Source organism: Rhodococcus sp. p52 (assembly GCF_000763325.2).
Lineage (GTDB): Bacteria > Actinomycetota > Actinomycetes > Mycobacteriales > Mycobacteriaceae > Rhodococcus > Rhodococcus pyridinivorans.
Genome location: NZ_CP016819.1, coordinates 4,757,546 through 4,813,917, shown reverse-complemented (window position 1 = coordinate 4,813,917; position 56,372 = coordinate 4,757,546). Strand labels below are relative to the sequence as shown.

Sequence of the window (56,372 nt, the reverse complement as noted above, 5' to 3'; positions counted from 1 at the left end):
GCTGTGCTGGACGTGGGTGTCTCCCGCACCGAGGACGGACTGCGCGGCGACGTCGCCGCGGACGTGCGCGAGGTCGCGGGCTTCGTGTCCCCGAACCCCGGTGGCGTCGGACCGCTCACCCGCGCCTTCCTGCTGACCAACGTCGTGGAGCGGGCCGAGCTGCTCGCGACCCGATAAGCGGGTCGACGACCCCGGGAGACGAGATGGCTCAGGCTATGCGATTCACGCGTCTGACCCTGCCGCTGCTCGCGGTCACCCTGGTGATCGCGGCAGCGGTGATCTTGGTGATCGCCGATCGGTGGCGACGCGGAGCGTTCGTCTTCGGCGGCGCCACCATCCTCGCCGGCCTGTTCCGCTGGGCTCTCGACGAGGACAAGGTCGGTGTCCTCGCGGTACGCGGCAAGGCGTTCGACGTCGCCTCGATGATGGTCGTCGGCGGAATCGTGGTGGCGCTCGCCGCGTCGATCGACCCGCTGGGAACCGACTAGCCCTCGGCGAGCTTCATCAGTTCGACGAGGAGCTTCGCGACCTCGTCGGCCTCGGTGAGGAATCCGTCGTGTCCGTCGCGGGAGACGAGCACACGCAGGTCGCCCGATCCCGGGAGCAGATCGGCGATCTCCTGCTGCAGGCGCAGCGGGTACAGGCGGTCGGAGTCGACGCCGGCGACGATCGTCGGGACCGGGGTGGACGCGAGTGCGGCCTCGACGCCGCCGCGTCCGCGCCCGACGTCGTGCCGGTTCATCACGTCGGACAACACCACGTAGGTACCGGGATCGAAACGCGCGACGAGCTTGCGCGCCTGGTGCTCGAGATAGCTCTGCACGGCGTACCGGCCGCCGCGCCACGGGTCCTCGTCGTCCTGGGGTAGATTCCCGAAGCGCGTGTCGAGTTCGAGTTCGGTCCGGTAGGTGAGGTGCGCGATGGTCCGGGCGATGGCGAGTCCGGCTTCGGGACGCCGCCCCGTGCCGTAGTAGTCGCCGCCCTGCCAGTCGGGGTCGGCCGTGATGGCAGCCATCTGCGCGGTCTGGGTGCCGATCTGGTCGGCGGTCGCGCGGGCACCGGTGGCGAGGACGAGCGACGCTCGCACCCGCTCCGGGTACGCGATGATCCACTCGAGGGTGCGCATGCCACCCATCGATCCGCCGGTCACGGCGGCGAGGACGTCGATGCCGAGCCTGTCGAGCAGCGCCACCTCGGCCGCCACCTGGTCGCGCACGGTGATCAGCGGGAAGCGGGATCCCCAGGCCTTGCCGTCGGGTGCGGTGCTGCCGGGGCCGGTGGTGCCGCGGCCCCCGCCGAGAATGTTCGTCGAAACCACGCACCAGCGGTCGGTGTCGATCGGAGCACCGGGGCCGACCATGCCCGACCACCAGCCGGGGGACGGATGGTCCGGTCCGGCGGGGCCGGTGACGTGCGAGTCGCCGGTGAGGGCGTGTTCGACGAGCACCACGTTGTCGCGGGCGGGGGACAGTTCGCCCCACCTCTGCACGGCGACGGTGACGTTCGGCAGCGTCTCGCCGCTCTCGAGCGCGAGATCGCCGATGTCGATGGTGTCGAGGCGTCCGTCTGCCGGGGGCAGTTCGACGCGACGCCGCTCGGTGCCCGCCGTCAAGAGATGACCGCCTCGAGGCTCGCGGTGGGCCGGCAGCGCCGGCTGCGGATGTCGGTCATCGTGTCCTTCCGGCGGTGATGGGAGGTGTGATCGTGACTTGGGTGCGACAGCACATCATCATCTCAGTCCTCCCGACAACAGGCTTGTCGGTGGGGTTCCACCGACCGTGTCATCACCCGGAGCACCCCACCCCGGTCGGAGGGTTGCCGGCCAGCAAGCCGGGGCTTGACGCTGGCACTCATGACTTTCCCGGCAGTCTAGCGACTCTCCGTTGCAGGGTCTTTATGCACCCTCTGAACATCCCTGACCAGCAGGAAAGTTACCGGTCGGTAGGGCGTGAGGGTGGGACGAGGCGCTTTGCGGTCGTCGGCAATAGCAGTACGCTTGTCATGTTTGGCCGCGGTTCAGGACGTGGACACGGCCATGCTCGCTGCTCGCGAGCCGACGGCGACCGCACCCACAAAGTGCGGTCGATTGGGGACCTACAGAAACGTCCTAGGAGGACACGAAACGCATATGTCCAAGATCAAGGTTGAAGGTAAGGTCGTCGAACTCGACGGCGACGAGATGACCCGCATCATCTGGCAGTTCATCAAGGACAAGCTGATCCACCCGTACCTGGACGTGGATCTCGAGTACTACGACCTCGGCGTGGAGAACCGCGACGCCACCGACGACCAGGTGACGGTCGATGCGGCGAACGCCATCAAGAAGCACAACGTCGGCGTCAAGTGCGCCACCATCACCCCCGACGAAGCGCGTGTCGAGGAGTTCGGCCTGAAGAAGATGTGGCGGTCGCCCAACGGCACCATCCGTAACATCCTCGGCGGCACCATCTTCCGCGCGCCCATCATCATCTCGAACGTGCCGCGTCTGGTGCCGGGCTGGACCAAGCCCGTCATCGTCGGCCGTCACGCGTTCGGCGATCAGTACCGCGCCACCGACTTCAAGGTCGACCGCCCGGGCACCGTCACCATCACCTTCACGCCCGAGGACGGCAGCGAGCCGATCCAGCACGAGGTCTGCCAGATCCCCGAGGACGGCGGCGTCGTGATGGGTATGTACAACTACAAGAAGTCCATCCAGGACTTCGCGCGCGCCTCGCTCTCGTACGGCCTGCAGCGCAACTACCCGGTCTACCTGTCGACCAAGAACACGATCCTGAAGGCCTACGACGGCATGTTCAAGGACGAGTTCCAGCGGATCTACGAGGAAGAGTTCAAGGCGGAGTTCGACGCCGCCGGTCTCACCTACGAGCACCGCCTCATCGACGACATGGTCGCATCGTCCCTCAAGTGGGAGGGCGGCTACGTCTGGGCCTGCAAGAACTACGACGGCGACGTCCAGTCCGACACCGTCGCGCAGGGCTACGGCTCGCTGGGGCTGATGACCTCCGTCCTGATGACCCCGGATGGCAAGACCGTCGAGGCGGAGGCCGCACACGGCACCGTCACCCGGCACTACCGTCAGCACCAGCAGGGCAAGCCGACGTCGACCAACCCGATCGCGTCGATCTTCGCCTGGACCCGTGGCCTCGAGCACCGCGGCAAGCTGGACAACACCCCCGAGGTCATCGAGTTCGCGCAGCAGCTCGAGGACGTCGTCATCAAGACCGTCGAAGCCGGTCAGATGACCAAGGACCTCGCCCTGCTCGTCGGCCCCGAGCAGGGCTGGCTGACCACCGAGGAGTTCCTCGCAGCACTCGACGAGAACCTGCAGAAGGCTCGCGCCTGATCTTCCGCTCCGTTCTCGACAGCACGTACACGGGACGCCCCAATCGGGCGTCCCGTGTCGTGTTCCCGAGCACTCCCGGCACCGGCTACCGTTTCGTGTACCACTGTCAGTCGCATCACCGTAGGGCTCGGGAGGAGGACGGCCGTGACCACCACTGCCACCGACTCCGAAGCCCGCGGCGGAGCGCACGCCCGCCGGTGGTTCTGGACCCGGGTATGGATGCTGATGTTCGGCTCGGCGCTGGCCTACCTGCCCGTCGCGCTCGCGCCGAATCTGATCCACGCGATCGCCCGCCGCACCGACGAACTGGCCTACGACCGGTCCACGCCGGTGCGCAGCGGCGTGCTCACCACCCTCACGATGGGTGAGGCCGCCGCCGTCCTCGGGGTGCTCGCCGCCCTCGTCATCGCGCTCAATCTCATCGCGTGGTCGCTCGGACCGGTCATCGCCGCCGAGGGTTCGTCCCGATCGACCGAGGCGTTGCGCCTCGAGCACCTCGAACTGTGCGGGTCGGTGTTCGGTGTCGGAGCGACGATGACCTTCGTCGCAGCGCTGCTCGACGGTCTCCCGCACTCCGTGGATCTGGCGGCGCTGCTGCTGTTCCCGGCGGTCTTCGTGATCGTGGTACTCAGTCAGGACCTGTTCCTCGCGACCCAACGCGGCGTCGGTGCCCGCCGTCGTCTGCGCCGGGAGGCGTCGCTGCTGCGCCGACGTGAACTGCTCGCCACGGCGGCGAGGCTGCGACCGGGCGACCCGCGGGTCGCCGGCCACCCCTTCGCGGCGCTCGCCGTCGAACTCGCGGTCCTGGCCGTCGTCACGGTGGTGACGGGGCTCCTCATGATCGTGGTGTTCGACGACGAGTCGGGCTCCGGGCCCTTCCTGGATTCCTCGGACATGGTCTTCGTGGTGGTCACGTCCGCGATCACGATGTTCACGGCCGTCGTCCTCGTGCTGTGGACGGTCCGCTGCTGGTTGCTCCGCCGATACGTCGGCGCGGTCCTGGCCGCGGCGTTGGGTGGCACCCTCTACGTCGTGGTCGGTGCGGGAATCGTGTGGGCGGCACTCGACGAGGACGCCGTCGCCGAGGCGATCGCCTCCGCCGCCGTCCTGTACGCCTGGATAGTCCTGCCGGCCGCCGTCCTGCTCCTCGGCACCGTCGGGGTGGGCCGTCGGGGTCGCTTCCCGGGTGTCACCGCCGCCCTGCGCGCCGCGGTGCTGCGCGAGCGGTACCGGGTGCGGCGCGCCGAGCTCGACGGTGGTCGAAGGAACGGTCGAGCGGAGGGTTCCGTCCCGCCGCTCCGTCATCTGATCGTGCGGGCGCACACCGTCGCCCGTGTCGCTCCGGCGGACCGGACATGACGACGGGGACGTCCTCCTCGGAGGACGGCCCCGTCGATCCACTCGTCTACCGGTGCGCGCCCACCGGATCGCGGTGCGTTGCGCGCTGCCGCTCCGTCTGCTCGGTCAGCAGGTGGCCGAACAGACCCCCGGCGCGCAGCCATTCCCACTCGAGGGGAGTGTCGATCCGGGAGAGCGCCGTGCCCTCCCACACGATCTCGCCTGCACGGCGGACCCGGACGGTGATCTCGGTGGTCGATCCGAGAGCGGCCAGTCCACCACCGTCGACTTGGGGAGCCCGGTGATCCCGACGAGTTCGCGCAGCGTCCGGATCGGGTGCTCGGCGTCGAATGCGTTGAACAGATCGAACGCGCGGGCGACGCTCCGCACGCCGCCGTCGGCTCCGGCGACCGTCGATGCCTGTGTCATGCGAGTCACTCCAGGCCCACAGAACAGTCCGAACAATCCGCAGAATGGAACACATGAGTGTTTCCCCAGGAATACTCTCGGGACGTTCCGCTGAATGAGAGAAAATGGTGAATGTGTTCCGTCTTGTGGAACTCGCGGTCGTGGGGTGAGCCACTCTCACGGCAGGCTCCTGCCACGGTGGAGCAGTGGCATCGCCGGCGTCGGCTACGGTGACCCGGTGCCTCTCGTGATCACCACCGTGAACGTCAACGGCGTGCGTGCAGCCGCAGCCAAGGGTCTCGTCGACTGGCTCGCCTCGTCGGCCGCCGACATCGTGTGCCTGCAGGAGGTGCGGGCCACCGAGAAGCAGTTCCACGCCGCGATCGCCCCGGCGCTGGAGGCCGGATGGCACTGTGTCGGCGCAGAGTCCTCGGCCAAGGGCCGCGCCGGGGTGGCGATCCTCTCGCGTGTCCCGGCGGACGCCGTCCGCGTCGGATTCGACGTCGACGAGTTCGCCTCGGCCGGCCGCTACATCGAGGCCGACTTCGGCGACGTGACGGTGGGAAGCCTCTACCTGCCGACCGGTGAAGCACAGACGCCGAAGCAGGACGAGAAGGAACACTTCATGAAGAGCTTCGCGACCTACCTCGCCGAACGGTACGCCGCGGTGACGGCCGCAGGTCGCGACATGGTGGTGTGCGGCGACTGGAACATCGCCCCTACCGAGCGGGACATCAAGAACTGGAAGGGAAACGTCAAGAAGTCCGGCTTCCTGCCCGAGGAGCGCGCGTGGGTCGGCGACCTCCTCGAGACCGGCTGGCGCGACGTGGGGCGCGACCTCCACGGCGACGTCGCGGGCCCCTATTCGTGGTGGTCGTACCGCGGCAAGGCATTCGACACCGACGCAGGCTGGCGCATCGACTACCACCTCGTGACCCCGGGCCTGGCGGCCCGCGCGAGCGAGGCCCGCGTCGAACGCGCAGCGAGCTACGACCAGCGCTGGTCCGACCATGCACCGGTGACCGTGACCTTCGATCGCTGACCGCTTCTGCGGATCGGCGCAGAAGTGCCCACCTCGGTCGCAGCGCGGCGTGGCCTGCGTGGAATCATCGACGGCATGTCGAGCACTGCAGAACAGAACGCCACGAAGCCGAAGGCCCGCCCCCGTGTGCTGTCCGGCATCCAGCCCACCTCGGATTCGTTCCACCTCGGGAACTTCCTCGGGGCACTGGCGCAGTGGGTTCCGGCGCAGGACGAGAACGACGCCTTCTACTTCATCCCCGATCTGCACGCGATCACCGTTCCGCACGAGCCGAAGCTGCTGCGCAAGCGAGTGCTCGTCTCCGTGGCGCAGTTGCTCGCGATCGGTATCGATCCGGAGAAGTCCGTGCTGTTCGTGCAGAGCCAGGTGCCCGAGCACGCCGAGCTCGCCTGGGTCCTGAGCTGCATCACCGGTTTCGGTGAGGCCAGCCGGATGACGCAGTTCAAGGACAAGTCGGCCAAGCAGGGCACCGAGCACGCCGGCGTCGGCCTGTTCACCTATCCGATCCTCATGGCCGCCGACATCCTGCTCTACCGCGCGAGCCACGTGCCGGTGGGGGAGGACCAGCGTCAGCACCTCGAACTCACGCGAGATCTCGCGCAGCGCTTCAACTCCCGCTTCGGCAAGACCTTCGTCGTCCCCGAGCCGACGATCGTGAAGGAGACCGCGAAGATCTACGACCTGCAGGATCCGACGTCGAAGATGAGCAAGTCCGCGGCGACCGACGCGGGCCTGATCAACCTGCTCGACGATCCGAAGGTCTCGGCGAAGAAGATCCGCTCCGCGGTGACCGACAACGAGCGTGAGATCCGTTTCGACCGCGAGAACAAGCCCGGAGTGTCGAACCTGCTCACCATCCAGTCGGCGCTGTCGGGTCGCAGCATCGACGAACTCGTCGCCGGCTACGAGGGCAAGGGTTACGGCGATCTGAAGGCCGACACCGCAGAGGTCCTCACCGAGTTCGTCACCCCGATCCGCACCAAGGTCGACGAGTACCTGGCCGACCCGGCCGAACTGAACCGCATTCTCGCGGGCGGCGCGGACCGCGCTCGCGAGGTCGCATCCCGCACCTTGGCGCAGGTCTATGACAAGGTGGGTTTCCTGCCGCGGACCTAGACGAAGGAGCACCCGGATGGCCGGCGAACCCGACGAGAAGCCGGGGTTTCTCGAACGTCAACGCGCGGCCCATCCGGTGCTCGACCGCGTCCTTCGGGCCGGGGTGCGGTACCAGGAGAACAAGGGCGACTACTACGCGGCCGGCCTGACCTACTTCACGGTGCTGGCGATCGTCCCGATCATCATGGTCGTGTTCTCTCTGGCCGGTTTCGTGCTCGCCGGGCGACCCGAACTGCTCGACCAGATCCGGCAGATCATCTCCGAGAACATTCCCGGTCAGCTCGGCGGCACCGTGCAGAGCCTGATCGACTCGGCGATCGAATCCCGCGGCGCGGTCGGCCTCATCGGCCTGCTCACCGCCTCGTATGCCGGTCTGGGCTGGATCACGAATCTTCGCGAAGCCCTCACCGCCATGTGGGAGCACCCGCGCGACAAGGGCAACTTCCTCGTAGTGAAGTTGCGCGACGGGGGCGCACTTCTCAGTCTCGGACTCGCGATGACCGTGTCGTTGGGGCTCTCGGCGCTGAGCAGCGGGCCGATCGCGCGCAGGATCGTCGAGCTGCTCAACATGGAGAATCTCGTCGGCATCGGCGTGGGTCTGCGAATTCTGGCTCTGGTGGCGGCCACTGCCGCCACCGGTCTGGTGTTCACCTGGGTGATCGCTCGCCTGCCCCGCGAACCCGTTCCGTTCCGCAGCGCGCTCGTCGCGGGTGCGATCGCCGGGATCGGTTTCGAACTGCTCAAGCAGACGGGTTCGATCTACCTCGAACGTGTGCTCAACGGCCCGGCGGGCGTCGCCTTCGGCCCGATCCTCGGCATCCTCGTGTTCGGTAACCTCACGGCCCGCCTGGTGCTCTTCTGCACCGCGTTCGCAGCGACGTCCCGAGCGAGCCTCGCACTCGCACACCATCCCGCGCCCACAGGGGCGGTCATCACGCCTCGCCTCGAGGTGCACGAGGGTCTCGACGCGCGCCGCGGCGCCGCAATCCTCGGTGCGGGCCTGGTCGGTGGACTCCTCGCCGGGCTGCGCTTCCGGAGGAAATGAGCGAACTCCCGGGGTGAAAACTCGGTTCGGGGGTGCCGATCGTGCCGCGGACGGGCGACGATGGAGGCGTGGCAAAACAGACGCGATCCGCCGCGCCCCAACGCGCGTTCCGGGTGACTCCGCGCAGAGCGCTCGCGGCCGTCCTGGTCCTGCTCGCTGCGCTGTTCGTTCTCCAGAACCGCAACAGTACGAGCATCGACCTCTTCTGGATCTCGCTGCAGGCACCGCTGTGGCTGGTGCTCGTCATCATCTTCGCGGTCGGGTGGGTCGCGGGCTTCCTGTTCGCACGCGGACGCTGATCCGCATCGGTTCGGCCACCGGCAACGGAGCACAGGGGAGTGGGCACAGCGGAGTGGGCGCAGCGGAGTGGGCACAGCGGAGTGGGCACAGCGGAGTGGGCACCGACGACAGCAGGCCCGTCCCCGAAGGGACGGACCTGCTGTCGTGCGAGGTGATCAGCGAGCGAACATGAGCGCGCGCTTGACCTCCTGGATCGCCTTCGTCACCTGGATGCCACGGGGGCACGCGTCGGTGCAGTTGAAGGTGGTGCGGCAGCGCCACACGCCTTCCTTGTCGTTGAGGATGTCCAGCCGCTCGGAGGCACCCTCGTCACGCGAATCGAAGATGAACCGGTGCGCGTTGACGATCGCGGCGGGACCGAAGTAGCTGCCGTCGCTCCAGTACACCGGGCACGAGGTGGTGCAGCACGCGCACAGGATGCACTTGGTGGTGTCGTCGAACCGGGCACGGTCGGCCTGCGACTGGATACGCTCGCGGGTCGGCTCGTTGCCGGAGGCGATGAGGAACGGCTTCACGGCGCGGTAGGCGTCGAAGAAGGGCTCCATGTCGACGACGAGGTCCTTCTCGACCGGAAGGCCACGGATCGGCTCGATCGTGATCGTGACGTCCTTGCCGTTCTTGTCCAGCATGTCCTTCATGAGGATCTTGCAGGCGAGACGGTTGACGCCGTTGACACGCATCGCGTCCGAGCCGCACACGCCGTGGGCGCAGCTGCGACGGAAAGTGAGCGTGCCGTCGAGGTAACCCTTGACGTAGCCCAACAGGTTGAGCAGACGGTCGGACGGCAGCGCCGGCACCTGGAACGAATCCCAGTGCTGACCCTTGTCGTCCTCCGGGTTGAACCGGGCGATCTTGAGGGTGACCATCGTCGCGCCCTCGGGCACGGGTGGCAGTGTCGACGCGCCCGTGTCGGTCTTCTCGATGGTTGTCATCAGTACTTACGCTCCATGGGCTCGTACCGGGTCTGGACCACCGGCTTGTAGTCCAGGCGAATGTCGGAGATCAGTTCCTCGCCCACCTTGTACGCCATGGTGTGCTTGAGGAAGTTCTCGTCGTCGCGCTTCGGGTAGTCCTCGCGGGCGTGTCCGCCACGCGATTCCTTGCGGTTCAGCGCGCCGACGACGGTGACCTCGGCCATCTCGAGGAGGAAGCCGAGCTCCAGAGCCTCGAGCAGGTCGCTGTTGTAGCGCTTGCCCTTGTCGTGGACCGTGATCTCCTTGTAGCGCTTCTTCAGCTCGTGGATGTCGTTGAGCGCCTGCGTCAACGTCTCCTCGGTGCGGAACACCGACGCGTTGTTGTCCATCGTCTGCTGCAGCTCGGTGCGGATGTCGGCCACCCGCTCCTTGCCGCCCTGGTGCAGGATCAGATCGAGCCAGTCGTCGACGTACTTCGTCGGCTGCTCGGGCATCTCGACGTGCTTCGTGCTGTTGGCGTACTCCGCGGCGGCGATGCCGGCGCGACGACCGAAGACGTTGATGTCGAGCAGCGAGTTGGTGCCGAGACGGTTGGCGCCGTGGACGGACACGCACGCGCACTCGCCGGCCGCGTACAGGCCGGGCACGACGTTCTCGTTGTCGCGGAGGACCTCGCCGTCGACGTTGGTCGGGATACCGCCCATGACGTAGTGGCAGGTCGGGAACACGGGCACGAGCTCGGTGACGGGGTCGACACCGAGGTAGGTGCGGGAGAACTCGGTGATGTCGGGGAGCTTCTCCTCGAGGACGTCCTCGCCGAGGTGGGTCACGTCGATGTAGACGTAATCCTTGTTCGGTCCGGCGCCGCGACCCTCGAGCACCTCGAGCACCATCGAGCGGGCGACGATGTCGCGGGGCGCGAGGTCCTTGATGGTGGGGGCGTAGCGCTCCATGAACCGCTCGCCGTCGGCGTTGCGGAGGATGCCGCCCTCACCGCGCACGGCCTCCGAGATGAGGATGCCGAGACCGGCCAGGCCCGTCGGATGGAACTGGTGGAACTCCATGTCCTCGAGCGGGAGGCCCTTGCGGAAGATGATGCCGAGGCCGTCACCGGTGAGGGTGTGGGCGTTCGACGTCGTCTTGTACATACGGCCCGAGCCGCCCGTCGCGAAGACGATGGCCTTGGCGTGGAAGACGTGGATCTCGCCGGTCGCGAGCTCGTACGCGACGACACCCGTCGCGACGGGACCGTTCTCGGTCTCGGTGAGGGTGATGTCGAGTGCGTAGAACTCGTTGAAGAACTCGACGTCGTGCTTGACGCAGTTCTGGTACAGCGTCTGCAGAATCATGTGGCCGGTGCGGTCGGCGGCGTAGCACGCGCGACGGACCGGGGCCTTACCGTGGTCGCGGGTGTGACCACCGAAGCGACGCTGGTCGATCTTGCCCTCGGGCGTCCGGTTGAACGGAAGACCCATCTTCTCGAGGTCGAGAACGGCGTCGATGGCCTCCTTGGCCATGATCTCCGCAGCGTCCTGGTCGACCAGGTAGTCGCCACCCTTGACGGTGTCGAAGGTGTGCCACTCCCAGTTGTCCTCTTCGACGTTCGCGAGGGCGGCGCACATGCCACCCTGAGCGGCGCCGGTGTGGCTGCGGGTGGGGTAGAGCTTCGTGAGCACTGCGGTGCGCGCACGCGGGCCGGCTTCGATGGCCGCACGCATGCCGGCGCCGCCGGCGCCGACGATGACTACGTCGTAACGATGTTCCTGCATGAAGGTTCGGCTCCCCTAGCTCGCCGTGATGTTCGGGTCGAAGGTGAAGATCACGTAGGTGCCCAGGCCCATGATCAGGATCATCGACACGACGAGGATCGTGTTGAGCCAGAACCGGGTGGAGTCCTTACGTGCGTAGTCCGCGATGACGGTGCGCAGACCGTTACCGCCGTGGAGCTGTGCGAGCCACAGCATCGACAGGTCCCAGAACTGCCAGAACGGGCTGGACCAGCGGCCTGCGACGAACGCGAAGTTGATGCGGTGCACGCCGTCATCGAGCATCAGCATGATGAAGAGGTGACCGAGGACCAGGATGATCAGGGCCAGGCCGGACAGGCGCATGAACAACCAGGCGTAGAGCTCGAAGTTGTTCTTCGCGGCACGCCGCGGCGTGCGCGGGTTGTCGAGGCCTGCGGGCCGGTCGTATTCCTTACCCAGAGTCTTCGCTTCGGTCATGTCAGTGCCCCGCAAACGTGTTGAAGAGGATGCGAACGGCCGCGGGGATCATCACCACGAACCAGATCGCGAGGATCGTCCAGAGCATCACGCGCTGGTACTTCGGGCCCTTCGACCAGAAGTCCACGAGCATGACCCGCAGGCCGTTGAGTGCGTGGTACAGGACCATCGCGACCAGGCCGAGCTCCATGAGGCCGACGATCGGGTTCTTGTACGTATCGATCACCGCGTCGTAGGTCTCGGGGTTGACCCGGACGAGTGCGGTGTCGAGGACGTGGACGAAAAGGAAGAAGAATGTCGCCACGCCCGTGATCCGGTGCAATACCCAGGACCACATGCCGGGGTCTCCCCGGTAAAGCGACCGTGTGCGCCCCGCCTTTGCGGGGGCGGCTTCAGTCGTGCTGCTCATCGAGTGCTGTGCCTCCAACGTCAATGGTGGACGCGTCGAGCTGCTCCTACCTGTGGGGGATTCCGCAGTACGGGCCCGACGTGAACCTGAACCGACTTGGATCGACTCTAGACCCATCCCAAACTCGGGAACCAATCTCCTGCGCCATTCGTACAGGCCCCAAAAGCGAAGTTAGGTTTGCCTTTCCAACTGTGATCTGGCGCAGTGGGGGTCGCCTACCGTCGTCCACGCCACCGTGACAGGATGGGGAACCATGCCGGACATCGACTGGAAAATGTTGCGCGCCAAAGCACATGAGGTGATGGGTCGAGCCTACGCCCCCTACTCCGGGTTCCCGGTGGGGGCTGCCGGCCTCACCGTCGACGGTCGGATGGTCCTCGGGTGCAATGTGGAAAATGTCTCACACGGACTGGGGCTGTGTGCCGAATGTGTACTCGTCGGTAACTTGTTCGCCCAGGGTGGAGGGCGTCTGCGGGCCGTCGCCGTCTGCGACTCCCGAGGCCACGTCCTGACCCCGTGCGGCCGGTGCCGGCAGGTGCTCCTCGAACACGGCGGTCCCGATCTCGAGGTCGACGCCCAGGGTGGCCCGCGTCGCCTCTGCGAGCTCCTCCCCGACGCGTTCGGCCCCGACGATCTGGCGGCCGTGCGGGAGAACGAGGCCCGCCGTGCCTGACATCGTCACCGTCATCCGCCGCAAGCGCGACGGACACGAGCTCTCCGGCGCCGAGATCGACTGGGTCATCGAGGCGTTCACCCACGAGATCGTCTCCGACGCCCAGATGTCGGCCCTGGCGATGGCAGTCTGGTTTCGCGGCATGAGCCGGGTCGAGACGGCACGCTGGACCACCGCCATGATCGACTCCGGTCGTCGTCTCGATTTCTCCGCTCTCGGCCTGCGCACCGTCGACAAACACTCGACAGGCGGTGTGGGGGACAAGATCACACTGCCGCTCGCACCGCTCGTCGCGGCCTGCGGCGTCGCGGTCCCGCAATTGTCGGGCCGCGGTCTCGGTCACACCGGCGGCACCCTGGACAAGCTCGAGGCGATCCCCGGCTGGAAGGCCGATCTGACCACCGCGGAGATCGCCGAGATCCTCAGCGACCCGGCCGTCGGTGCGGTCGTGTGCGCGGCGAGTGCCGATCTCGCCCCCGCCGACCGCAAGCTCTACGCGCTGCGCGACGTCACCGGGACCGTCGAGTCGATCCCGCTCATCGCCAGCTCGATCATGAGCAAGAAGATCGCCGAGGGCACCGGAGCCCTCGTCCTCGATGTGAAGGTCGGCAGCGGCGCCTTCATGAAGGAACTCGGCGAGGCCCGCGAGCTGGCGCGCACCATGGTCGAACTCGGCACCGACGAAGGGCTGCCCACGACGGCCCTGCTCACCCGCATGGACAGCCCGCTCGGGCGCACGGCGGGCAACGCGCTCGAGGTCCGGGAGGCCGTCGAGGTGCTCGCCGGCGGCGGACCCGACGACGTCGTCGAGCTGACCCTGGCCCTGGCCCGCGAGATGCTCGCCGCCGCCGGTGTCGACGATGTCGATCCCGCCGACCGACTGCGCGACGGCACCGCAATGGACCGGTGGAACGCGATGATCGCCGCCCAGGGCGGCGACCCCGCGGCGCCGTTGCCGGTCGCGACCCACACCGAGACCTTCCACGCCGACGCGGACGGGGTGGTCTCCGAACTCGACGCGTACAAGGTCGGTATCGCCGCCTGGCGGCTCGGAGCCGGTCGCGAACGGCAGGGGCAGGACGTGCAGCCCGGGGCCGGTATCGAACTGCACGCGGTCCTCGGTGATCGCGTCCGCGCGGGGCAGCCGATCGCGACGCTGCACACCGACACTCCGGGACGTATCCCCGACGCGCTCGCCGCCCTCCGCGGCGGTGTCCGAATCTCCGACACGGCCCCCGTTCGGCAGCCGCTCGTGATCGAACGGATCCGGGCGTAGGGGCTCGGTGGCCGGAGACCGAGCGGAACCGGCCGCCGCCGACTACCGTCCCGATCATGAACGGCCGTCTGACTCCCGAACTCGTTCGCACCGCACCCAAAGTGGTCCTACACGATCACCTGGACGGCGGACTCCGTCCCCGGACGGTCCTCGAACTCGCGGACGCGTGCGGGTGGTCGTTGCCCGCGGACACCGAAGCGGATCTCGCCCGCTGGTTCCGCGAATCCGCCGACAGTGGCTCGCTCGAACGCTATCTCCAGACCTTCGAGCACACCGTCGCCGTGATGCAGACGGCAGAAGGACTCGAACGCGTCGCACGCGAGTGCGTCCTCGACCTCGCCGACGACGGCGTGGTGTACGCCGAGGTGCGGTTCGCGCCCGAGCAGCACCTGGAGAAGGGACTGTCTCTGGACGAGGTCGTCGAGCGCGTCCTCGAAGGCTTCCGAGCCGGGGAATCGGAGGTGGCCGCCGGTGGTCGTCGCATCCGGGTGCGCTGCCTGCTCACTGCGATGCGGCACGCTGCACGCTCGTTGGAGATCGCCGAACTCGCCGTGCGCTTCCGGGACCGCGGCGTGGCGGGATTCGACATCGCCGGCGCCGAAGCGGGCAACCCGCCCAGCCGTCATCTCGACGCCTTCGAGTACACCCGCGCGGCCAACGCGCACTTCACGATCCACGCCGGTGAGGCGTTCGGGCTCCCGTCCATCCACGAAGCGGTCGCCTTCTGCGGCACCGACAGACTCGGCCACGGTGTGCGCATCGTCGACGACATCGAAGTGCACGACGACGGAACCGCCACTCTGGGCCGGCTCGCGAACTACATCCGCGACAAGCGCATCCCCCTCGAACTGTGCCCGTCGTCGAACGTGCAGACCGGCGCGGTGCGCACGCTCGCCGAGCATCCCTTCGACCTGCTGGCCCGCCTGCGCTTCCGCGTCACCGTCAACACCGACAACCGGTTGATGAGCGACACCACGATGACGCAGGAGATGGTGCGGCTCGTCGAGACCTTCGACTACAGCTGGGTCGACCTCGAACGGTTCACGATCAACGCGATGAAGTCGGCCTTCCTCCCGTTCGACCAGCGACTGGAACTGATCGACGACGTCATCAAGCCTGGATACGCCGTCCTCGTCGGGTAGAGACCGCGACCCGCAGATACCTCTATGGGTGCGCGGGGCGGGAAATGGTCATCGGAGCACGTTACAACGCGCTTTTGTGACCACTTCGCGCGCCGGAGTGCCCAAGTGGAGCTGCCGTCAGTGCCGACGCAGTCGCGCTTCGAACTCGCGCTCGAGCTCGCGCCAGGCGAGGGATTCGGTGTCGAACGGCGGCTTGGGTGCCGTGCGTCCCGAGTCGGGTTCGATCACGTGGTTGACGAACCAGCCGAGTTCCGTGGACGCGGCGAGCGCGGCCTCCGTCGAGTCGTCGTCCGCGAAGTTCGCTGCGTCGACGAACAACTCGACCGCGAGTTCGAGCTGGTCGGGGTCGACGGCCGCAACACCCTGAGCGATGTCGTCGGCGATCCCGGTGAGCACATAGACGTTGTCGTCGGTGACCGTCACGTCGAGCGATCCGTCGACGGCGGCGAGCTGGATCTCCGTGTACGGCTCGAGCGTCGCGAGGTCGTGGTCGTGGTTGTCGGCGAGGTGGCGGGCCAGCGCGCGCTCGGACGGGAAGACGTCGATCGTGCCGTCGTGGCCGAGGAAGACGGCGTCGTCGTTCACGTAGCACCGCAGCGAGTACCAGGTGCCGTCGGTCGTGATGATCCGGATGGGATCGATGCCGACCCGGGCCCAGAACTCGTAGCCGTCGTCCTCGTCATCGGTGTCGATGAACTCGTACTCGTCGTCGGCGTCGACGTCCTCGACCGTGTCGTCGGCCTCGACCTCGTTCTCGTCGACCGCGACGAGCTCGGATTCGATCTCGGCGACCACGGCAGCATCGACGTCGGGAGTGGAGATCACGGCGTCGAGCGCGTCGATCACGCCGTCCCAATCCTGCACGACCGCGGTCCCGACGCGATTCCACAGGTCGAGGCCCTCACGCGTGCGGAAGGCCGAGACACCGTGCTGCAACAGGAGGTCGATCTCCTCGCGTTCGAAGAACTTCGTCACGACGTCGAGATCGCAGACGTCGCCGAGGATGCTCACGATGTCGAAGGTGTCCTGCAGCTCGGACACCGACACGGGATCCGGATCGTCGGCCACGAGTTCGGGGACGCCGACGAGGTCGTAGGTGTGCGGTTCGTCGGGTTCGAACTCCGAGGCCGCAAGCTTGGACACGATCGGCCACGCCTCGTGCTCGACGAGGTCGTTGTCGGCACCCGAACGCACGAACGCGACGAGCTCGGGGACCGACGGGAAGGCGTACAGATCGTCGCCGTGGCCGAGGAATGCCTCCCACTCGTCGTCGCCTTCGCGCCAGCGCGGCGCCCAGAGCGTCACGAGGTTGCCGTCGGTGAGACCGAGCTCGATCGGGACGATGTCTCCAGCCATGGCGCGAAGCCTAGCCATGTCGGCGCCGAGAATATAGCCGGGGGCGGCTCGCTATCGGTTTCATCGCGTTACCGGACGGTCGCCGACGGTGACCGGGTGGTGACCGACGGCGACCGGACCGGCGTCGCTCGCGTCGAGGGCCGCGCGGAGCTCGTCCATCGCGGAGACGCGCGCGGCAGCGGCCTGCCGTGCGGCGTCGTGCACGGTCGCGAGAATCACCGCGGCCAGTTCGCGGGGGTCGGTGCCGCCGATCGGCTCGGCCAGCTCGAGTCCTTCGAGCGCTCCCGAACCGTCCACACGGGCGGTCACGCGTCCGTCGGGACTGCTCGCGGTGCCCCGGACCGCGCCGAGCCTCTCCACCGTGCGTTCGAGCGCATCGAGCCGGACGTGGGCTCGGTCGACGATCGCCTCCACCATCGGTTCGCTCATCGAACGAGACTTCCACGACGATCGGTCGGTCCGTCCGCCAGGTCGGCGCGGGACGGCAGCCGCATCCGGTCGAGGATCTCGCGGGGGACACCTTCGGCGGCGAGGCGTTCGCCGCGGACCACCGCGGCCTCGAGAGCGGCCTGCCGGTTCAAGGCGAGGATCTGATCGGCCAGTTGCCGTGCTCCGTAACGTAACTCGCGGGGGTCGATGCGAAGGTCCACGGGTAGTCCACCGTCCGTCGTGCGCACCGAGATCGTCCCGGCCCGGTTGTGGGCGGTGGCCGTGATCGGTTCCGTCGTCGTGCTGTCCATATCGGGTTGGACGCAGCGCGAGCCCGGCCGGTTCCCGCCCGGTGCGGAGATTCTCCGGAATCAGCCGGCGGTCGGGCGGTAGACACCGTGGAAGGCCATTCCACCGTTGCTGGTGCGCATCGGCGTCACGGAGACGGGGTCGCCCGCCTCGACCATGAGGCCGTTGCCCACCACCATCGCCACGTGCCCGTCCCACACGACGAGGTCTCCGGGCAGGGCGGCTGCAGGATCCACCCGTGTGCCGACGTCCTGTTCCTGGGCCAACCGCGGCAGTTCGACCCCGGCCTGCGCGTAGGCGTACTGCGTCAGTCCGCTGCAGTCGAGGCCGGAGCCGGGACTCGTGCCGCCCCACACGTACGGGGTGCCCTGCTGGGCGAGGGCGTGACGCACCGCTGCCGCAGCGGTCTCGTTCGGTGCCAGGCTGACGCTGCCGTCCGGAAGCCGCACCTCCACGCCCGTCGAGAGCCCTCCACCGAAGGTGTGGAGCGAACGTGGCTCGTCGCCGGCCGGGGCGGGGCCGGGATGGTGACCGGAGTCGATCGGGGGAGCGGAGGGCTCGGGTGGAAGGAGTGCGGACGCCCGATCGGTCAGCTCCGCGAGCGTTCCGGTCACCTGTGTCAGCACGTCCAGCCCGGCGACGAGGTGGTCGATCGCCACTGCGAGGAGCGCGAGCTGCCCCTGTGGAAGCGACGTCGCGGGTGCGGCCTGCTCGGCGAAGGTGACGAACGAGTCGACGAGACGAGTGATCTCGGCCGCACCGGTGACCACCGTGACGGTCGCCTCGAGCGCGATCCCGGCCAGTGCCGACCCACGATCGGCCGCCGCGAGGACGTCGGCGAGGACCTGCTCGGCACTCGCGATCGCCTGCGAGGCGGCCGGGCCACCCCAGGCCCAGGCGAGCTCGGCGACAGCGTCGCGCCCGGTCGCATGTACCTCCTCGGCCCACTGCGCACCGATGCGCACCATCTCACCCGGATCGACGCCGGGTGGCAGCGCGGTGCCGAACGCGTCGAGCAGGCCGGTCAGCGGAGCGACGAGCAGATCCCCTCCGATCACAGTGACTCCACGACGGAGTCGAGTCGTGCGGCGGTGTCGTCGGTGGTGTGCTCGTAGGCGGCCACGGAGGCCTTCGCGGCGTCTCCCATTCCGCCGAGCAGGTCGCCGAGCCGGCCGAGATCGCGCACGTGCGCGGAGTGGGTCGCGGTGAGAGCGGCGAGCACGGGTGCCCCGATCGGACCCAGTGCGGCGCTCAGCGTCGAGGGGTCGCCGTGCCGTGTCCGTTCGGCGGCCTCGTGCAGGCGCGCGGCGAGTTCGACGGCGTCGTCGCCGAACCTCCCGACGGCACTCGTGTCGATCCGTATCGCGTCCCTACCGGAGTTCTCGGTCACCTCGTCGCCTCTCGCGTCGTTGATGTGGGATTCGGCGCCTTCGGAGGGTTCCGTCCCTGCCTGGTTCGACGCACCCGACTGCCGATCGGTTCCGTCGTTCTATCCTTCGGACATGGATTCGCTCGTCGTCGACCATCCGCTCGCTGCTTCGCTCCTGACCATCCTTCGCGACGAACGCAGCGACAACGCTGCCTTCCGGCACGCGTTGAGGCGGCTCACCCAGATGCTCGTCTACGAGGCGGTGCGCGATGCGCCCACCGAGACGTTCGACGTCAAGACGCCGGTCGCGGTGACGACGGGGGTACGGTTGCAGCAGCCTCCGCTGCTCGTCCCGGTTCTTCGCGCCGGCCTCGGCATGGTCGAACAGGCCCACGCCCTGATTCCCCAGGCGCAGGTCGGTTTCGTCGGTCTCGCTCGTGACGAGAAGACCTTCGAGCCGGTGCCCTATCTGGAGTCGTTGCCGGAGGACCTGTCGGGTCTTCCCGTCTTCGTGCTCGACCCGATGCTCGCGACCGGGGGGTCGATGGTGCACACCCTCGACATCCTCGCCCAGCGCGGTGCCACGGATATCACCGCGATCTGTGTGGTCGCGGCGCCGCAGGGCGTCGAGGCCCTTGCTGCCTCGGGTCATCCGGTCCGGTTGGTCACGGCGTCGGTCGATGAAGGTCTCAACGAGAACAAGTACATCGTGCCGGGTCTCGGCGATGCGGGGGACAGGCAGTTCGGGCCGCGATAAACCGCGCGTCGTGTGTTACTCGTGTGACTGACGGTACGGATGTGACACCCGACCGCAGTCGTCTCGTTATCGAAAAACAACCCGCAGGTCTCGATTTCTTCTTACGCTCGGTGTGCTCCGTGTGAAGTCCACTGCGTAGGTACAGCCAGAGATGGGGTCGGCGGAATGGCAAGAATCTTCTCCCGCAATCTGATTCGTGGAAGTGTCAGAGCGGCTTCGGTGGGCGCGGTCGCCGTCCTCGCCGCAGTGACGAGTCACGGCACGGCTGCGGCCGCTGTCGACAACTCGCGCATCCTGCCGTTGGACGGAGGGCACGCGGTCGAAGTGATCCAGGCCGACACCTCGACACAGTCGGTGCCGCCGCTCGACAGCTCACCGCTGAGTGTCGAGTTCTTCCACGACGAGATTGCTACCGTTCGGATCACCGGTCCGAACGCGGCGAACTTCGTCGGGACGGCGGTGGAGGTCGGTTTCCAGGTCGGCTACCCGGTCGCGCTGCCGGGGGCGACGGTCACCGTCATCACTCCGAGCCTGTCCTGGGGTGTGGACAACGGTGCGGCCATCGGCCTCTCGCTCGACAACGAAGGTGGTGCCTCGCTCGATCTCGGCCTGGAGGCGGGTGGTTCGCTCAGCGGCGACATCATCCCGTCCCAGGAGATCGAGATCCCGCTCGAGCCGGGCGGCATCACGTCCGTCCCGATCGTCGAGGGCTTCGAGTTCGACGGCAGCTCGACGACCATCCGGATCGCCGGCGTGCATGGCTCGGTCTCGGGAGCCATCGGGCCGGTGATGATCCGTCCGTACCTGAAGGCTGTCACCGCCGACCGGAACACCGTCGTCACTTACGGTGTGCCGCAGCAGGTTTGATTGCAGCAGCAGGTCTGATCGAATCGGGTCCTGGCCCGGCCGGATCCGGCCGGGTCAGGGGTTCTCGTCACCGAGCGAGGCCGCCCATCCGCGCAGGGCGTCGAGTATCGCTTCCGCCGCCGGGCGGTCCCGATCCGTGACCACCTCCAGGTAGACCTTGAGCTTCGGTTCGGTGCCCGAGGGGCGCACCACCACGCGCACCCTCGGCCCGCCCGCGACGTCCTCGCGACTCTCGAAGACGAGAGCGTCGGTGTGCATCGGTCCCGGGCTCTCGGCGAGATCGGTCGCGGTCACCTCCAGACCCGCGAGGGTCGTCGGCGGCTCCGCACGCAGTCGCGTCATCACGGTGCCGATGCGCTGCAGGTCGTCGACGCGGATCGACACCTGATCGCCGACGTGGACACCGAGTTCGCGATGCAGGTCGTCGAGTGCGTCGAGCAGTGTCCGGCCGGCCTGCTTCAAATCGGCCGCGTAGTCGGCGACCATTACGGCGGTCGCGATGCCGTCCTTGTCGCGCACAGCGTCCGGATCGACGCAGTGCCCGATCGCCTCCTCGTACGCGTAGACGAGGCCGTCACCGGCGCGGGCGAGCCACTTGAAACCCGTGAGCGTCTGCGCATATCGCGCGCCGCGTGCGGTCGCGAGTCGCCCCAGCATGGTCGACGAGACAATGGTGGTCGCGACCAGTGAGCCGGGCGGTGACGACGCGAGGATCCGGTCGCCGAGCAGGACCCCGGTCTCGTCGCCGCGCAGCATCGTCCATCCCCGCGGGCCCGGGACACCGACGGCGCAACGATCGGCATCGGGATCGAGCGCCAGGGCGATGTCGGCGTCGACCTCGGCCGCCAGCGCGAGCAGAGCCTCTGTTGCGCCCGGTTCCTCGGGGTTGGGGAAGGCGACGGTGGGAAACGCCGGGTCGGGTGCGAACTGGGACGCCACGACGTGGATGTCGTCGAATCCCGCGGAACGCAGGGCCGCGACTGCCGTCTCGCCGCCGACACCGTGCAGTGCCGTCAGGGCGATGCGCATGCCTCGGTGCGGCGAGCGGGGGAGCGACGCGACCCGGGCGAGATAGCGGTCGACGAGGTCGTCACCCGACGGCGCGACCGGCATCCGGGGCACGTCCGCGGCGGAACCGACGGCGTCGATCGCCGTTTCGATCTCCCGATCGGCGGGTGCGGCCAGTTGCGCTCCGTCGGCGAGATAGACCTTGTACCCGTTGTCGGCGGCGGGATTGTGCGATGCCGTGATCTGCACGCCCGCAACGGCGCCCAGCGCCCGTACCGCGAAGGCGGTCACCGGGGTGGGGAGCGGCTCTCCGAACGCGACGACCTCGAAGCCGGCCGCGGCGAGAACCTCTGCCGCGGCGGTGTGGAATTCCGCTGAGCCCGTACGGGCGTCGCGGCCGACGACGACGGTGCCGTCGCCCTGCCCGTTCGCCTCGAGCCACGCCGCGAGTCCGGCGGTGGTGCGGACGACGACGGGTACGTTCATGCAGTCCGGTCCGTCGCCGACCGGGCCGCGCAACCCCGCGGTGCCGAATCGCAGCGTCACAGCCGGGCCGCCAGATCGCGCAGAAGATCGCCCATCCGGGTCGCGGCCGCACGACCCGCGGCCAGTACCTCGGTGTGGTCGAGGGGAGCGCCGGTGATGCCGGCCGCGGCGTTGGTCACCAGCGAGACCGCGAGCACGCGCGCTCCGGCCGCGCGCGCCGCGATGGTCTCGTGGACCGTGGACATGCCGACGAGGTCGGCGCCGAGGGTGCGCAGCATCCGGATCTCCGCCGGGGTCTCGTAGTGCGGCCCGGGCAGACCGGCGTAGACCCCTTCGCGCAGCGACGGATCGATCTCGCAGGCGAGTGCACGAAGATCCGGCGAGTAGGCGTCGACGAGGTCGACGAACTGGGCACCCACCAGCGGCGAGCGACCGGTGAGATTGAGGTGGTCCGAGATGAGAACCGGTTGTCCCACGGAGAACTCGGGATCGATGCCGCCCGCCGCATTGGTGAGGACGACGGTGCGGGCACCCGCTGCGACTGCCGTGCGCACGGGATGGACGACGCGGGCGAGGTCGTGCCCCTCGTAGGCGTGGATGCGGCCGGCGAGGACGAGGACGGCGTTGTCACCGGCGCGCACGGAGTGGATGTTCCCGGCATGCCCTGCCGCCGTCGGCGGTGCGAAACCGGGCAGCTCGCTCATCGGGATCGTGGCGACGGGGATGCCGAAACTCTCGACTGCGGCCCGCCAGCCGGACCCGAGGACGACGGCGACGGAGTGTTCGGCGACCCCCGTCCGTTCGGCGAGAGCGGCGGCTGCGGCGGCGGCGGCCGCGGTGGGGTCGAAGACGTGATCGGGTTCTCCCATGGCATCGGACCCTAATCGCTCACAGCTTGTTACTCGTGGGTAAGTAGGCGCGGTATGCTGACGCGCATGCCTTACCTCGAACGTGACGGCGACGTCTTCGTCCTGCATCTCGGTGACCGTGACGCGGAGGTCTCCGAGAACCGGTTCCACCCCGATCGTCTCGCCGCGATCCACTCCCTCCTCGACGAGGTGGAAGCGCACGACGGACCCGCCGCCCTCGTGACCGCGGCGACCGGAAAGTTCTGGAGCAACGGACTCGACATCGACTGGGTCGGCGCGAACCTGCCGGATCTGCCGGGCTATCTGGACTCCGTCCACGCCCTCTATGTGCGGCTGCTCACCTTCCCGGCGGCGACGGTCGCGGCCGTGCAGGGGCACGCCTTCGGTGCCGGCGCGATGCTCGCGCTCGTGCACGACTTCCGGGTGATGCGCGGCGACCGCGGCTACTGGTGTCTGCCCGAGGTGCAGCTGAACATGCCGTTCACCGTCGGGATGTCCGCGCTGATCCGTCCCCGCCTGCCGATCCAGACGGCGGTCGAGGCCATCACCACCGGCCGTCGCTACGGCGGTGAGGACGCCGTGGCCGCGGGCATCGCCGAGCAGGCCGTCACCGGTGACGCCGTGCTCTCAACGGCGGTCGAGCGCGCAGCGGCGCTCACCGCCACCCGCGGGCCAAATCTGTCGGGCATCAAGCGCGGTCTGCACGCGCCGCTGATCTCGGCACTGGAGATCCGGACCGACGCGTCGAACTTCCGGTTCGGCTGATCGCCCCGCCGCGAAGTCGACGAACCGGTCGTACGCGCCGATCGATCGGGACGCGGTGAGCATGACAGACTGGACCCCGTGACGACCGACTACGCCACGGCGATCGAGGCTGCTTCCGACACCCTCGTCGGCCTGTCGCATTCCATCCACGCCGAACCGGAACTCGCGTTCGAGGAACACCGGAGCGCCGCGAAGATCGTCGAGGTGCTGCGCGACCACGATTTCGAGGTCACCACCGGCATCGCCGACCTGCCCACCGCCTTCGATGCGCGGTTCGGCAGCGGCGAACTCGTCCTCGCGTTCTGCGCCGAGTACGACGCACTGCCGGGCATCGGGCACGCGTGCGGCCACAACATCATCGCGGCGTCGGCCGTGGGCGCCGGGATCGGTCTCGCTGCGCTCGCCGACGAACTCGACGTGACCGTCCGCGTCGTCGGAACCCCCGCGGAGGAAACCGGCGGCGGCAAGGTCCTCATGCTCGAACGCGGCGTCTTCGACGGCGTCGGTGCGGCGATGATGGTGCATCCCGGCCCGTTCGACATCACCGGGGCGACGTCGCTCGCCCTCGCCGACATCGCCGTCGAGTACGACGGCCGCGAGGCGCACGCCTCCGCGGCCCCCGAATACGGGCTCAACGCTGCCGACGCTGCGACCGTCGCCCAGGTCGCGGTCGGACTGCTGCGGCAGCACCTGCATCCCGGGCAGCAGATCCACGGCATCGTCGCGCAGGGCGGGACGGCACCGAACATCGTGCCCAGCCACACCGAACTGCTGTACTACCTGCGGGCCGGGACGAGCGAACTCCTCGACGACCTCGTCGACCGCGCACGCAACTGCTTCGCCGCCGGGGCGCTGGCCACCGGATGCAACCACCGGATCCGGACGGTCTCGCCGACCTATACCGAACTCACTCCCGATCCGTGGCTGGTGCAGGCATATCGTGAGGAGATCATCGATCTCGGGCGCCGACCGCTGCCCGTCGAGGAGGAAGGAGCGCGCCCCCTGGGCAGTACCGACATGGGAAACGTGACGAACGTGGTGCCGGGAATCCATCCGGTCATCGGACTCGACTCCGGTGGCGCGGTGACACATCAGGCTGCATTCGCGGCCGCGTGTGTCACCGAGTCCGCCGATCGGGCAGTACTCGACGGAGCGCGTGCGCTCGCAGCGACCGCCGTACGCGCGGCGACCGATCCGGTCCACCGGGCACGGCTCCTCGAACAGGCCGGCCGTCGATGAACCCCTACGTCGAGAAGTGGTTGGACCGCCACACCGAGGACCTCTCGCTCTGGCGCCGTCACATCCATGCGAATCCCGAACTCGCCCGGCAGGAGTACGCCACCACCGAGTTCGTCGCGAAGCACCTGCGCGCGGCCGGACTGGAGCCGAAGGTCCTGCCTCGCGGCACCGGCCTGATCTGCGATCTCGGTCCGACCGGCGGACCGCGCATCGCCCTGCGTGCAGACATGGACGCCCTGCCGATGCAGGAGGCCACCGGCCTGCCGTTCGAATCCACCGTCCCCGGTGTCTCGCACGTGTGTGGGCACGACGCCCACACCACCGTCGTGCTCGGTGCAGGTCTGGCGCTGGCCTCGATGCCCGAATTGCCGATCGGTGTCCGGCTGGTCTTCCAGCCCGCGGAGGAGGTCATGCCGGGCGGGGCGCTCGACGTCGTCGCGGCGGGCGGACTCGACGGGGTCGCGCGAATCTTCGCCTTGCACTGCGACCCGCGTCTCGAGGCGGGCAAGGTCGGTATGCGGGTCGGGGCGATCACCTCGGCGGCCGACACTGTCGAACTCGTCCTCGACTCACCCGGTGGGCACACCTCCCGGCCGCACTTGACCGGCGATCTCGTCTACGGCCTCGGTGCCGTCATCACGGGTCTTCCCGGCATGCTCAGCCGTCGCATCGATCCGCGCACCGGCACCGTCATGGTGTGGGGTGCGGTCAGCGCCGGCAAGGCACCGAACGCGATCCCGCGCACCGGCATGCTCGCGGGCACCGTCCGCACCGGCGACCACGACACCTGGCAGCTGCTCGAACCGATGGTCCGCGAGATCGTGCACGGTCTGCTCGCGCCCACCGGTGTCAGCTACGAACTGAACTATCGCCGCGGCGTGCCGCCGGTGGTCAACGACGAGGTGTCGGCGCGCATGTTCGAGGACGCGATCCGCGCGACCGGCCCCGACGCCCTCGCGGACACCCCACAATCCGGTGGGGGAGAAGACTTCTCGTGGTATCTCGAACACGTCCCCGGCGCCATGGGGCGGCTCGGGGTATGGCCGGGGGTCGGGCCCGAACTCGACATCCACCAGCCCACCTTCGATCTCGACGAGCGGGCGCTGGCCGTGGGTGTGCGGGTGATGACGAATCTGGTTCTCGGCGCTGCGTGACGCAGTCCGAAGTAAGCTCAGGCTTACCTGAACGGTAGGATGTGTGAGCTCACCCATACCAGGAGGAATCGATGTCCCTTCGACACCGGATCGGCGCAGGGCTGACGGCAGCCACGCTCGTCGCCGTTCTCGCCGCGTGCAGCGACAGCGGCTCGGTCGACACCACCCCGGACGCTTCGAACGGGGAGGCGCTCACGCTCTATTCCGGGCGTAGCGAGAACCTGGTGGGCCCGCTCGTCGAACAACTCGAAGGCACTCTCGGTTTCCCGATCGACGTCGTCTACGGCGGCACGCCGGAGATCACGGGCAAGCTCGTCGAAGAAGGTGCCGCATCGCCCGCCGATGTGGTCTTCAGCCAGGATGCCGGCGCGCTCGGTCTGCTCGACCGTTCGGGTCTGCTCGAGCAGCTGCCCGCGAGTGTGACGAATCAGGTGCCCGAGAACTACCGCGCGGAGGACGGCACCTGGGTCGCCACCTCTGCACGGGCTCGCGTCCTGGTCTACAACGACGACAAGGTGCAGCCGCAGGACCTGCCGAGCGGGATCGACGGGCTCCTCGACCCGAAGTGGAAGGGCCAGGTGGGCTTCGCGCCGACCAATGCGTCGTTCCAGTCGTTCGTGACCGGACTCCGTGTCTCCCGGGGCGAGGACGGTGCCCGCGAATGGCTCGAGGCGTTCAAGGCCAACGAACCGGTCGCCTTCGAAGGCAACGGACCTCTCATGGAGGGCGTCGACACCGGCCAGGTGACCCTCGGCCTCACCAATCACTACTACTGGTACGGGCTCGCGGACGAGAAGGGCGCCGACAACCTTGCCGTGCAGCTCCACTTCTTCGACGCGGGCGATCCCGGTGCCCTGGTGAACATCGCCGGCGCCGCGGTGCTCGCCACTACCGACCAGCGCGAGCAGGCCGAGCAGTTCGTGGCAGCGTTGCTCTCGCCCGAGTCGCAGACCTATTTCGCCGACGAGACCGCGGAGTATCCGGTCGTCGAGGGGACCGAAACCCAGACCGACCTGCGCCCGCTCTCCGAGATCGGGACCTCCGACATCGAACTGGCCGAACTGGCGTCCCTGGCCGAAACACAGGCGCTCCTGCAGGAACTGGAATTCATCTGATCACCCTCGCGACGCCGCGCGTCGGTACCCGACGCGGCCGGCCGATCCTGGCCACGGCCGCGCTGGGTGTTGCCGTGTTCGCGCTCGCACCCGTCGCGCACCTGGTGATGCGCGCGTTCGCGGACGGACCCGAACGGGTCGTCTCGCTCGTGTTCCGTCCACGCACTCTCGAACTGGTGTGGCGCAGCGGCGCGCTCGCCGTGACGGTCACGGTGGCATGCCTGATCCTGGGGCTCGCCGCCGCATGGTTGACGACCCGCACGGATCTCCCCGGCCGTCGCTGGTTCGCGTTGGCCCTGAGTCTGCCCTTGGCGATCCCCTCGTACGTGTCGGGCTTCGTCTGGATCGCGCAGTTCCCCGCGCTCGAAGGTTTCGTCGGTGCTGCCCTCGTCCTGACCTGCGCGTCCTTTCCTTACGTCTATCTGCCTGTGGCGGCGGCACTCGCCTCGGCCGACCCGGGGCTCGAGGAAGTGGCCCGCACTCTCGGCCGGTCCCGGCTGACCGCCATCCTCACCGTCACCTTGCGGCAGGGTTGGCCGACCGCGGCGGCGGGCGGACTGCTCGTCGCGCTCTACACGCTCAGCGATTTCGGCGCCGTCGCATTGATGCGCTACGAAGCGTTCACCCTGGCGATCTACGGAAGTTACCGGGGACTTCTCGATCGCACGCCCGCCGCTGTCTTCGGCCTCGTGCTGGTCGCGATCGCCGTGGTGCTGACCGTCGCCGAACGGAGCGCGCGCCGCGGCGCCACCGCGCGGATCGGATCCGGTACCGCGCGCACGGCCGAACCCGTGATGCTCGGCTCACGGCGATGGCCGGCGATCGGCTTCCTCGCCGCTCTGCTCGTCGTGAGCGTGGGAGTTCCGGTCGCGGGCCTGGCCCGCTGGTTGTGGAGGTCACAGCAGATCGCGGTCGACTGGTCCGGTATCTGGACCGCCACCACCTACACTCTGTGGGTGTCCGCGCTCGGTGCGTTGCTGACCACGGTGCTCGCACTTCCGGTGGGCATCTACGCCGCACGGTCGCACTCCCGATTGTCGCGCTTCACCGAGAGCGCCGCCTACATCGGCTTCGCGCTGCCCGGCATCACCGTCGGTCTGGCGCTCGTGTTCTTCGGCATCCGACTGCTCCCGCAGTGGTACCAGCAGACCCCGATGCTGGTGATCGCCTACGCGGTCCTGTTCCTCCCTCTCGCGGTGGGGTCGATCCATGCGGCGGTCGCCGCGATCCCCCGGGGTCTCGAAGATGCGTCCGCAACTCTCGGTTCCGGACGATTGCTCACCGGACTGCGGGTGACGATCCCGATCGCCGCACCCGGCGTGGTCGCCGGTGCGGCATTGGCATTCCTGACCATCGCCAAGGAACTGCCTGCGACGCTGCTGCTCGTCCCCATCGGGCACGACACGCTCGCGACTGGGATGTGGCGACATACCGAAACCCTCGCGTACGGCTCGGCAGCACCCTATGCGGTGATCCTCGTCCTCATCGCGGCACTGCCGTCGCTCGTGCTGGGACGTCTGTTGCGCGGCCGGGTCGACGCGGAAAGTGGAGGCGAAGAGTGACCGGTCTGACCATCGAGAATGTATCCGCGCGATACGGCGCCGCCGAAGTCGTCACCGATGTGACCCTCGACGTGCCGCGCGGCGATCTGCTCGCCGTCCTCGGACCGTCGGGTGGCGGCAAGACCACGCTGTTGCGAGTGGCGGCTGGGCTGCATCCCGCAGCGTCGGGACGGATCTCCGTAGACGACGTGACCGTGACCGACGTGCCACCCGAACGTCGCGGGGTGGGCCTCGTGCCGCAGGAAGGCGCGTTGTTCCCGCATCTGAACGTGGCGCGCAACATCGGCTACGGTCTGGGGCGAGCGAACCGGCCGTGGCGCGGAGGTGCGCGGGAGGAACATCGACGCCGGGTCGAGGAGCTACTGGATCTCGTCGGTCTTCCGCGAGTCGGGCACCGTAAGCCGAGCGCGCTCTCGGGCGGGCAACAGCAGCGGATCGCTCTGGCTCGTGCACTGGCACCGCGACCGTCCGTGGTCCTGCTCGACGAGCCGTTCAGCGCGCTCGACGCCGGTCTACGCGCGAGTCTGCGCGCGGATGTCCGTACGCTGCTGCGCGAACAGTCGGTCGCGGCGGTGCTCGTGACCCACGACCAGACGGAGGCCTTGGCCATGGCCGACAGGCTGGCGGTGATGCTCGACGGCCGGATCGCCCAGGTGGGCTCGCCCGAGGAGGTCTACGGGAGGCCGGCATCCGTCGCGGTGGGCGAGTTCGTGGGGGAGGCGATCGTACTCGAGGCCGAGGCGTTCGGCGACTGCGCGCAGACCCCGCTCGGGAAGGTTCAGCTCGTCTCACCCGGACACGGCGTGGGCCGCGTCCTGCTGCGACCGGAACAGATCGAAGTCGGGGCAGCGCCGACGAAGTGCCCTGCTGCCGGATCGTTCACTGTGCGCGACACGGCATTCGGCGGCGCACACAGCGAAGTGCGGGTCGAGGGGATGGGAATCGCCGTCCGTGCCCTGTGCACCACCCTGCACGGTCTGCAGGCGGGCGACCCGGTGACGGTGAGCGTCCGGCGACCGGTGCCCTTCTATCCCGGAGGGTAGGAAGGCCGGCGTCTAGAAGCCGTCGGGACGCCCCGGACCCACATTGCGACTGTTGCGGGTACGCAGATCCCGAACGTATTCGGCGGGGGCCCCGGCGATCTCGGCCGCGTCGGCCATCACGCCCAGATAGCGTGCCGACGGCAGGCCGCCCTCGTATCCGTCGACGACGTACAGCCACGCGAGGACCGGACCGTCGGCCGTGTCGACGCGCACGCGGATCTTGCGGTGGAAACCGAGTTCGGCTCCCTCCCAGCGGTCGAGGCTGCGTTCGTCGTCCTCCGGCACGTCGTAGAGCACGACGAACACCTTCGCGTCCGAATCCTCGACGACCGTCGCGAGGGCGCCCTCCCAGCCGATGTCGGCGCCGGCGAAGGTCAGTCGCCAACCGTGCAACCACCCGGTTCCCGCCATCGGCGAATGCGGGCAGCGCGTCAGCATCTGCTCCGGATGCATGTTGGACCCGTAGGCGGCGTAGATCGGCACGAGGATAAGGCTAACCCGTCGTCCACCGGAGTCGTCGGAGGGGCGGCGCAGGGACGGACGAGGAGTTATCGGGGGCCGTTGCGTGCCGGGTCCACCGGTCCCTGTGCGCGAGGTGGGGGCATTGGCATAGCGTTGAGACCACGTGTGTGCCCACCAGGCGCTCACGTGCAGCCCGACCCGGCACCCTTCGGAATCGATACAGAGGAGAACAATGACCCGGATCGTCATCATCGGCGGCGGCCCCGCAGGATACGAGGCGGCGCTGGTGGCATCCCAGTACGGCGCGACGGTGTCACTGATCGATTCGGACGGGATCGGTGGCGCCTGCGTGCTCTTCGACTGCGTCCCCTCCAAGACCTTCATCGCCTCGACCGGCGTGCGCACCGACATGCGCCGCGCCGCCGACCTGGGCATCGAACTCGACCGTGCCGAGGTGTCGTTGCCGCAGGTGCACGGCCGTGTGAAGAGCCTCGCCCGCGCGCAGTCCTCCGACATCCGCACCAAGCTCGAGGCCGCCGGGGTGAAGTTGTTCTCCGGTTACGGCGAACTCGTCGACGCGCAGCCCGGCATGGCCGCCCATCAGGTGCGCGCCAAGCTGCTGACGGGCGAGGAAAAGGTGCTCGACGCCGACGTCGTGCTGATCGCCACCGGCGCGAGCCCGCGTGTCCTGCCGGGCGCGGAGCCGGACGGTGAGCGGATCCTCACCTGGCGTCAGCTCTACGACCTCGAGAAGCTTCCCGAGCACCTCGTCGTCGTCGGTTCGGGTGTCACCGGCGCCGAGTTCGTCTCCGCTTACACCGAGGTCGGCGTGCAGGTCACCGTCGTGTCGAGCCGCGACCGGATCCTGCCGCACGAGGACGAGGACGCGGCTCTCGTGCTCGAGGACGTCCTCACCGAGCGCGGTGTGACCCTCGTCAAGCACGCCCGCGCCGACCGGGTCGAACGCACCGAGGACGGCGTCCGCGTGCTCCTCGCCGACGGCCGCATCGTCGAGGGCAGCCATGTGCTGATGACCGTCGGCTCGGTGCCCAACACCCGGGATCTCGGTCTCGACAAGGTCGGGCTCGAACTCGACCGGGGCGGTTACCTTCCCGTCGACCGCGTCTCCCGTACCGCCGTCCCCGGCATCTACGCCGCGGGCGACTGCACCGGACTGCTGCCGCTCGCGTCGGTCGCGGCCATGCAGGGCCGCATCGCGATCTACCACGCGCTCGGCGAAGGCGTGAGCCCCATCAAGCTGAAAACCGTTGCGGCCGCAGTGTTCACGCGTCCCGAGATCGCCGCCGTCGGTGTCAGTCAGGCGACGATCGACAAGGGCGAGGTGCCCGCCCGCACAGTCATGCTCCCGCTCAACACCAACCCGCGCGCCAAGATGTCCGGCCTGCGGCGCGGTTTCGTGAAGATCTTCTGCCGCCCCGCGACCGGTGTGGTCATCGGCGGTGTGGTCGTCGCCCCGACCGCGTCCGAGCTCATCCTTCCCATAGCGTTGGCGGTGCAGAACAACCTGTCGGTCAACGACCTCGCGCAGACCTTCTCGGTCTACCCGTCGCTGAGCGGATCGGTCACCGAGGCCGCCCGCCAGCTGATGCGCCACGACGATCTGGACTAGGCACCGGACGGGGCGGGATTCGCGGCGATCCCGCCCTGCTCAGGCCCAGTCGTAGGTGCGTTCGACCGCCTTGTTCCATTCGCCGAACAGGCGCTCGCGTTCGTCGACCGGCATCGCCGGCTCCCACGTGCGGTCCGCGGTCCAGTTGCGGCGGATGTCCTCCTCGTCCTCCCAGAAGCCGACGGCGAGACCGGCCGCGTAGGCGGCGCCGAGTGCGGTGGTCTCGGAAACGGTGGGTCGTACCACCGGCACACCGAGGATGTCCGACTGGAATTGCATGAGCAGATCGTTGGCGACCATGCCGCCGTCGACCTTGAGGGTGCGCAGGTCGACCCCGGAGTCGGCGTTCATCGCCTCGATGACCTCCCGCGTCTGGTAGGCCGTCGCCTCGAGCGCCGCCCGCGCGAGGTGGCCCTTCTCGACGAAGCGCGTCAGGCCGGCGATGACGCCGCGGGCGTCGGGTCGCCAGCGCGGCGCGAACAATCCCGAGAAGGCCGGCACGAAATACGCCCCGCCGTTGTCAGGGACGCTCGTGGCGAGCGCTTCGATCTCGTCGGCGGACCGGATCAACCCGAGATTGTCGCGCAGCCACTGCACGAGCGAACCGGTCACGGCCACCGAACCTTCGAGGGCGTAGACCGCGGGGGCGTCACCTATGCGATAACAGACGGTGGTGATCAAGCCGTGCTCGCTGCGCACCGGGGTCGTGCCGGTGTTGAGCAGCAGGAAGTTGCCGGTGCCGTAGGTGTTCTTCGCCTCGCCGGGGGACAGGCAGCCCTGGCCGAAGGTCGCGGCCTGCTGGTCGCCGAGGATGCCGGCGACCGGGACCCCGGCGAGCGGTCCGCGCTCGCGGGCGTGCCCGTACACCTCCGACGAACTGCGGATCTCCGGCAGCATCGACTCCGGGATGCCGAGTTCGGCACAGATCGCCGGATCCCACTGCTGTGTCCCGAGATTCATCAGCAGCGTCCGGGAGGCGTTGGTCACATCGGTGATGTGCAGTCCGGGTGGCTGACCCTCCTCGCCGACACCACCGGTGAGATTCCACAGGATCCAGCTGTCGATGGTGCCGAACGCGAGGTCGCCGGCCTCGGCGCGCTCTCGGGCACCGTCGACGTTGTCGAGGATCCACCGCACCTTCGGTCCGGCGAAATAGGTCGACAGCGGTAGTCCGGTGATCTCGCGGTAGCGGTCGGGCCCGGCGTCGCCGGCAAGCTCCTCGACGAGCCTGTCGGTGCGGGTGTCCTGCCAGACGATCGCGTTGTACACCGGTTTTCCGGTGGTGCGGTCCCACACCACCGTGGTCTCGCGCTGGTTCGTCAGGCCGATCGCCGCGACGTCGTTGCGTCGCAGATCCGCTTTGGCGAGTGCTGCGGCGCCCACCTCACGGGTGTTGAGCCACAGCTCTTCCGGGTCGTGTTCGACCCATCCCGACCGCGGGAAGAACTGGCGGTGTTCCTTCTGCGCGAGCGAGACGATGCGCCCGTCGTGGTCGAAGATGATGCACCGGCTGGACGTGGTGCCCTGGTCGATCGCCGCGATGAACTGGTTCACAGGTGATCCTCGGGTGAAGGGGACGGCTCGGTTCGGCAACGCTTCCGCTGCGCGCTGCGGGTCCGAAGCTACTACCCTTGATCGGGATACGTCGACGACTCACGGGAGCAGGTGCGGTGACCAACCAATCGGGTGTGCAACTCCTCGGACCGCAACAGCGCGCCGACGCCTGGCGTCGTCTCGCCACCGAACAGTTCGACGTCGTCGTCATCGGCGGTGGTGTCGTCGGGGCGGGAGCAGCGCTCGACGCCGCAACCCGGGGCCTGCGAGTCGCTCTCGTCGAGGCCCGCGACTTCGCGTCCGGCACGTCGAGCCGGTCGTCGAAGATGTTCCACGGCGGCCTGCGCTATCTCGAACAGCTCGAATTCGGTCTGGTGCGAGAAGCCTTGCGCGAGCGCGAACTCGCATTGACGACCCTGGCCCCGCACCTGGTCAGGCCGTTGAAGTTCCTCTTCCCGCTCACCCATCGGGTGTGGGAGCGGCCCTACGTCGCGGCGGGGATCTTCCTCTACGACCGTCTCGGCGGCGCGAAGTCCGTTCCGGCGCAGAAGCACCTGACCCGCTCGGGCGCCCTGCGGATGGTTCCCGGTCTCAAGCGCAATTCGCTCGTCGGCGGAATCCGCTACTACGACACGGTCGTCGACGACGCCCGGCACACCATGACCGTCGCGCGGACGGCCGCGCACTACGGTGCGGTGGTGCGTACGTCGACGCAGGTCGTCGGTTTCCTGCGCGAGGCCGACCGCGTGTCGGGTGTGCGGGTGCGCGACAGCGAGGACGGTTCGGTCACCGAGGTGCGGGCGCACGCGGTGATCAACGCAACCGGTGTGTGGACCGACGAGATCCAGTCGTTGTCGCGGCAGCGCGGCCGATTCCGGGTCCGCGCGTCGAAGGGCGTGCACATCGTCGTGCCCCGCGACCGGATCGTCAGCGATTCGGCGATCATCCTGCGTACCGAGAAGTCGGTGCTGTTCGTCATCCCGTGGGGCAACCACTGGATCATCGGCACCACCGACACCGACTGGAATCTCGACCTGGCGCACCCGGCAGCGACGAAGGCCGACATCGACTACATCCTCGACCACGTCAACCGCGTACTCGTCGTCCCGCTCACCCACGACGACATCGACGGTGTCTACGCTGGTCTGCGCCCGCTGCTGGCGGGGGAGAGCGACGAGACGTCCAAGCTCTCGCGTGAACACGCCGTCGCGCGGGTGGCGCCGGGGCTCGTGGCGATCGCCGGTGGCAAGTACACGACCTACCGCGTCATGGCCGAGGACGCCGTCGATCTCGCGGCCGAGGACATCCCGGCCCGGATCGCGTCGTCGATCACCGAGAAGGTGCCCCTCGTCGGGGCCGACGGGTACTTCGCGCTGGTCAACCAGACCATGCATCTCGCCGAGCAGTACGGTCTGCATCCCTACCGCGTCAAGCATCTGCTCGACCGCTACGGCTCCCTCGTCGAGGACGTGCTGAGCCTCGCGAAGGGCCGGCCCGAGTTGCTCGAACCGCTGACCGATGCCCCCCAGTACCTGCAGGTCGAGATGGTCTACGGCGCTGCGGCCGAAGGAGCCCTACATCTCGAGGACCTCCTGGCGCGCCGGACCCGGATCTCGATCGAATACCCGCACCGCGGGCTGCACTGTGCGGAGCAGACGGCCCGGCTGGTCGCTCCGGTCCTCGGCTGGGACGACGCGACGATCGACCGGGAGGTCGCGACCTACCGGGCGCGCGTCGAGGCGGAGATCGAGTCGCAGAACCGACCCGACGACGAATCCGCGGACGCGCTCCGGGCAGCGGCCCCGGAGGCCCGGCCGGAGATCCTCGAACCGGTGCCCATCACGTAGCCGCGGGCGGTTCGTGACGGGTGTCGGTGCGTGAGCACCGCCTTCGCGGCGGTCAGTGCGTGACACCGCCTTCGCGGCGGTCAGTGCGTGAGCACGACCTTCACGACGACCACGACCGTCGCGATCAGAGCCACCCCCACCGCGGCCGCCACGGTCCGGTGGGTCGGGCTGCGATTCTGTAACCGGCGCACGACGAATACGGTCGAGCCGATACGGATCAGCACGGCGACCTCGGCGAGGATGTGGGCCGTCCGGGGCTCGAGCCAGCCGACCCAGGCCGTGGCGAGCACGAGACAGGGCAATACCGCCGACGACAGGATGGGAACGGAGTCGCGGAGTTCCTCGATGCGTTCGCTGCGCGTGAGTTGAGCACCCGAACGAACGGACTGAGCGACCGACTCCGCGAAGACATGGGCGATGAACGTCGAGAGTGCGGTGCCGATCACGATCGCGATCCCGATGTACTCGGGCGAGGTCGTGATGGGGACGAGCGCGGCCAGCACCAGGATGTTGCCGTAGACGTAGGCGCTGATGCGGGAGGCCGCCGACTCCGGGGACAGAGGGCGGCGCCGTCCGGACGACAGGTACGAGGGCGTGGACACCTCGCTAGCGTGACACAGAACGCCCTCGTCGACGCCGCTACCGGAAGGGTGCGTCAGGGTGAAACAGAAGTGGGACGGTGGCGATCCGTCACCTTCGGGCTGTAGTGCATCCGCGGGTGGTAGCGGTATCGCCACGGAACGAGTTTCGTGCCGAGTCCGATGGCGCGACCGACGAGAGCGTGCGGTGCCGCCTCCGGTCGGCTCCATCGGTAGCCGAGCAGCTCGCGCACCGGCGGGTCGTACAACCCGACGGTGAGCCACAGGAAACCGGCCGTCACCAGCGGGCGGATCAACTTCCACACCTCTTCGGGGAACCACCGCAGGAAGGGCGGACGGTCGAGATTCGACAGGTCGAGTACGTCTCGGGTGGCCTTGTTGTCCTCGAGCACGGTGCGGCACCGCGGTCCCAGTACTCGAGGAAGTCCTCCCAGGATGCGGGGACCGAGTGCATCGGCATGCCGTACAGCCGGTACCACTGCACGTGCTCGTCGAACAGGCGGTGCTTCTGTTCGAGGGTGAGCGGGCCGTCGAACCACTCGATGGAGACGACGAGGCTGTAGAAGAAGGTCGCGTGCGCCCAGTAGAAGGTGTCGGGGTCGAGTGTGTGGTACCTGCGGCCCTTCTTGTCGATCCCCTTGATGGTGTTGTGGTAGCCGCGCACCTTCGCTGCGGTCTCCGGGGCGCGGGGACCGTCGAAGACGACGCCGTAGATCGGGTACAGCGATCGGTAGAGCCGTTCCCCCCGTTCGTCGAAGAACTTCGAGTGCTCCTCGACCCCGGCGCCGAGTCCGGGATGCATGTTCTGCATCGACCCCGCCCACGGCCGAAGAGCATGCCGCGCCGGCCGCCGAAGTATCGCCAGGTCAACGAATCGGGGCCCAGGGGTTCCGGTGGTTCCGGCCGCGCAGGGCGCGGTGCCGCGTGGTGCGACGACTCGGCGGTGTCCGGCCCGACGGACCCCTGACTACGCATGTTGTCAGGGGTCCGTCGGGCATGCAGTCGACGACGGGAAGCGACAAGGTGGACACCACGCGCCGCAGCTGGGCGGGCGTCGGCATCGACGAACGCCGTCGGCTGCGCAGGGAACGCCTCCTCGCGGTGGGCGTCGACCTGCTCGGACCGCCCGACGGCGCGGCAGCGAACGTCAGGGCCGTGTGCCGGGCCGCCGAACTCACCGAACGGTACTTCTACGAGAGCTTCACCGACCGCGACACCTTCGTCCGCGAGGTCTACGACCACGTCGCCGACCGCGCCCGCGACGCGCTGACCGAGGCGGTACTGTCCGCCCCCACCCTCGGCCGGGCCGAGGCCGCGGTGCGGGCGTTCGTCGAGCTCATGGTCGACGACCCCGCGAAGGGACGCGTGCTCCTCCTCGCCCCGCTGCGCGAACCCACAATCAGTCGGCGCGGTATCGAACTCGCCCCGGCCTTCGTCGCGCTGGTCCGCGACCAACTACCCCCGGGTGGCGACGAGGGACAGCGCCACATGGTGGCCGTGGGTGCCGTCGGCGCCCTCACCAGCCTGTTCATGAGGTACCTCGAAGGCGACCTCGCCGTGTCGCGAGACACCCTCGTCCGGCACTGCGTCGCGCTCGTCGAGGACGCCGGCAGGGCGGCGTGTCTACAGGGCGATCAGGGCGGGGATCCTTCCGGGCGCGGCTGACATCGCGGGCACCGGTAGACCACCCGCTCGGGATCGGTCGCGGTGCCGATCTCGCCGAACCGGATCGGGGTATGGCAGCGTCTGCACGGCTTCCCGCGACGCCCGTAGACCCACAGATTGTGGCCCGGACGACGGTCGCCGGTGGTGATACGGGTCGTCCGGTCGCGGTTCGCGACCAGCAACCGATGCGTGAGGTCGACCCACGCAGCGGGATCCCCGGCCTGCGCGACCGGGGTCCACGGATCGACGCCCCGCAGGAAGCACAATTCGGAGCGGTACACGTTCCCGACGCCGGCCATGATGCGCTGATCGAGCAGGGCCACCCCGATCGGACGGTCCGGGTCGCGCACGAGATTCGCCGCCGCACGCTCGGGATCCCAATCGGGACCGAGCAGATCCGGCCCGAGATGGCCCACGGCGTCGTCCTCCCGGTCACGGGCGAGCACCTCGACGATGCCGAGTTCGAAACCCACCGCCTGCACGTCCTCGGTGCCGAGCACGATGCGCGCCTTGTATCCGGGCTTGCGCCACCGTGTTCCGCGCGGATAGACGTGCCATTCGCCTTCCATCTTCAGGTGCGAATGGATCGAGACGTCGGCGACGCGGACGAGTAGGTGCTTGCCCCGCGAGACCACTTCGTCGACCGTGCACCCGGTGAAATCGGCCGTGGCGAAACGCGGAACACGGAAGTCCGTCTCTGTGAGCATCTTTCCCTCCAGTGCCGTTCGGAGGCGGTACGCGGCGCGGAACACGGTGTCTCCCTCGGGCACGTCAGAACCTCAGCCGGTAGCCGCGCGGGGTCGCCGAGAATCCCGCTTCGGCAAGATATCCGGCGAACTCGTGCCCATGGATCGTCTCACCGTCGACCTTCTCGACGACGATCTTGTCGACACCACCGCGTTTGACGCTCGCAGCGAGCGACGCGCATGCGCTGCGCAACCGGCCCGGATCGTCGTCGAAGGTGAGCAGCGTGCGTCCGCCGCGTTCGACGAACAGCACGAGCGCCCCGTCGACGAGCACCACGAGTCCACCGGCCTTGCGGCCCGGCCGGTGCCGCGGCGCGTCGTCGTCGGCCGACGACTTCGGCCACGGCAGTGCCGCACCGTACGGGTTGGCCGGATCGCACGCCGCGAGGGTGACGGCCGCGGTCTCCGAGTGCCGGCCCTCGATCGAATCCGAGAACGACCGGAGACGGTCGACGACCGACGGTGTCGAGAACTGCGCTCCGCCCAGCGAATCGACGAAGTAACCGCGGCGGCACCGGCCCGTCTCCTCGAACCGGCTGAGCACCTTGTACATCGTCGCGAATCCGCCGGGCACACCCTCGCCGACGACGACACCGCGGGTGACCACGCCGTACCGCTCGAGCAGCAGCTCGGCGGTGGTGTGTGCGCGGACCGTCGCGTCGGTCTCGCGTTCGGGCAGCATCGACCAGCGCCCGCTCACGGTCGGTGGCCCGGTGCGGCTCGGCAGCGTGGGCCGGGCCCGGTACATCCGGGCGCGCGGCGCCCGGCGCGGGGTGCGGTGGGCGGGCTTGGCACGGGAGGTGTCGCCGATCAGGGCGCGCAGCGGGGCGAGGGTGTCGCCCGCGATATGCCCGCTCCACACCAGCTCCCACAGGGCGTCGGCGACCGTCGTGTCGCTCGCCGTGGTGTGGAGGACGGTGACGGCGTCGACGAGTTGCCGGAAGAAGTACGCGCCGCCGCCCGAGAGCGACTCGAGGATCGCCCGGTGCACCGGCCCCAGCTCGATGTCGTCGACCGGAGCGAGGCTCGCCGGGGCCAGATCGGCCGGATGCAGTGCCACCCAGCCGTCCTTCCCGGAGATGGACCCGGCACCCGACCACAGGACCTCACCGGTCGTGGTGAGTTCGTCGAGCATCGTCGGGGTGTAGTCGCGCACGCGGGGAGCGAGGATCAGCGGTTCGAGGGCGCTCGCGGGCACCGGTACCCCGGCGAGTTGTTCGACGACGGTGAGGACACCGTCGATGCCGTAGAGCGCACTCGTGCCCGGGCCGGTGCCGAGGTGGTGCCAGTCGGGCAGGAATCGTCCGAGGGTCGTGGTACTGACGGGTTCGACGTCCTGCCGGGCGGCGGCGAGCGACCGGCGCCGCAGCCTTCGGAGCACCTCCGTGTCGCACCATTCCGATCCGCTCGCACCCGGGCGGAATTCGCCTGCCGTGACGCGCTTCTCGGACGCGAGCCGGCCGAGGACGGATTCGACGACCGCCGTGCCCAGTCCGAACCGGGCGGCGGCCTGCGCGGTGGTGAACGGGCCGTGGGTGCGGGCGTGCCGGGCGATCAGATCGCCGAGCGGGTCGGGGACCGGTTCGACGAACACCGTCGGGACCCCGATCGGCAGGGGCACGCCCAGCGCGTCGCGCAGCCGTGAGGCGTCCTCGACCGCCGCCCATCGGTGCTCACCCGCGTACGAGACACGCAACGCGCGGCGTTGCGCTTCGAGATCCTCGATCCAGGACGTCGGGTCGTCGGTGGTGCGCTCGCGCAGCTCGGCCTCGGTGAGCGGACCGAGCAGACGCAGCAGATCGGCGACGCCCTCGGCGTCGCGTGCGCGTCGCTGCGGGGTCAGGCGTTGCAGTTCGTGCTCGGCCTCGGTGATGACGTCGGCGTCGAGCAGTTCGCGCAGCTCGACCCGGCCGAGAAGTTCGGCGAGCAGCGTCGAGTCGAGCGACAGTGCCGCGGCCCGACGTTCGGCGAGCGGGCTGTCGCCCTCGTACAGGAACTCACCCACATAGGAGAACAGCAGCGACGTCGCGAACGGTGAGGCCGTGGGGGTCTCGACCTCCACCAGCCGGATCTTGCGCTGGGCGATGCTGCCGAGCAGGTCGCGCAGAGCAGGCAGGTCGTAGACGTCCTGCAGGCACTCGCGCACCGTCTCGAGCAGGATCGGGAAGTCGGGAAAGCGGCGAGCGACGTCGAGCAGTTGCGCCGATCGTTGGCGCTGCTGCCACAGCGGGGCGCGCTTGCCCGGGTTGCGGCGGGGCAGGAGCAGGGCCCGCGCCGCGCACTCCCGGAAGCGGGACGCGAACAACGCGGAGCCGCCGACCTGTTCGGTGACGATGTCGTCGATCTCCTCGGTGTCGAAGACGAAGATCTCCGAGCCGGGCGGGGCGTCGTCGGTGTCGGGCAGTCGGACGATGATGCCGTCGTCGGACGGGGTGGGGTGCGATTCGATGCCGTAGCGTTCGAGCAGCCGCGCGCCCACCGCGAGCGCCCACGGCGCGTGCACTCGCAACCCGAACGGCGAGTGCAGCACCAGCCGCCAGTCGCCGAGTTCGTCGCGGAACCGTTCGACGACGAGTGTTCGGTCGGTGGGCAGGTGACCGGTGGCGGTGCGCTGCTCGTCGAGCAGACGGATGAGATTTCCGGTGGCGTAGTCGTCGAGACCACCTTTGCGGCAGCGGGTCTCGGCGTCCTCCGGCGAGGCGTGGCCCATCTCGCGCAGGAATGCGCCGAGCGCGGCACCGAGTTCGGCGGGTCGACCCTGACTGTCGCCGTGCCAGAAGGGCAACCGGCCGGGCCGGCCGTAGGCGGGGGAGACCAGCACCCGGTCGAAGGTGATCTCCTCGATCCGCCAGCTGGTGGCACCGAGCGCGAAGACGTCACCCACTCGCGACTCGTAGACCATCTCCTCGTCGAGTTCGCCCACCCGCGTGTTCTTCTCGCCGACCATGTACACGGTGAACAGGCCGCGGTCGGGGATCGTGCCGCCGGAGGTGACGGCGAGCCGTTGGGCGCCGGGCCTGCCGATGAGGGTGCCGGCCGTGCGGTCCCATACCACCCGGGGACGGAGCTCGGCGAACTCGTCGGACGGATAGCGGCCGGCGAGCAGGTCGAGGACGGATTCGTAGACGCCGCGGGAGAGCGTCGCGAACGATCCGCTGCGCCGCACCGTGTCGAACCAGTCGTCGACGTCGACGGGTTCGAGGGCCGTGGCCGCGACCGTCTGCTGGGCGAGCACGTCCAGTGGATTCGCCGGGACCTGCAGCGCCTCGATGTGTCCCTCGACCATCCGCTCGACGGTCACCGCGCAGTGCACGAGATCGGTGCGGTGCTTGGGGAACAGCACGCCGCGTGAGGTCTCGCCCACCTGGTGCCCGGCGCGACCGACGCGCTGCAGACCGCTGGCCACCGAGGGCGGAGCCTCGACCTGGATCACGAGATCGACCGCACCCATGTCGATGCCGAGTTCGAGACTCGACGTCGCCACCACGCACCGCAACCGGCCCGACTTGAGATCGTCCTCGATCAGAGCGCGCTGGTCCTTGCTCACCGACCCGTGGTGGGCGCGAGCGAGCACGGGTGCAGCGCCGGCGGTGGTCTCGGTGGGCGATCCGAGCTGCGAAGGCGGTGCGCCCTCGCGGTCCACCTGCTCGCCGAGGCGTTCGGCCTGGATCTCGTTGAGCCGGGCGGTGAGACGTTCGGACAGTCGCCGGGAATTGGCGAACACGATCGTCGACCGGTGCTCGGTGATGAGATCGACGATCTGCTCCTCGACGTGCGGCCAGATCGACCCGGCCTGCGGTGTGGGTGAGAACGATTCCTCGTCGGGCTCGGAAACCCCGAGTTCGGTCATGTCCTCGACCGGTACGCGCACCGCGAGATCCCACGTCTTCGCCGAGGGCGGCGCGACGATCCGGATGGGGGCGGAACCGGCGAGGAACCGGCCGACCTCCTCGTGCGGTCGCACGGTGGCCGACAACCCGATGCGTTGGGCCGGCGCGCGCAGGAGCTGGTCGAGACGCTCGAGCGACAGCGCGAGATGCGCCCCGCGTTTCGTCCCCGCCACCGCGTGGACCTCGTCGACGATCACCGTCTCGACACCGACGAGGTTCTCCCGCGCGGACGAGGTGAGCATGAGGAAGAGCGACTCGGGCGTCGTGATGAGGATGTCCGGTGGCGTGCGCGCCATGGCGCGACGATCGGCCTGGGAGGTGTCGCCGGAACGCACACCGACGGTGATGTCGGGTGGCGTCAGACCGAGCCGTTTCGCGGTCTGGGTGATGCCGACGAGCGGAGACCGCAGGTTGCGCTCGACGTCGACGGCGAGGGCCTTGAGCGGCGAGACGTACAGCACGCGGGTGCGGTGCTCGCGCGCGGCGTGCTCGTCGGCCGGGGTGGACGAGAGCCGGTCGAGCGACCACAGGAACGCCGACAGGGTCTTGCCCGACCCGGTGGGGGCGACGACGAGCGTGTGGGCTCCCGAGGAGATCGAATCCCACGCGCCGAGCTGGGCCGGGGTCGGGGACTCGAACGCCCCGGCGAACCACGCCCGGGTCGGCGCGGAGAAACGATCGAGGATGTCGGTCACCATCCCATCGTCTACCCGCCGACCGACACACTCAGTCGCCGCACGTGAACCCGCTCAGTCGTCGTACGCGAACCGGGCGATCTGCCGGCAGTGATCGTCGGCCCAGGAGTTGCGGCCGCCGCGCATCAGTTCCGTCACGAGCGCCCGCGCCGGGCCCCGCCACGGCAGCGCCTCGAACTGCTCCCGCGCGGCGGGTTCGTCGCTCCACACCACGGACACCACGGAGCCCTCGTCGATGAAGGAGAGGCCGGGGGAGTCCGCCGCGAGCTGCTCGCGGGTCGAACCCGACGCCTTCTCCAGCTCGGCCCCCGACACACGGACGTAGCCGGCGAGGCTCCGCTGCCCGTCGGAGAGGTCGAGGAACATCCCTGCGACCGCCATGTTGCCGGCGTGCACCGACACCAGCGGCTTCCGCGGGTCGTCCGGCTCGCCGGCGGGAAGACACACGACGGACCAGTACTCGCATTCGCTCATGCGGGCGTTGGGCACGATCGACGACACGACGTCGCGGAGCCAGGCCGTGACGGAGCCGAACTCGGGATACTGTTCGAGCTCGCGGTACTTGGTCTCGCGCAGCGGCAGGGCGGTCGTTGACGGGGGCACACGGGTGTTCACGCGACGATTATGACCGCAGCCGATGTGGTGTGGGTCATCAGATCACCACGCCGGGATTCAGGATCGCGTTCGGGTCGAGCGCGGCTTTGATCCGCTCGGTCAACGCCATCACGTCCGGTCCCACCTGATCGGGTAGCCAGGCCTTCTTGAGCCGGCCGACACCGTGTTCACCGGTGATGGTGCCGCCGAGTTCGATCGCGAGATCCATGATCTTCCCGAAGACCGTCTGCGCCCGCGCCGTCATGTCCTCGTCGGCGGGGTCGTAGACGATCAGCGGGTGGGTGTTGCCGTCCCCGGCGTGGGCGATCACGGCGACGGTGACGTCGTGTCGGGTTGCGAGATCGGCGATTCTGCTCACCAGTTCCGGCAGTGCGGGGATCGGCACCCCGACGTCCTCGAGCAACAGGCTGCCGGTGCGCTCGACGGCCGGGATCGCCATGCGGCGGGCGACGGTGAACGCCTCACCCTCCTCGGGGTCGTCGGTCGCGAAGACGTCGTCGGCGCCGGCCTCGCGGCAGGCCCGCACCATGATCTCGATCTCCTCCGCGGCCGCGTTGCCGGGTGCGTCGGAGCGTGCGATGAGCATGGCCTCGGCGGTGCGGTCGAGTCCCATGCGCAGCATGTCCTCCACCGCCCCGATCGACGCCCTGTCCATGAATTCGAGCATCGCCGGTCGCAGGACCGCGGTGATCGCGACGACCGCGTCGGCGGCGGCCTGCACGGTGGCGAAGGTCGCGACCATCGTGGACGCCGGTGGCGGCGGTGGGACGAGGCGCAAGGTCACCTCGGTGATGACCCCGAGAGTGCCCTCGCTGCCGACGAACAGCTTCGTCAGCGACAGGCCCGCGACGTCCTTGACCCGCGGACCACCGAGCCGCACCGCGGTACCGTCGGCGAGGACCACCTCGAGTCCGAGCACGTAGTCGGTCGTCACCCCGTACTTCACGCAGCACAGCCCACCGGCATTGGTGGCCGCGTTGCCGCCGATCGTGCAGATCTCGAACGACGACGGATCCGGTGGATACCAGAGTCCGTGTTCGGCCGCGGCCTGCTTCACCTCGACGTTGAGCAGACCGGGCTGGACGACGGCGGTGCGGGTCGCGGTGTCGACGGTGATCGCCCGCATCTTCTCGGTGCTGAGCACGATCCCGTCGGCGAGCCCGCCGGACCCGCCGGACAGACTCGTGCCGGCACCGCGGGGCACTACCGGCACCCGGTGGGCGTTCGCCCACCGCAGTGTCGCCTGCACGTCCGCGGTGGATGTGGCCCGTACGAGCGCGAGGGGAACCGCGGCGTCCGGGTCCTGCGCCCGGTCCTGCCGGTAGCCGGCGAGGATGTCGGGATCGATGATCAGTGCGCCGGCGGGCAGCTGCCCGCGGAGTTCGTCGAGCAGGTTCCCTGGATACACGCCCCAGGTCTACCACAGGATGTGTCACAGGCCACAGATCCTCTGATTGGGTGAAGTGTCGTCGGGTACCCCTTCCGCAGGACACGGAAAGGAGAAGACGATGCCGAATCCGTCGATCAAGAACGAGAAGATGTACGAGGACCTGCGCGAGGACGGTGCCTCCAAGGAGAAGGCGGCCCGGATCTCCAACGCGGCTGCGAACGAGGGTAAGTCGCAGGTCGGGAAGAAGGGTGGCAAGTCCGGCTCCTATGACGACTGGACGGTCGACGACCTGAAGAAGCGTGCGAAGGAACTGGGCATGACCGGTTACTCCGACATGAAGAAGGACGAACTGATCGACGCACTGCGCAACCATTAGCCAGCCGCCCGGACCCCCGAGTTCGGGATCAGCCGAATTCGACACCCTGGGCGAGGGGCAGCTCCGTCGAGTAGTTGACGGTGTTAGTCGCCCGCCGCATGTACGCCTTCCACGCATCCGATCCGGATTCGCGCCCGCCGCCGGTGTGCTTCTCCCCGCCGAAGGCGCCGCCGATCTCGGCCCCCGAGGTGCCGATATTGACATTCGCGATGCCGCAGTCGGATCGGGCGAGGAACAATTCGGCCTCGCGCTGGTCGAGCGTGAATATCGCCGACGACAGGCCCTGTGGTACACCGTTGTGCAAGGCGATCGCCTCGTCGAGGTCGTCGTAGTCGAGGACGTACAGGATCGGGGCGAAGGTCTCCTCGCGCACCACCTCGGTCTGCGCCGGCATCCGGACCAGTGCGGGGGAGACGTACACGCCACCACCGGTGACCTCCACCCGTTCGCCGCCGACGACGAGCGTGCCCCCGTCGGTCTGCGCGCGGTCGAGCGCCGCGGTCATCGCCTCGTAGGACCGTTCGGAGATGAGCGGACCCACGAGGACACCCTCGTCCAGCGGATTCCCCACCCGCAGACGCGAGTACGCCTTCGCGATGCGCTCGACGAACTCGTCGGCGATCGATCGGTGCACGATCAGCCGGCGCAGGCTGGTGCAGCGCTGGCCCGCCGTGCCGGCTGCGGCGAACACGACGCCCCGGACGGCGAGGTCCTGATCGGCGGACGGAGCGACGATCGCCGCGTTGTTGCCGCCGAGTTCGAGCAGGCAGCGACCGAACCTCGCCGCGACCCGCGGCCCGACGATCCGCCCCATCCGGGTGGAGCCGGTCGCACTCACCAGGGCGATACGGGGATCGTCGACGAGCGCCTCACCCACCCTGTGGTCGCCGAGGAGCAGGTGATGGAGACCGCCGGGGGCGCCGACGTCGGCGGCGGCGCGGCGCAGCAGCGCGTCGCAGGCGAGGGCGGTGAGCGGGGTGGTCTCCGACGGTTTCCACACCACCGGGTCGCCGCACACCAGCGCGATCGCGGTGTTCCACGACCACACCGCCACGGGAAAGTTGAACGCGGAGATCACGCCCACCACGCCGAGCGGATGCCAGATCTCCATGAGCCGGTGCCCGGGCCGCTCGGACGGCATCGTCCGCCCGTAGAGCTGTCGCGACAGACCGACGGCGAACTCACAGACGTCGATCATCTCCTGCACCTCGCCCGCGGCCTCCGACGGGATCTTCCCCGCCTCCAGGGTGACGAGCTCGGCGAGATGCCGCTTGTGCTCGACGAGCAGTTCGCCGAGCCGTCGCACCACGCGGCCGCGCACCGGAGCGGGGACGTCGCGCCACTGTTCGAAGGCCTGTGCCGCCGCCGTGATCGTCGCGTCGACCTCGGCGGCCGAGTGGACCGGAAGGTGTCCGATCACGCTGCCGTCGACCGGGCTGGTCACCGCGAGCGCCGCGTCGTCGGGCAGGGCGTCGACACCGCACTGTCTCAGAGCGGTCGCCGCGCGATCGGCGAGATCGGTGGTCGCATTCATCGGTGAGCTCCTTTATTGCTCGGATACCCTGCGCTGGTGCCCGAATCCTCGAGAAACGACTCGTCGAAGGAGTCGCTGGACGACATCGATCGGATGCTGCTGCGCGAACTGGTCGCCGACGGTCGCGCGACGCTCGCGGCGCTCGCCGAGAAGGCAGGATTGTCCGTCTCGGCCGTGCAGTCGCGGGTGCGTCGACTCGAGGCGCGCAACGTGATCCGCGGATACAGCGCGCGCGTCGATCCCGAAGCGCTCGGGCTGATGTTGTCGGCGTTCGTGGCGATCACCCCTCTCGACCCGTCGCAACCCGACGACGCGCCGGCCCGCCTCCGGCACATCTCCGCGATCGAATCGTGTCATTCGGTGGCAGGCGACGAAAGCTACATCCTCCTCGTGCGTGTCGAGTCTCCTCGCGCTCTCGAGCGGTTGCTGCAGGAGATCCGGGCGACCGCCGATGTCGCCACCCGCAGCACCGTCGTTCTGCAAACATTTTACGAACGATAGGCCTCTGCGCCGTAAATGTTGCTGTGATACCGGGTTTGTCCCGTTGAGTCTCGCGTACGGTGGGGTCATGAGCACTGCATTCCGAAACCCGGACGGTGCCGAGAATCTCGCCCCCGACCGGGTACACAGCATCCTCGGCCGGCACATGCTCGCCGACGGTTTCGACCTCGTCCTCGATCTCGACCGCTCCCGCGGAGTCCGCCTCGTCGACGCCCGGGACGGAACGACCTATCTCGACATGTTCGGGTTCTTCGCGTCGTCCACGCTCGGGATGAACCATCCTGCGCTGACCGATCCGGAGACAGCGCACGAACTCGCCGCCGTCGCGGCGAACAAGCCCAGCAACTCCGACATCTACACCGTGCCCATGGCGCGCTTCGTCGAGACCTTCGTGCGCGTTCTCGGCGACCCGGCGCTCCCGCACCTGTTCTTCGTCGACGGTGGTGGGCTCGCCGTGGAGAACGCGCTCAAGGTGGCGTTCGACTGGAAGAGCCGCCTCAACGAGTCCCGCGGTCTGTCCGCCCACCCGGGCGGTTCGGTGCTGCACCTGACCGGGGCCTTCCACGGCCGCACCGGGTACACCCTGTCGCTGACGAACACCGATCCGGTCAAGACCGATCGGTTCCCCAAGTTCGACTGGCCGCGGATCGACGCGCCCTATCTTGTCGAGGGCCGTGATGTCGCCGCGGCCGAGGAGAAGGCCCTCGAACAGGCCCGACGAGCCTTCGCCGAACGCGCCCACGACATCGCATGCTTCATCGCCGAACCGATCCAGGGGGAAGGCGGCGACCACCACTTCCGTCCCGAGTTCTTCCGGTCGATCGCACAGCTGTGCCGGGAGAACGACGCCCTGCTGATCTTCGACGAGGTGCAGACCGGCGCCGGCACGACCGGCACCGCATGGGCCTACCAGCAGCTCGGCGTCACCCCCGACATCGTCGCCTTCGGCAAGAAGACTCAGGTGTGCGGGATCATGGCCGGCGAACGTATCGACGAGGTGCCCGACAACGTGTTCGCCGTGAGTTCGCGGATCAACTCGACGTGGGGCGGCAATCTCACCGACATGGTGCGGGCCCGTCGCATCCTCGAGGTCGTCGAGCACGACCGGCTGATCGACCGCGCCCGGTTGAGCGGAGCGCACCTGCTGTCGGGGTTGCAGCAGATCGCCGCGCGACGACCGGTCGTCACCGAGCCGCGCGGACGCGGACTGATGTGCGCCGTCGACCTCCCGACTCCGGAGATCCGCGACGAGGTGCTGCGACGGCTGTACCGCGACGAGCACGTCCTCGTGATCGGGACGGGCACGCGCGGCATCCGCTTCCGGCCGCCGCTGATCGTCACCACCCACGAGCTCGACGAGGCCCTCGACGCGCTCGACAGGGTGACCTCGCAGTACGAATGACGGGGCGGGTCCCCCTGTTCGGGGCCGCACGGCGGTAGCTTGTCGGATATGGCCGATGCACTGGACGAGACCGTGACCGGCGGCGAGTCCTTCGCGATTCCGTCGCTGGTCAACCTGAGGGACATCGGCGGTTGCCGGAGTTCGTTCGGCGGCGTGGTCCGCACCGGGGTGGTCTTCCGCTCCACGGACCTCAGCCGCCTGACCGACACCGACGTCGAGACCCTCGAGGCCCTGAGCATCGCGACGGTTTTCGACCTGCGCACGCTCGAGGAACAGCAGCGCCGTCCCGATCGTGTCCCCGACGGTGCCCGGCACCTCGGGCTCGACGTCCTCGCCGACCGGCAGAGCGGATCGATCGCGGCCGCGCTGCCGGAACTCGTATCCAACCCGGAGCTGGTGGCGCAGACACTCGGGGACGGTCGTGCTGTCGAGTACCTGCGGCAGAGCTACCGCGAGTTCGTCACGCTGCCGAGTGCCGTGGCGTCGTACCGGACCCTGGCGAGCACCGTCGCCCACGGAGACGTTCCAGGGCTCGTGCACTGCAGTGCCGGCAAGGACCGCACCGGCTGGGCGGCGGCCTCGCTGCTCCTGTTCGTCGGCGCCGACCAGGAAGCCGTCTTCGCCGACTACCTGCGCACGAACGACGAACTGCTCCCGCATTTCGACGACTTCTTCGCCCGGTTCGCATCGCTCGGCGGCGATCCGGAACTGATCACACCCCTGCTCGGTGTGCGTCGCGAGTACCTCGAGGTGGCGATCGAGGAGGCGCTGTCGCGCTACGGAACCATCGAGCAGTACTTCGCCGCCGGACTCGGTCTCGACGACGACACCCTGCAGGCACTGCGGACCCGGCTCGTCGATCCGGACGTGACCGCCTGACCGTCACCTCGGCGCCGGCGTGCTCAGGGTTGGCACGGGGACCGGACCGTAGCGTCGCCACCGCGGTCCGGGTGCGTAGGAGCGCAGCTCGTCGACTCGGCGTGCGACAGCGTCGGGATCGGCGAGTTCGGCGCGAGCGTCGGGGTCGCGGAGATAGTGGTCGAGCACGGCGTCGAGGAGTTCGGGAGCGATCTCGAACCGGCGCCGGTCGATGCGGGCAGTATGACCGGGGTGGCGTCGGGATGAGGGACGTAGGTCGCCGTCCTTGCGGTCGTCGATGATCCGCCACGGCAGTGGAACCCGCGAACTCGTGGTGGCGCCACGCGCCGGTAGGGCCGGCACGACGACATAGAGGGGATCGGCCAGTACTCCGGACGCCGTTGCCTCCCAGGGGATCCAGGTGTCCGTGGCGTGATCGCTGAAGCGGATTCCCTCGGCGGAGAGTGTGATGTAACCGGGGCGTAGTTTGTGTCGGACGATGAGGAAGCAGTAGCCGACCTGCCACGCGCAGGCGAGGACGGCCAGGACGACGTTGATGTCCAGCCGCTGTTCGTCGGGCTCGCCCGTCAGCCAGATGAGCCCGAGGAGCATGAGCGTGAACGCTCCGATCTGGACGAAAGCGATCCGGAACACCCAGGACGACTGCCGCAGAACCAGCGCCGGTGCCGTGGATCCGGTGTCCGCCGTGATGTGGTCCGCCTTCGTGCGAGGGCTGTACATGAGGAAGCCGAGCACCGGATACATGAGGATCGTGGCGCTCAGCGCCAGGATCACCGGCCAGCCCCTGGGCAGTTCGAGGGGAGCCCCCTGTGCTGCCTGCTCGATCAACACTGCCGGGACGAGCAGCAGGAAGACGAGACCGACGATTCCGGTCCCGAGAACGACGAAAGGGGCACGCGAGTCGCCGTAGGTGCGGAGACCGTGGTCGTCAGAAGATGGCATCGAATGCTCCTCGTCCCAGCCTGGCCAATCCTCCGATGGAGGCACCGGCGAGTTCTTTGGTTGCGCTTGCAGCACTTCCGACTTCGGCCAGGCCAGCGCTGAAGGATCCACCGATCGATTTCGTGCTCGACTCGTAGAGATTGTCGACCGCGCCGGAGGTGAAGATTCCGGTGACCGTCCCTGCTGCTGCGCCGACCACCGCTCCGAACGCCGTGCCGGCGCCCGGAACGATCGACCCGACCATCGCACCTGCCGCGGAACCGGCGGCTATCGATGCTCCGAGACCGAGGCCGTTGGATACCACGGCCTGTTCGAGGGACTCACCACCCGCGAAATAGTCGAGCCCGACACCGGCGACAAGACCTATGGTCCCCGCGGCCCGGCCGGCGGTCCGGGACATCGATGCCATGTCGTCGAGGCGTCCGGTGGTCGCCACCAGATCGTCGAGTGGTTCCCGCGCAGAACCGAACAGACGTCGTAACTCGTCGTAGGGTGTGTCCGGCGAAAGCGAGAGAAATCGCTCCATCTCACGGATCGCCTCGGTCTGGAGGTGCTGCTGCATGGTGAGGAGGTCCGCGATCCTGCCTTGCAGGTTCTTGTCGACGTAGTCGAGCGCGGTGCTCACGAGGAAGGACGCGGACCACGGGTGTCCGGTCCAGGTGTTCGTGGCGGTTGCGACTGCGACGGACCAGCGAGCGTGCACCGCCTCGGCGGCGTCACTCGCTTCTTGATATGCCGAGGTCCTCCGGAAAGCGGCTTCGTCGTCACCCGGGGGAGGATTACCGATCGTGTTGCATACGACCGGCAATCCCGCGGCCAAGGCACGAGCGCGGATGTCGGCCATGTCGGACAGGGCGCGCGACAGTTCGTCCGACAGGTCCGCGAAGACATCGGCGGTCTTCGATGTCCGCGCGTGGAAATCGTCGATGGCGTGGACGTGTTCGCTCGACCTGCCGAGATAGGTCTCGGAAGCGTCGCCCTCCCAAGCGTCGTCGGCGATGCGGCGCGCCCGGGCTGCGGCGTCGGCGACGTTCCCGATCGTGGTGCCCAGCGTCGTGCGGATCCAGTCCTCGACCCGTCGGATATCGGTGGGGTTGCCGGCGATGAAGGTGTCGATCGGCACGGTCACTCCGACCAGGTCCGGACGAGCGCGGCGGCGGCCTCGTCGTCGGCTTCCCGGTACGTCTGCGCTGTGGTCGTCAGCAGGCCACCCGTTCCGCCGAGCACCTCGACCATGCCGGCGAGGTCGGTGACGATCTGCGCAAGCATGCCGGTGAGCGGACCGGTCGCGAGACCCGCGTCCACACTCGTGGGGCAGGTGTCGACGAGATCCGCGGTGTCGGTGGCCGCACCCGTGTAGATGCCTGCGGCCCGATCGAGTTCGTCGGGATCGACGTACAGGCTCATCTCGCGTCTCCGGAGGCCGGGTGCCGACGTTCCGCTTCGGGTATCGGGACGTCGAGCAGCAGCGAATCCCACGGCTGTGCCTCCCGCAGTCGCGGGAGCACGTGCGTGGGCAGCACCAGCCACGGTTGCCCGGCGCCGCAGCAGGAGTGGAGACGGTCGAGCGCCGTGTAGGCGAGCAGCGCGATGCGGCCGTCGCTGAGATACCGATAGTCGACGGTGGCATCGGCCGGATCCGGGACCGCGTCCGCGCAAGGTAGATAGAGATACGGCGGGAGCACCGTCGGTAGTGCGTCCGCGACCTGTTCCTGCGACATTCGTTCCCCCGTGAGCAGCCTGTCCGATCCCCCGTCGGACTGTCGGCGCGAAGGAGGCTACCAGCGGCAGGTTTTGTGACGAATCACGGGTTGATGCTTACGGTTTCGACCGTCCGCGAGAACGTGAGCCGACGAGGGCCGCGACGGCGAGGCCGATCGCAACGCCGGCGAGATCGGCGCACCAGTCCCAGAACGAGCCGGAACGCCGGACAGCGACGGTGGCCTGGAGGATCTCCGTCAGCACGCCGTAAAGGCCCAGCCACACCACCGTGACGACGGGGGAGATCCGTGCGTAGCGGGAGCAGAGCGCGAGCGCAAGGAACATCAGCGCGTGTGTGACCTTGTCGGCGTGCGGCGGGCCGCTCGGCACCGTGCTGCCGGGGGAGAGCAGCATCGCGGTGATGACGACGACCGCGAGGATCAGGGGCAGTGCACGATGCCGGAGGAGCGTGGACGGCACGGTTCAGGCGTTCTTCTTCTCACCACGGTGGGTGTCGGCGTCGTCGGTGCTGTGCCCGTCCCGGTCGCGACCGGCGAACAGGACGATGCCCACGGCGGGGATCAGCAGGAAGAACAACCACGTGTCGAAGGTGAAGAACAGCACGAGCGCGACCAGCGGCGTCAGGCCCATCACGACCTCGCGCCACCGCTCGGGAGCCTTCTTCGGGATGATCACCGGAAGATCGTCCCGGGTCGTGGCCGAGCTATCGGTGAGGTGGGCGGGCAGGTCGGTGAACAGCACGTCGAGATCACCGCGCGTCCCGGCCGCCGACGCCATCGCGCTGCGTTCGTCGAACTCCGACAGCGTCAGCCGGCCGAGCGCGAAGTGCTCGCCGAGCAGGTCGAGAGCCTCACTGCGTTCTGCGTTGCCGATCCGGACGTCGGGGTGTTCGGGCATGCCGGCCACACTAACCTGTGCCGTCGGACCGGCAACAGCCACGGGCACCTCTCGAAGAGCTGTGATATCCGCTACAGGATCTCTGCAACAGCAGAAGGACGCGGCCGGGTACCGCGAGGTCAGGACGGCCCGCGGCCCTCGCCGAGGAGCCGGTAGGCCCGGCGACCCGCGACGAACAGCACACCGAAGGCGATGAGCAGCGCGATCGGGTGCCGGAGGACGACGATCACGAGCAGCGCGACCAGGATGAACGGAACCAACGTGAGCAGCTGTTCCGCCAGATCGCGTGGCCCGGTGGTGGCCATCGCGGCCGGCGCCGAGGGCAGGTCGGCGAACAAGGGGATCAGGTCGCCACGCACCGTGGCCTGCGTGGCGAGTGCGACCCGCTCGTCGAATTCCGCCAGGCTGAGACGGCCCGCGGCGAAGTGCTCGCCGAGCAGCGCTACGGCTTCTTCACGCTCGGCGGTGCCGATGCGGATGTCGGGGCGGTCGGCCATGACTCCAGGCTAGTGGTTTTTCGCGCGCATGAGCCGGTCACGGGGGCCCGACACGGCGAGGTCCCCCGCATCGTGAGCGATGCGGGGGACCGTCGGCCGTACTGCTCGAGCGTTGCTCGGGCGGGGTCCTATTTGATCTCGGTGAGCACGGTGCCCTGGGTGACCGCGGCACCCGGCTCGACCGCGAGGCCGGTGACGACGCCCGCCTTGTGGGCGTTGACCGGGTTCTCCATCTTCATGGCCTCGAGCACGGCGATGAGCTCGCCCTCGGCGACCTCCTGGCCCTCGGCAACCGCGACCTTGACGACGGTGCCCTGCATGGGTGCGGTCACCGCGTCGCCCGACGCCTTGCCGGCGCCGCCGCCACCGCGCTTGCGGGGCTTGGGCTTCTTGCGGATCGCGCCGGCGCCGCCGCCGTTACCGCCGAGCGAGAACTGCCCGGGCAGCGACACCTCGACGCGGCGTCCGCCGACCTCGACGACGACGTTCTGCCGCGGCAGGGCCTCGTCCTCGTCCTCGATCGGGGCACCACCGGTGTACGGCTCGATGGTGTTGTCCCACTCGTTCTCGATCCACTTGGTGTAGACGTCGAACTTCTCGCCGTCGCCCACGAACGCCGGGTTCTCGACGATGTGGCGGTGGAACGGGATGACCGTGGCCAGGCCCTCGACCTCGAACTCGGCCAGCGCGCGGGCAGCACGCTGCAGCGCCTGCTCGCGGGTCTCACCGGTGACGATCAGCTTGGCGAGCATCGAGTCGAACTGGCCGCCGATGACGTCGCCGGCGACGACACCCGAATCGACGCGCACGCCGGGGCCCGTGGGCTCCTTGTAGACGGTGATCGGGCCGGGAGCGGGGAGGAAGCCGCGACCGGCGTCCTCACCGTTGATGCGGAACTCGAAGGAGTGGCCGCGCGGGGTGGGATCCTCGGTGAGCTCGAGCTTCTCGCCGTTGGCGATGCGGAACTGCTGACGCACGAGGTCGATGCCGGCGGTCTCCTCGGTGACCGGGTGCTCGACCTGCAGGCGGGGGTTGACCTCGAGGAAGGAGACGGTGTCGCCCTGCACGAGGTACTCGACCGTGCCGGCGCCGTAGTAACCGGCCTCGCGGCAGATGGCCTTGGCGGAGTCGTGGATGCGCTTGCGCTGCTCGTCGGTCAGGAACGGCGCGGGGGCCTCCTCGACGAGCTTCTGGAAGCGGCGCTGCAGCGAGCAGTCGCGGGTGCCGGCGACGATGACGTTGCCGTGCTGGTCGGCGATGACCTGGGCTTCGACGTGGCGGGCCTTGTCGAGGGACTGCTCGACGAAGCACTCGCCGCGACCGAAGGCGGCGACGGCCTCACGGGTGGCCGACTCGAACAGTTCGGGGATCTCCTCGATGGTCTGCGCGACCTTCATGCCGCGTCCACCACCGCCGAAGGCGGCTTTGATCGCGACCGGCACGCCGTACTTCTTCGCGAACTCGACGACCTCGTCGGCGTTCTTGACCGGGTCCTTGGTGCCGGCCGCCATCGGGGCCTTGGCGCGCTCGGCGATGTGGCGGGCGGTGACCTTGTCGCCGAGGTCGCGGATGGACTGCGGCGAGGGGCCGATCCAGATGAGGCCGGCGTCGATCACGGCCTGGGCGAAGTCGGCGTTCTCGGAGAGGAAGCCGTAGCCGGGGTGGATGGCGTCGGCGCCGGACTTGGCCGCGGCGTCGAGGATCTTGTCGAACACCAGGTAGGACTCGGCCGAGGTGTTGCCGCCCAGTGCGAACGCCTCGTCGGCGAGCTTCACGAACTGTGCGTCTGCGTCCGGTTCGGCGTAGACGGCGACACTGCCGTAGCCTGCGTCCTTGGCGGCTCGGATGACCCGCACAGCGATTTCGCCGCGATTCGCGACGAGCACCTTCGTGATCTGCGCGCTGGCATGACTGGGCACGGAGCCTCCTGTTGATCGATCGTTAGGTTATTTCCGTCGACGGGCAGTCTAAGCGCCATTCGGATCGACGATGTAACCGGATGCCCGTATACATTACGGCGGCCGTTCGAGCGCACAATGCTACTCACCGGTAGGTGGGACTGCCGCCGTTTCCGGCCGTGCGATCCACGGTCCACCCACCGCGACCTCGTGCATCAGTTCGCGGGTGCGCGTCAGAAGGCTCGGGACGTTCTTGTCCGCGACCGTATTGTCTGGAAATCGCGCCGACATGTTCACACCCTCGGGCGTGCGGTTGATCCAGACGTAGACGTCGTGGGTGAAGCTGCGGCTGCGCAGCGCCTGAGCGTTCCATTCGGGCCACTGGGCGGCCATCGGTACGAACCGCACGTCCATGTACGAGACGACGAAACGTGGACGGATGGGCACGCCGAGGAGTTCGCCCACCCGCGCGAACGGCACTCGTGCGCTCGCGCGGGTGCGGTGCAGTTCGTCGCCGGCCCGCATCGCCAGGGTCTCGAAATCCGTTGTGTCCGTGAGTTTCAGATCGATCGGACGCAGGCCGACGAACCATCCGAGCGAACCCGCCCAGATCGGCCCGGCGCGGGTGTGCGCGGGCGCGACGGTCCGGAACCGATCCGCACCGGTGAGTTCGGCCGTCGCCCGGCCGAAGCACGCCAGCACGCCGGCGAAGAATCCCGTCCCGGCGCGTCGGCAGCATGCGGAGAAGGCGCTCGCCTCGTCGTCGTCGAACCAGCGTTCCGACAGTCGTTGCTGGGGTGTGGCGTGCGCGGGTCGCGCCCCGATCGGGAGGGGGAAGGCGGGCGGTTCGCCGCCGCATTCGGTGAGGGTCCGCCGCCAGATCTGCACGGCCTCGTCGTCGTCGTCGAGATGCGCGGACTCGTCGCGTTCGGCGGCGCCGAAGTCGATGTAGCTGCCCACCGGGAACAGGTCGGCGGCGCGACCGGTGCGCTCCTCCTCGTAGAGCGCCGAGATCTCGTGCGCCACGAGCACCACCGAGTACCCGTCGATGATGGAGTGGTCGGCGCCG

General features: G+C 68.7%; 56 protein-coding genes, 2 pseudogenes and 1 riboswitch (2 of these 59 running past the window's edge). Of the genes and pseudogenes, 26 read left to right on the top strand and 32 right to left on the bottom strand.

Features of this window, described 5'->3' with window-relative positions:
• Both IM25_RS22380 and IM25_RS22375 read left to right on the top strand, forming a co-directional pair.
• Positions 1-177 carry the 3' portion of a bifunctional methylenetetrahydrofolate dehydrogenase/methenyltetrahydrofolate cyclohydrolase gene (locus IM25_RS22380; RefSeq protein WP_006550113.1) on the top strand. 678 nt of this gene lie to the left of the window's left edge, so the window shows 177 of its 855 coding nt (coding positions 679-855); its start codon lies beyond the left edge, outside the window; it ends in the stop codon at positions 175-177.
• A 26-nt stretch (positions 178-203) separates the two neighbouring features.
• Positions 204-488: a DUF3017 domain-containing protein gene (locus tag IM25_RS22375; protein WP_065996432.1), complete on the top strand. Its 285-nt coding sequence runs from the start codon at positions 204-206 to the stop codon at positions 486-488.
• On the opposite strand, the gene metX is transcribed toward IM25_RS22375, so the two are convergent.
• Positions 485-1,612, bottom strand: coding sequence for a homoserine O-acetyltransferase MetX (gene metX, locus IM25_RS22370; protein WP_065996431.1), 1,128 nt, complete (start codon positions 1,610-1,612; stop codon positions 485-487). The two genes, IM25_RS22375 and metX, sit on opposite strands and share 4 nt — an antisense overlap.
• 134 nt (positions 1,613-1,746) lie before the next feature.
• Positions 1,747-1,858, bottom strand: a riboswitch (SAM riboswitch).
• 270 nt (positions 1,859-2,128) lie between these two features.
• Between metX and IM25_RS22365 the strand changes: the two genes are divergently transcribed.
• Together IM25_RS22365 and IM25_RS22360 are read left to right on the top strand one after the other, a co-directional pair.
• Complete coding sequence (locus IM25_RS22365) at positions 2,129-3,346, top strand: NADP-dependent isocitrate dehydrogenase (protein ID WP_006550117.1); 1,218 nt, start codon at positions 2,129-2,131, stop codon at positions 3,344-3,346.
• Between the two features lie 144 nt (positions 3,347-3,490).
• Positions 3,491-4,705, top strand: a complete 1,215-nt coding sequence (locus tag IM25_RS22360; protein WP_033097066.1) for a hypothetical protein — start codon at positions 3,491-3,493, stop codon at positions 4,703-4,705.
• A 46-nt stretch (positions 4,706-4,751) separates the two neighbouring features.
• On the opposite strand, the gene IM25_RS25710 is transcribed toward IM25_RS22360, so the two are convergent.
• Positions 4,752-4,898, bottom strand: coding sequence for a hypothetical protein (locus IM25_RS25710; RefSeq protein ID WP_174556231.1), 147 nt, complete (start codon positions 4,896-4,898; stop codon positions 4,752-4,754).
• Between the two features lie 113 nt (positions 4,899-5,011).
• Positions 5,012-5,113 (bottom strand): annotated as a pseudogene (locus tag IM25_RS26160) (IclR family transcriptional regulator); the annotation flags it as partial.
• Between the two features lie 217 nt (positions 5,114-5,330).
• Between IM25_RS26160 and IM25_RS22355 the strand changes: the two are divergent.
• The 4 genes from IM25_RS22355 (at position 5,331) to IM25_RS22340 (ending at position 8,594) form a co-directional block, all read left to right on the top strand.
• The gene (locus tag IM25_RS22355; RefSeq protein ID WP_065996430.1) at positions 5,331-6,134 is read left to right on the top strand and encodes an exodeoxyribonuclease III; all 804 of its coding nucleotides are present in this window, start codon (positions 5,331-5,333) and stop codon (positions 6,132-6,134) included.
• A gap of 75 nt (positions 6,135-6,209) precedes the next feature.
• A complete protein-coding gene (gene trpS / locus IM25_RS22350; RefSeq protein ID WP_026061260.1) occupies positions 6,210-7,250 on the top strand; it encodes a tryptophan--tRNA ligase in 1,041 nt (346 codons plus the stop codon).
• A 16-nt stretch (positions 7,251-7,266) separates the two neighbouring features.
• Entirely contained in the window at positions 7,267-8,295 is a 1,029-nt protein-coding gene (locus tag IM25_RS22345) for a YhjD/YihY/BrkB family envelope integrity protein (RefSeq protein ID WP_033097067.1), read from the top strand.
• A 68-nt stretch (positions 8,296-8,363) separates the two neighbouring features.
• Positions 8,364-8,594, top strand: a complete 231-nt coding sequence (locus tag IM25_RS22340) for a LapA family protein (protein ID WP_231414000.1) — start codon at positions 8,364-8,366, stop codon at positions 8,592-8,594.
• 156 nt (positions 8,595-8,750) lie between these two features.
• Here the strand turns inward: IM25_RS22340 and IM25_RS22335 are convergent, their stop codons facing one another.
• The 4 genes from IM25_RS22335 to sdhC are packed head-to-tail and all read right to left on the bottom strand — an operon-like array spanning position 8,751 to position 12,143.
• A complete protein-coding gene (locus IM25_RS22335; RefSeq protein WP_006550125.1) occupies positions 8,751-9,527 on the bottom strand; it encodes a succinate dehydrogenase iron-sulfur subunit in 777 nt (258 codons plus the stop codon).
• The gene (gene sdhA, locus IM25_RS22330; protein ID WP_024101557.1) at positions 9,527-11,278 is read right to left on the bottom strand and encodes a succinate dehydrogenase flavoprotein subunit; all 1,752 of its coding nucleotides are present in this window, start codon (positions 11,276-11,278) and stop codon (positions 9,527-9,529) included. Before sdhA ends, IM25_RS22335 begins: the two co-directional genes overlap by 1 nt.
• Positions 11,279-11,293: 15 nt before the next feature.
• Entirely contained in the window at positions 11,294-11,734 is a 441-nt protein-coding gene (locus IM25_RS22325; protein WP_006550127.1) for a succinate dehydrogenase hydrophobic membrane anchor subunit, read from the bottom strand.
• A 1-nt stretch (position 11,735) separates the two neighbouring features.
• Positions 11,736-12,143, bottom strand: coding sequence for a succinate dehydrogenase, cytochrome b556 subunit (gene sdhC, locus IM25_RS22320; protein ID WP_071935442.1), 408 nt, complete (start codon positions 12,141-12,143; stop codon positions 11,736-11,738).
• A 253-nt stretch (positions 12,144-12,396) separates the two neighbouring features.
• On the opposite strand from sdhC, the gene IM25_RS22315 reads away from it, so the two are divergent.
• From IM25_RS22315 to IM25_RS22305, 3 genes are read left to right on the top strand one after another with little or no spacing between them, the layout of a single operon-like run.
• Positions 12,397-12,816: a cytidine deaminase gene (locus IM25_RS22315; protein ID WP_065996429.1), complete on the top strand. Its 420-nt coding sequence runs from the start codon at positions 12,397-12,399 to the stop codon at positions 12,814-12,816.
• Positions 12,809-14,092, top strand: a complete 1,284-nt coding sequence (locus IM25_RS22310) for a thymidine phosphorylase (RefSeq protein WP_024101555.1) — start codon at positions 12,809-12,811, stop codon at positions 14,090-14,092. The genes IM25_RS22315 and IM25_RS22310 overlap by 8 nt, the downstream gene beginning before the upstream one ends.
• A gap of 56 nt (positions 14,093-14,148) precedes the next feature.
• Positions 14,149-15,234: an adenosine deaminase gene (locus tag IM25_RS22305; protein ID WP_033097069.1), complete on the top strand. Its 1,086-nt coding sequence runs from the start codon at positions 14,149-14,151 to the stop codon at positions 15,232-15,234.
• A 117-nt stretch (positions 15,235-15,351) separates the two neighbouring features.
• Here the strand turns inward: IM25_RS22305 and IM25_RS22300 are convergent, their stop codons facing one another.
• Genes IM25_RS22300 through IM25_RS22280 form a run of 5 tightly spaced genes read right to left on the bottom strand, consistent with a single transcriptional unit; the run spans position 15,352 to position 18,718 of the window.
• Positions 15,352-16,590 (bottom strand): hypothetical protein, encoded by a 1,239-nt coding sequence (locus IM25_RS22300; RefSeq protein ID WP_033097070.1) that lies wholly within the window; start codon positions 16,588-16,590, stop codon positions 15,352-15,354.
• A 60-nt stretch (positions 16,591-16,650) separates the two neighbouring features.
• Positions 16,651-17,019 carry a YbaB/EbfC family nucleoid-associated protein gene (locus tag IM25_RS22295; protein ID WP_006550133.1) on the bottom strand — a complete coding sequence of 123 codons (369 nt, stop codon included), beginning with the start codon at positions 17,017-17,019 and terminating at the stop codon, positions 16,651-16,653.
• Positions 17,016-17,330 carry a hypothetical protein gene (locus IM25_RS22290; RefSeq protein WP_006550134.1) on the bottom strand — a complete coding sequence of 105 codons (315 nt, stop codon included), beginning with the start codon at positions 17,328-17,330 and terminating at the stop codon, positions 17,016-17,018. The genes IM25_RS22295 and IM25_RS22290 overlap by 4 nt, the downstream gene beginning before the upstream one ends.
• A 60-nt stretch (positions 17,331-17,390) precedes the next feature.
• On the bottom strand, positions 17,391-18,386 hold the full coding sequence (locus tag IM25_RS22285) for a C40 family peptidase (protein ID WP_065996428.1): 996 nt from the start codon (positions 18,384-18,386) through the stop codon (positions 17,391-17,393).
• The gene (locus tag IM25_RS22280) at positions 18,383-18,718 is read right to left on the bottom strand and encodes a type VII secretion target (protein ID WP_052040025.1); all 336 of its coding nucleotides are present in this window, start codon (positions 18,716-18,718) and stop codon (positions 18,383-18,385) included. Before IM25_RS22280 ends, IM25_RS22285 begins: the two co-directional genes overlap by 4 nt.
• 112 nt (positions 18,719-18,830) lie before the next feature.
• On the opposite strand from IM25_RS22280, the gene upp reads away from it, so the two are divergent.
• Both upp and IM25_RS22270 read left to right on the top strand, forming a co-directional pair.
• Positions 18,831-19,454 (top strand): uracil phosphoribosyltransferase, encoded by a 624-nt coding sequence (upp, locus tag IM25_RS22275; RefSeq protein ID WP_024101551.1) that lies wholly within the window; start codon positions 18,831-18,833, stop codon positions 19,452-19,454.
• A 165-nt stretch (positions 19,455-19,619) separates the two neighbouring features.
• A complete protein-coding gene (locus IM25_RS22270; RefSeq protein WP_051121491.1) occupies positions 19,620-20,321 on the top strand; it encodes an MspA family porin in 702 nt (233 codons plus the stop codon).
• 54 nt (positions 20,322-20,375) lie between these two features.
• Here the strand turns inward: IM25_RS22270 and IM25_RS22265 are convergent, their stop codons facing one another.
• Together IM25_RS22265 and IM25_RS22260 are read right to left on the bottom strand one after the other, a co-directional pair.
• Complete coding sequence (locus IM25_RS22265; RefSeq protein ID WP_052040026.1) at positions 20,376-21,875, bottom strand: phospho-sugar mutase; 1,500 nt, start codon at positions 21,873-21,875, stop codon at positions 20,376-20,378.
• Complete coding sequence (locus IM25_RS22260; protein WP_065996427.1) at positions 21,872-22,684, bottom strand: purine-nucleoside phosphorylase; 813 nt, start codon at positions 22,682-22,684, stop codon at positions 21,872-21,874. Before IM25_RS22260 ends, IM25_RS22265 begins: the two co-directional genes overlap by 4 nt.
• A 66-nt stretch (positions 22,685-22,750) precedes the next feature.
• Between IM25_RS22260 and IM25_RS22255 the strand changes: the two genes are divergently transcribed.
• The 6 genes from IM25_RS22255 to IM25_RS22230 all read left to right on the top strand — a co-directional run bounded on the left by IM25_RS22255 (position 22,751) and on the right by IM25_RS22230 (position 29,562).
• Positions 22,751-23,449 (top strand): enoyl-CoA hydratase/isomerase family protein, encoded by a 699-nt coding sequence (locus IM25_RS22255; protein WP_065996568.1) that lies wholly within the window; start codon positions 22,751-22,753, stop codon positions 23,447-23,449.
• Positions 23,450-23,527: 78 nt separating this feature from the next.
• Entirely contained in the window at positions 23,528-24,688 is a 1,161-nt protein-coding gene (locus IM25_RS22250) for a M20 family metallopeptidase (protein ID WP_006550146.1), read from the top strand.
• Entirely contained in the window at positions 24,685-25,842 is a 1,158-nt protein-coding gene (locus IM25_RS22245) for a M20 family metallopeptidase (RefSeq protein ID WP_006550147.1), read from the top strand. The genes IM25_RS22250 and IM25_RS22245 overlap by 4 nt, the downstream gene beginning before the upstream one ends.
• A 71-nt stretch (positions 25,843-25,913) precedes the next feature.
• A complete protein-coding gene (locus tag IM25_RS22240) occupies positions 25,914-26,957 on the top strand; it encodes an iron ABC transporter substrate-binding protein (protein ID WP_033097072.1) in 1,044 nt (347 codons plus the stop codon).
• 107 nt (positions 26,958-27,064) lie between these two features.
• Positions 27,065-28,519: an ABC transporter permease gene (locus IM25_RS22235; protein WP_198162589.1), complete on the top strand. Its 1,455-nt coding sequence runs from the start codon at positions 27,065-27,067 to the stop codon at positions 28,517-28,519.
• Positions 28,516-29,562 (top strand): ABC transporter ATP-binding protein, encoded by a 1,047-nt coding sequence (locus tag IM25_RS22230; RefSeq protein ID WP_006550150.1) that lies wholly within the window; start codon positions 28,516-28,518, stop codon positions 29,560-29,562. Before IM25_RS22235 ends, IM25_RS22230 begins: the two co-directional genes overlap by 4 nt.
• Before the next feature lie 12 nt (positions 29,563-29,574).
• On the opposite strand, the gene IM25_RS22225 is transcribed toward IM25_RS22230, so the two are convergent.
• On the bottom strand, positions 29,575-30,045 hold the full coding sequence (locus tag IM25_RS22225) for a gamma-glutamylcyclotransferase (RefSeq protein ID WP_006550151.1): 471 nt from the start codon (positions 30,043-30,045) through the stop codon (positions 29,575-29,577).
• Between the two features lie 211 nt (positions 30,046-30,256).
• On the opposite strand from IM25_RS22225, the gene IM25_RS22220 reads away from it, so the two are divergent.
• Entirely contained in the window at positions 30,257-31,654 is a 1,398-nt protein-coding gene (locus IM25_RS22220) for an NAD(P)H-quinone dehydrogenase (RefSeq protein ID WP_024101543.1), read from the top strand.
• 39 nt (positions 31,655-31,693) lie between these two features.
• Here IM25_RS22220 and glpK read toward each other — a convergent pair whose 3' ends face one another.
• Positions 31,694-33,208: a glycerol kinase GlpK gene (gene glpK / locus IM25_RS22215; RefSeq protein WP_033097074.1), complete on the bottom strand. Its 1,515-nt coding sequence runs from the start codon at positions 33,206-33,208 to the stop codon at positions 31,694-31,696.
• Positions 33,209-33,324: 116 nt separating this feature from the next.
• Here glpK and glpD point away from each other — a divergent pair, with 116 nt between their 5' ends.
• Positions 33,325-35,055 carry a glycerol-3-phosphate dehydrogenase gene (gene glpD, locus IM25_RS22210; RefSeq protein ID WP_019288535.1) on the top strand — a complete coding sequence of 577 codons (1,731 nt, stop codon included), beginning with the start codon at positions 33,325-33,327 and terminating at the stop codon, positions 35,053-35,055.
• Positions 35,056-35,135: 80 nt separating this feature from the next.
• Here the strand turns inward: glpD and IM25_RS22205 are convergent, their stop codons facing one another.
• Positions 35,136-35,657 (bottom strand): hypothetical protein, encoded by a 522-nt coding sequence (locus tag IM25_RS22205; RefSeq protein ID WP_006550155.1) that lies wholly within the window; start codon positions 35,655-35,657, stop codon positions 35,136-35,138.
• A 110-nt stretch (positions 35,658-35,767) separates the two neighbouring features.
• Positions 35,768-36,491, bottom strand: a pseudogene (locus tag IM25_RS22200) (oxygenase MpaB family protein); the annotation flags it as partial.
• A gap of 159 nt (positions 36,492-36,650) precedes the next feature.
• On the opposite strand from IM25_RS22200, the gene IM25_RS22195 reads away from it, so the two are divergent.
• Positions 36,651-37,319 (top strand): TetR/AcrR family transcriptional regulator, encoded by a 669-nt coding sequence (locus tag IM25_RS22195; protein ID WP_052040027.1) that lies wholly within the window; start codon positions 36,651-36,653, stop codon positions 37,317-37,319.
• Here the strand turns inward: IM25_RS22195 and IM25_RS22190 are convergent.
• Genes IM25_RS22190 through IM25_RS22175 form a run of 4 tightly spaced genes read right to left on the bottom strand, consistent with a single transcriptional unit; the run spans position 37,289 to position 44,673 of the window.
• On the bottom strand, positions 37,289-38,089 hold the full coding sequence (locus IM25_RS22190) for a DNA-formamidopyrimidine glycosylase family protein (protein WP_033097075.1): 801 nt from the start codon (positions 38,087-38,089) through the stop codon (positions 37,289-37,291). The two genes, IM25_RS22195 and IM25_RS22190, sit on opposite strands and share 31 nt — an antisense overlap.
• A gap of 1 nt (position 38,090) precedes the next feature.
• On the bottom strand, positions 38,091-42,653 hold the full coding sequence (locus IM25_RS22185) for an ATP-dependent helicase (RefSeq protein ID WP_033097076.1): 4,563 nt from the start codon (positions 42,651-42,653) through the stop codon (positions 38,091-38,093).
• A 51-nt stretch (positions 42,654-42,704) separates the two neighbouring features.
• Positions 42,705-43,265, bottom strand: a complete 561-nt coding sequence (locus IM25_RS22180; RefSeq protein WP_065996421.1) for a hypothetical protein — start codon at positions 43,263-43,265, stop codon at positions 42,705-42,707.
• 37 nt (positions 43,266-43,302) lie between these two features.
• Positions 43,303-44,673 (bottom strand): FAD-binding oxidoreductase, encoded by a 1,371-nt coding sequence (locus tag IM25_RS22175; protein ID WP_006550161.1) that lies wholly within the window; start codon positions 44,671-44,673, stop codon positions 43,303-43,305.
• A 100-nt stretch (positions 44,674-44,773) separates the two neighbouring features.
• Between IM25_RS22175 and IM25_RS22170 the strand changes: the two genes are divergently transcribed.
• Positions 44,774-45,031: a DUF7218 family protein gene (locus IM25_RS22170; RefSeq protein WP_006550162.1), complete on the top strand. Its 258-nt coding sequence runs from the start codon at positions 44,774-44,776 to the stop codon at positions 45,029-45,031.
• 28 nt (positions 45,032-45,059) lie between these two features.
• On the opposite strand, the gene amaB is transcribed toward IM25_RS22170, so the two are convergent.
• Complete coding sequence (amaB, locus tag IM25_RS22165) at positions 45,060-46,565, bottom strand: L-piperidine-6-carboxylate dehydrogenase (RefSeq protein WP_033097077.1); 1,506 nt, start codon at positions 46,563-46,565, stop codon at positions 45,060-45,062.
• 36 nt (positions 46,566-46,601) lie between these two features.
• Between amaB and IM25_RS22160 the strand changes: the two genes are divergently transcribed.
• From IM25_RS22160 to IM25_RS22150, 3 genes are all read left to right on the top strand, one after another.
• Positions 46,602-47,066, top strand: coding sequence for an Lrp/AsnC family transcriptional regulator (locus IM25_RS22160; RefSeq protein ID WP_033097078.1), 465 nt, complete (start codon positions 46,602-46,604; stop codon positions 47,064-47,066).
• A 67-nt stretch (positions 47,067-47,133) separates the two neighbouring features.
• The gene (lat, locus tag IM25_RS22155) at positions 47,134-48,468 is read left to right on the top strand and encodes an L-lysine 6-transaminase (RefSeq protein ID WP_033097079.1); all 1,335 of its coding nucleotides are present in this window, start codon (positions 47,134-47,136) and stop codon (positions 48,466-48,468) included.
• 48 nt (positions 48,469-48,516) lie between these two features.
• A complete protein-coding gene (locus IM25_RS22150) occupies positions 48,517-49,347 on the top strand; it encodes a tyrosine-protein phosphatase (protein WP_052040028.1) in 831 nt (276 codons plus the stop codon).
• A gap of 3 nt (positions 49,348-49,350) precedes the next feature.
• Here the strand turns inward: IM25_RS22150 and IM25_RS22145 are convergent, their stop codons facing one another.
• From IM25_RS22145 to IM25_RS22105, 9 genes are all read right to left on the bottom strand, one after another.
• Positions 49,351-50,289: a hypothetical protein gene (locus IM25_RS22145; protein ID WP_033097080.1), complete on the bottom strand. Its 939-nt coding sequence runs from the start codon at positions 50,287-50,289 to the stop codon at positions 49,351-49,353.
• Positions 50,276-51,412 (bottom strand): hypothetical protein, encoded by a 1,137-nt coding sequence (locus IM25_RS22140; protein WP_231911949.1) that lies wholly within the window; start codon positions 51,410-51,412, stop codon positions 50,276-50,278. The genes IM25_RS22145 and IM25_RS22140 overlap by 14 nt, the downstream gene beginning before the upstream one ends.
• Before the next feature lie 2 nt (positions 51,413-51,414).
• On the bottom strand, positions 51,415-51,696 hold the full coding sequence (locus IM25_RS22135) for a hypothetical protein (protein ID WP_006550170.1): 282 nt from the start codon (positions 51,694-51,696) through the stop codon (positions 51,415-51,417).
• A complete protein-coding gene (locus IM25_RS22130) occupies positions 51,693-52,010 on the bottom strand; it encodes an SAV_915 family protein (RefSeq protein ID WP_052040029.1) in 318 nt (105 codons plus the stop codon). The genes IM25_RS22135 and IM25_RS22130 overlap by 4 nt, the downstream gene beginning before the upstream one ends.
• 97 nt (positions 52,011-52,107) lie before the next feature.
• Positions 52,108-52,470 carry a VanZ family protein gene (locus IM25_RS22125; protein ID WP_033097082.1) on the bottom strand — a complete coding sequence of 121 codons (363 nt, stop codon included), beginning with the start codon at positions 52,468-52,470 and terminating at the stop codon, positions 52,108-52,110.
• A gap of 3 nt (positions 52,471-52,473) precedes the next feature.
• A complete protein-coding gene (locus IM25_RS22120) occupies positions 52,474-52,908 on the bottom strand; it encodes a DUF1707 SHOCT-like domain-containing protein (protein ID WP_033097196.1) in 435 nt (144 codons plus the stop codon).
• Between the two features lie 119 nt (positions 52,909-53,027).
• Positions 53,028-53,405 carry a DUF1707 SHOCT-like domain-containing protein gene (locus tag IM25_RS22115; protein WP_033097083.1) on the bottom strand — a complete coding sequence of 126 codons (378 nt, stop codon included), beginning with the start codon at positions 53,403-53,405 and terminating at the stop codon, positions 53,028-53,030.
• 128 nt (positions 53,406-53,533) lie between these two features.
• The gene (locus tag IM25_RS22110; protein ID WP_065996418.1) at positions 53,534-55,324 is read right to left on the bottom strand and encodes an acetyl/propionyl/methylcrotonyl-CoA carboxylase subunit alpha; all 1,791 of its coding nucleotides are present in this window, start codon (positions 55,322-55,324) and stop codon (positions 53,534-53,536) included.
• A gap of 120 nt (positions 55,325-55,444) precedes the next feature.
• Positions 55,445-56,372: the 3' portion of a condensation domain-containing protein gene (locus IM25_RS22105; RefSeq protein WP_019288523.1), read on the bottom strand. Its footprint extends 533 nt past the window's final position; 928 of the gene's 1,461 nt are visible here — the last part of the coding sequence; the start codon falls outside the window, past its right edge; its stop codon occupies positions 55,445-55,447.

Bases quoted from the DNA above. Each gene is read 5' to 3' on its own strand.
- IM25_RS22375 (WP_065996432.1), top strand. From the start codon at position 204: ATGGCTCAGGCTATGCGATTCACGCGTCTGACCCTGCCGCTGCTCGCG.
- IM25_RS22365 (WP_006550117.1), top strand. From the start codon at position 2,129: ATGTCCAAGATCAAGGTTGAAGGTAAGGTCGTCGAACTCGACGGCGAC.
- trpS (WP_026061260.1), top strand. From the start codon at position 6,210: ATGTCGAGCACTGCAGAACAGAACGCCACGAAGCCGAAGGCCCGCCCC.
- IM25_RS22345 (WP_033097067.1), top strand. From the start codon at position 7,267: ATGGCCGGCGAACCCGACGAGAAGCCGGGGTTTCTCGAACGTCAACGC.
- IM25_RS22335 (WP_006550125.1), bottom strand. From the start codon at position 9,527: ATGACAACCATCGAGAAGACCGACACGGGCGCGTCGACACTGCCACCC.
- sdhA (WP_024101557.1), bottom strand. From the start codon at position 11,278: ATGCAGGAACATCGTTACGACGTAGTCATCGTCGGCGCCGGCGGCGCC.
- IM25_RS22325 (WP_006550127.1), bottom strand. From the start codon at position 11,734: ATGACCGAAGCGAAGACTCTGGGTAAGGAATACGACCGGCCCGCAGGC.
- sdhC (WP_071935442.1), bottom strand. From the start codon at position 12,143: ATGAGCAGCACGACTGAAGCCGCCCCCGCAAAGGCGGGGCGCACACGG.
- IM25_RS22315 (WP_065996429.1), top strand. From the start codon at position 12,397: ATGCCGGACATCGACTGGAAAATGTTGCGCGCCAAAGCACATGAGGTG.
- IM25_RS22305 (WP_033097069.1), top strand. From the start codon at position 14,149: ATGAACGGCCGTCTGACTCCCGAACTCGTTCGCACCGCACCCAAAGTG.
- IM25_RS22300 (WP_033097070.1), bottom strand. From the start codon at position 16,590: ATGGCTGGAGACATCGTCCCGATCGAGCTCGGTCTCACCGACGGCAAC.
- IM25_RS22295 (WP_006550133.1), bottom strand. From the start codon at position 17,019: ATGAGCGAACCGATGGTGGAGGCGATCGTCGACCGAGCCCACGTCCGG.
- IM25_RS22290 (WP_006550134.1), bottom strand. From the start codon at position 17,330: ATGGACAGCACGACGACGGAACCGATCACGGCCACCGCCCACAACCGG.
- upp (WP_024101551.1), top strand. From the start codon at position 18,831: ATGGATTCGCTCGTCGTCGACCATCCGCTCGCTGCTTCGCTCCTGACC.
- IM25_RS22270 (WP_051121491.1), top strand. From the start codon at position 19,620: ATGGCAAGAATCTTCTCCCGCAATCTGATTCGTGGAAGTGTCAGAGCG.
- IM25_RS22260 (WP_065996427.1), bottom strand. From the start codon at position 22,684: ATGGGAGAACCCGATCACGTCTTCGACCCCACCGCGGCCGCCGCCGCC.
- IM25_RS22255 (WP_065996568.1), top strand. From the start codon at position 22,751: ATGCCTTACCTCGAACGTGACGGCGACGTCTTCGTCCTGCATCTCGGT.
- IM25_RS22245 (WP_006550147.1), top strand. From the start codon at position 24,685: ATGAACCCCTACGTCGAGAAGTGGTTGGACCGCCACACCGAGGACCTC.
- IM25_RS22240 (WP_033097072.1), top strand. From the start codon at position 25,914: ATGTCCCTTCGACACCGGATCGGCGCAGGGCTGACGGCAGCCACGCTC.
- IM25_RS22235 (WP_198162589.1), top strand. From the start codon at position 27,065: ATGCGCGCGTTCGCGGACGGACCCGAACGGGTCGTCTCGCTCGTGTTC.
- IM25_RS22220 (WP_024101543.1), top strand. From the start codon at position 30,257: ATGACCCGGATCGTCATCATCGGCGGCGGCCCCGCAGGATACGAGGCG.
- IM25_RS22195 (WP_052040027.1), top strand. From the start codon at position 36,651: ATGCAGTCGACGACGGGAAGCGACAAGGTGGACACCACGCGCCGCAGC.
- IM25_RS22185 (WP_033097076.1), bottom strand. From the start codon at position 42,653: ATGGTGACCGACATCCTCGATCGTTTCTCCGCGCCGACCCGGGCGTGG.
- IM25_RS22170 (WP_006550162.1), top strand. From the start codon at position 44,774: ATGCCGAATCCGTCGATCAAGAACGAGAAGATGTACGAGGACCTGCGC.
- amaB (WP_033097077.1), bottom strand. From the start codon at position 46,565: ATGAATGCGACCACCGATCTCGCCGATCGCGCGGCGACCGCTCTGAGA.
- lat (WP_033097079.1), top strand. From the start codon at position 47,134: ATGAGCACTGCATTCCGAAACCCGGACGGTGCCGAGAATCTCGCCCCC.
- IM25_RS22150 (WP_052040028.1), top strand. From the start codon at position 48,517: ATGGCCGATGCACTGGACGAGACCGTGACCGGCGGCGAGTCCTTCGCG.
- IM25_RS22145 (WP_033097080.1), bottom strand. From the start codon at position 50,289: ATGCCATCTTCTGACGACCACGGTCTCCGCACCTACGGCGACTCGCGT.
- IM25_RS22135 (WP_006550170.1), bottom strand. From the start codon at position 51,696: ATGAGCCTGTACGTCGATCCCGACGAACTCGATCGGGCCGCAGGCATC.
- IM25_RS22130 (WP_052040029.1), bottom strand. From the start codon at position 52,010: ATGTCGCAGGAACAGGTCGCGGACGCACTACCGACGGTGCTCCCGCCG.
- IM25_RS22120 (WP_033097196.1), bottom strand. From the start codon at position 52,908: ATGCCCGAACACCCCGACGTCCGGATCGGCAACGCAGAACGCAGTGAG.
- IM25_RS22115 (WP_033097083.1), bottom strand. From the start codon at position 53,405: ATGGCCGACCGCCCCGACATCCGCATCGGCACCGCCGAGCGTGAAGAA.